Annotated in this window: 51 protein-coding genes and 2 pseudogenes (2 of these 53 only partly in view); 33 read left to right on the plus strand and 20 right to left on the minus strand. The window is 36.0% G+C overall.

Annotated features, from left to right (window positions below; all coding sequences use genetic code 11):
• From CLU97_RS19575 to CLU97_RS19595, 5 genes are all read right to left on the minus strand, one after another.
• Positions 1-753, minus strand: partial view of a hypothetical protein gene (locus CLU97_RS19575; protein WP_121489415.1) — the 5' portion only. 396 nt of this gene lie to the left of the window's left edge; the window shows 753 of its 1149 coding nt (coding positions 1-753); its start codon is at positions 751-753; its stop codon lies beyond the left edge, outside the window.
• Between the two features lie 161 nt (positions 754-914).
• A complete protein-coding gene (locus CLU97_RS19580; protein WP_121489416.1) occupies positions 915-4376 on the minus strand; it encodes a T9SS type A sorting domain-containing protein in 3462 nt (1153 codons plus the stop codon).
• A 238-nt stretch (positions 4377-4614) separates the two neighbouring features.
• Positions 4615-5664 (minus strand): acyltransferase family protein, encoded by a 1050-nt coding sequence (locus CLU97_RS19585; protein ID WP_121489417.1) that lies wholly within the window; start codon positions 5662-5664, stop codon positions 4615-4617.
• 23 nt (positions 5665-5687) lie between these two features.
• Positions 5688-6830 carry an EpsG family protein gene (locus tag CLU97_RS19590; RefSeq protein ID WP_121489418.1) on the minus strand — a complete coding sequence of 381 codons (1143 nt, stop codon included), beginning with the start codon at positions 6828-6830 and terminating at the stop codon, positions 5688-5690.
• A 1-nt stretch (position 6831) separates the two neighbouring features.
• A complete protein-coding gene (locus CLU97_RS19595) occupies positions 6832-7836 on the minus strand; it encodes a hypothetical protein (RefSeq protein ID WP_121489419.1) in 1005 nt (334 codons plus the stop codon).
• A gap of 170 nt (positions 7837-8006) precedes the next feature.
• On the opposite strand from CLU97_RS19595, the gene CLU97_RS19600 reads away from it, so the two are divergent.
• Genes CLU97_RS19600 through CLU97_RS19620 form a run of 5 tightly spaced genes read left to right on the plus strand, consistent with a single transcriptional unit; the run spans position 8007 to position 14640 of the window.
• Complete coding sequence (locus tag CLU97_RS19600; protein ID WP_121489420.1) at positions 8007-11660, plus strand: MMPL family transporter; 3654 nt, start codon at positions 8007-8009, stop codon at positions 11658-11660.
• 42 nt (positions 11661-11702) lie between these two features.
• Entirely contained in the window at positions 11703-12617 is a 915-nt protein-coding gene (locus CLU97_RS19605) for a dialkylrecorsinol condensing enzyme DarA (RefSeq protein WP_121489421.1), read from the plus strand.
• 1 nt (position 12618) lies between these two features.
• Positions 12619-13758, plus strand: coding sequence for a beta-ketoacyl-ACP synthase III (locus CLU97_RS19610; RefSeq protein WP_076595497.1), 1140 nt, complete (start codon positions 12619-12621; stop codon positions 13756-13758).
• Entirely contained in the window at positions 13758-14189 is a 432-nt protein-coding gene (locus CLU97_RS19615; protein ID WP_121489422.1) for a hypothetical protein, read from the plus strand. Before CLU97_RS19610 ends, CLU97_RS19615 begins: the two co-directional genes overlap by 1 nt.
• Before the next feature lie 7 nt (positions 14190-14196).
• Positions 14197-14640, plus strand: a complete 444-nt coding sequence (locus tag CLU97_RS19620) for an ABC transporter permease (protein WP_076595495.1) — start codon at positions 14197-14199, stop codon at positions 14638-14640.
• A gap of 292 nt (positions 14641-14932) precedes the next feature.
• On the opposite strand, the gene CLU97_RS19625 is transcribed toward CLU97_RS19620, so the two are convergent.
• Positions 14933-15112: a bacteriocin-like protein gene (locus CLU97_RS19625; RefSeq protein WP_076595494.1), complete on the minus strand. Its 180-nt coding sequence runs from the start codon at positions 15110-15112 to the stop codon at positions 14933-14935.
• A 302-nt stretch (positions 15113-15414) separates the two neighbouring features.
• Here CLU97_RS19625 and CLU97_RS19630 point away from each other — a divergent pair, with 302 nt between their 5' ends.
• From CLU97_RS19630 to CLU97_RS19705, 16 genes are all read left to right on the plus strand, one after another.
• Complete coding sequence (locus CLU97_RS19630) at positions 15415-15819, plus strand: hypothetical protein (RefSeq protein WP_121489423.1); 405 nt, start codon at positions 15415-15417, stop codon at positions 15817-15819.
• A gap of 60 nt (positions 15820-15879) precedes the next feature.
• Positions 15880-16875, plus strand: a complete 996-nt coding sequence (locus CLU97_RS19635) for a BtrH N-terminal domain-containing protein (RefSeq protein ID WP_076595525.1) — start codon at positions 15880-15882, stop codon at positions 16873-16875.
• 1 nt (position 16876) lies between these two features.
• Positions 16877-17635 carry an ABC transporter ATP-binding protein gene (locus tag CLU97_RS19640; protein WP_076595492.1) on the plus strand — a complete coding sequence of 253 codons (759 nt, stop codon included), beginning with the start codon at positions 16877-16879 and terminating at the stop codon, positions 17633-17635.
• Positions 17622-18890, plus strand: coding sequence for an ABC transporter permease (locus tag CLU97_RS19645; RefSeq protein ID WP_121489424.1), 1269 nt, complete (start codon positions 17622-17624; stop codon positions 18888-18890). The genes CLU97_RS19640 and CLU97_RS19645 overlap by 14 nt, the downstream gene beginning before the upstream one ends.
• Positions 18880-19308 carry an acyl-CoA thioesterase gene (locus CLU97_RS19650; protein WP_121489425.1) on the plus strand — a complete coding sequence of 143 codons (429 nt, stop codon included), beginning with the start codon at positions 18880-18882 and terminating at the stop codon, positions 19306-19308. The genes CLU97_RS19645 and CLU97_RS19650 overlap by 11 nt, the downstream gene beginning before the upstream one ends.
• Positions 19305-20462, plus strand: a complete 1158-nt coding sequence (locus CLU97_RS19655; RefSeq protein WP_121489426.1) for a beta-ketoacyl synthase N-terminal-like domain-containing protein — start codon at positions 19305-19307, stop codon at positions 20460-20462. The genes CLU97_RS19650 and CLU97_RS19655 overlap by 4 nt, the downstream gene beginning before the upstream one ends.
• Before the next feature lie 10 nt (positions 20463-20472).
• Complete coding sequence (locus CLU97_RS19660) at positions 20473-21012, plus strand: 3-oxoacyl-ACP synthase (RefSeq protein WP_121489800.1); 540 nt, start codon at positions 20473-20475, stop codon at positions 21010-21012.
• Between the two features lie 74 nt (positions 21013-21086).
• Entirely contained in the window at positions 21087-21344 is a 258-nt protein-coding gene (locus CLU97_RS19665) for a phosphopantetheine-binding protein (RefSeq protein ID WP_034692439.1), read from the plus strand.
• An 88-nt stretch (positions 21345-21432) separates the two neighbouring features.
• Positions 21433-22632 carry a beta-ketoacyl-[acyl-carrier-protein] synthase family protein gene (locus CLU97_RS19670; RefSeq protein ID WP_121489427.1) on the plus strand — a complete coding sequence of 400 codons (1200 nt, stop codon included), beginning with the start codon at positions 21433-21435 and terminating at the stop codon, positions 22630-22632.
• Complete coding sequence (locus tag CLU97_RS19675) at positions 22629-23690, plus strand: beta-ketoacyl synthase N-terminal-like domain-containing protein (protein ID WP_121489428.1); 1062 nt, start codon at positions 22629-22631, stop codon at positions 23688-23690. The genes CLU97_RS19670 and CLU97_RS19675 overlap by 4 nt, the downstream gene beginning before the upstream one ends.
• A gap of 170 nt (positions 23691-23860) precedes the next feature.
• Positions 23861-24616 carry a polysaccharide deacetylase family protein gene (locus CLU97_RS19680; protein WP_121489429.1) on the plus strand — a complete coding sequence of 252 codons (756 nt, stop codon included), beginning with the start codon at positions 23861-23863 and terminating at the stop codon, positions 24614-24616.
• Positions 24609-25235 carry a LolA family protein gene (locus tag CLU97_RS19685; protein ID WP_121489430.1) on the plus strand — a complete coding sequence of 209 codons (627 nt, stop codon included), beginning with the start codon at positions 24609-24611 and terminating at the stop codon, positions 25233-25235. The genes CLU97_RS19680 and CLU97_RS19685 overlap by 8 nt, the downstream gene beginning before the upstream one ends.
• Entirely contained in the window at positions 25201-25836 is a 636-nt protein-coding gene (locus CLU97_RS19690; protein WP_121489431.1) for a hypothetical protein, read from the plus strand. The genes CLU97_RS19685 and CLU97_RS19690 overlap by 35 nt, the downstream gene beginning before the upstream one ends.
• A gap of 81 nt (positions 25837-25917) precedes the next feature.
• On the plus strand, positions 25918-26289 hold the full coding sequence (locus tag CLU97_RS19695) for a 3-hydroxyacyl-ACP dehydratase (RefSeq protein ID WP_121489432.1): 372 nt from the start codon (positions 25918-25920) through the stop codon (positions 26287-26289).
• Positions 26290-26293: 4 nt separating this feature from the next.
• Entirely contained in the window at positions 26294-26770 is a 477-nt protein-coding gene (locus CLU97_RS19700) for a hypothetical protein (protein WP_121489433.1), read from the plus strand.
• A 4-nt stretch (positions 26771-26774) separates the two neighbouring features.
• Positions 26775-27947, plus strand: coding sequence for a DUF2062 domain-containing protein (locus tag CLU97_RS19705; protein ID WP_121489434.1), 1173 nt, complete (start codon positions 26775-26777; stop codon positions 27945-27947).
• A gap of 51 nt (positions 27948-27998) precedes the next feature.
• Here the strand turns inward: CLU97_RS19705 and CLU97_RS19710 are convergent, their stop codons facing one another.
• The 10 genes and pseudogenes from CLU97_RS19710 to hutH form a co-directional block, all read right to left on the minus strand.
• Entirely contained in the window at positions 27999-30638 is a 2640-nt protein-coding gene (locus CLU97_RS19710; protein WP_121489435.1) for a T9SS-dependent M36 family metallopeptidase, read from the minus strand.
• Between the two features lie 160 nt (positions 30639-30798).
• Complete coding sequence (locus tag CLU97_RS19715; RefSeq protein ID WP_228437815.1) at positions 30799-32049, minus strand: DUF3887 domain-containing protein; 1251 nt, start codon at positions 32047-32049, stop codon at positions 30799-30801.
• Positions 32050-32055: 6 nt separating this feature from the next.
• Positions 32056-32421, minus strand: a complete 366-nt coding sequence (locus CLU97_RS19720) for a hypothetical protein (protein ID WP_121489437.1) — start codon at positions 32419-32421, stop codon at positions 32056-32058.
• A complete protein-coding gene (locus CLU97_RS19725) occupies positions 32418-34055 on the minus strand; it encodes a C45 family autoproteolytic acyltransferase/hydolase (RefSeq protein ID WP_228437866.1) in 1638 nt (545 codons plus the stop codon). The genes CLU97_RS19720 and CLU97_RS19725 overlap by 4 nt, the downstream gene beginning before the upstream one ends.
• Positions 34056-34092: 37 nt before the next feature.
• Positions 34093-35633, minus strand: a pseudogene (locus CLU97_RS19730) (phytoene desaturase family protein).
• Between the two features lie 159 nt (positions 35634-35792).
• A complete protein-coding gene (locus CLU97_RS19735) occupies positions 35793-36677 on the minus strand; it encodes a lipid A biosynthesis acyltransferase (RefSeq protein WP_121489439.1) in 885 nt (294 codons plus the stop codon).
• A gap of 120 nt (positions 36678-36797) precedes the next feature.
• Positions 36798-37052, minus strand: coding sequence for an acyl carrier protein (locus tag CLU97_RS19740; RefSeq protein ID WP_034692469.1), 255 nt, complete (start codon positions 37050-37052; stop codon positions 36798-36800).
• Between the two features lie 4 nt (positions 37053-37056).
• A complete protein-coding gene (locus CLU97_RS19745; protein WP_121489440.1) occupies positions 37057-38277 on the minus strand; it encodes a beta-ketoacyl-[acyl-carrier-protein] synthase family protein in 1221 nt (406 codons plus the stop codon).
• 1 nt (position 38278) lies between these two features.
• Positions 38279-39010, minus strand: coding sequence for a 3-oxoacyl-ACP reductase FabG (fabG, locus tag CLU97_RS19750; RefSeq protein WP_121489441.1), 732 nt, complete (start codon positions 39008-39010; stop codon positions 38279-38281).
• Between the two features lie 81 nt (positions 39011-39091).
• Positions 39092-40612, minus strand: a complete 1521-nt coding sequence (gene hutH / locus CLU97_RS19755) for a histidine ammonia-lyase (RefSeq protein WP_183084618.1) — start codon at positions 40610-40612, stop codon at positions 39092-39094.
• 98 nt (positions 40613-40710) lie between these two features.
• Between hutH and CLU97_RS19760 the strand changes: the two genes are divergently transcribed.
• Entirely contained in the window at positions 40711-41967 is a 1257-nt protein-coding gene (locus CLU97_RS19760) for an NAD(P)/FAD-dependent oxidoreductase (RefSeq protein WP_121489443.1), read from the plus strand.
• A 32-nt stretch (positions 41968-41999) separates the two neighbouring features.
• Here the strand turns inward: CLU97_RS19760 and CLU97_RS19765 are convergent, their stop codons facing one another.
• The 3 genes from CLU97_RS19765 to CLU97_RS19775 form a co-directional block, all read right to left on the minus strand.
• Entirely contained in the window at positions 42000-42608 is a 609-nt protein-coding gene (locus tag CLU97_RS19765) for a hypothetical protein (RefSeq protein ID WP_121489444.1), read from the minus strand.
• A gap of 75 nt (positions 42609-42683) precedes the next feature.
• Positions 42684-43976 carry a phenylacetate--CoA ligase family protein gene (locus tag CLU97_RS19770; RefSeq protein WP_121489445.1) on the minus strand — a complete coding sequence of 431 codons (1293 nt, stop codon included), beginning with the start codon at positions 43974-43976 and terminating at the stop codon, positions 42684-42686.
• Positions 43977-44067: 91 nt separating this feature from the next.
• Positions 44068-45756, minus strand: coding sequence for a M23 family metallopeptidase (locus tag CLU97_RS19775; RefSeq protein WP_121489446.1), 1689 nt, complete (start codon positions 45754-45756; stop codon positions 44068-44070).
• Between the two features lie 234 nt (positions 45757-45990).
• On the opposite strand from CLU97_RS19775, the gene CLU97_RS19780 reads away from it, so the two are divergent.
• The 11 genes and pseudogenes from CLU97_RS19780 to trpS all read left to right on the plus strand — a co-directional run bounded on the left by CLU97_RS19780 (position 45991) and on the right by trpS (position 57205).
• On the plus strand, positions 45991-48636 hold the full coding sequence (locus CLU97_RS19780) for a hypothetical protein (protein ID WP_147436525.1): 2646 nt from the start codon (positions 45991-45993) through the stop codon (positions 48634-48636).
• A 12-nt stretch (positions 48637-48648) separates the two neighbouring features.
• Complete coding sequence (locus CLU97_RS19785) at positions 48649-48966, plus strand: YrhB domain-containing protein (RefSeq protein ID WP_121489448.1); 318 nt, start codon at positions 48649-48651, stop codon at positions 48964-48966.
• A gap of 109 nt (positions 48967-49075) precedes the next feature.
• Positions 49076-49414 carry a YrhB domain-containing protein gene (locus tag CLU97_RS19790; protein ID WP_121489449.1) on the plus strand — a complete coding sequence of 113 codons (339 nt, stop codon included), beginning with the start codon at positions 49076-49078 and terminating at the stop codon, positions 49412-49414.
• A gap of 211 nt (positions 49415-49625) precedes the next feature.
• Positions 49626-49754, plus strand: coding sequence for a hypothetical protein (locus tag CLU97_RS24250; RefSeq protein WP_262690602.1), 129 nt, complete (start codon positions 49626-49628; stop codon positions 49752-49754).
• A gap of 571 nt (positions 49755-50325) precedes the next feature.
• Positions 50326-53720: pseudogene (gene ileS, locus CLU97_RS19795) on the plus strand (isoleucine--tRNA ligase).
• Between the two features lie 58 nt (positions 53721-53778).
• On the plus strand, positions 53779-54159 hold the full coding sequence (locus CLU97_RS19800; protein ID WP_002983772.1) for a TraR/DksA family transcriptional regulator: 381 nt from the start codon (positions 53779-53781) through the stop codon (positions 54157-54159).
• A 78-nt stretch (positions 54160-54237) separates the two neighbouring features.
• Positions 54238-54483, plus strand: coding sequence for a DUF6576 domain-containing protein (locus tag CLU97_RS19805; RefSeq protein ID WP_121489450.1), 246 nt, complete (start codon positions 54238-54240; stop codon positions 54481-54483).
• A gap of 16 nt (positions 54484-54499) precedes the next feature.
• Positions 54500-54694: a DUF2683 family protein gene (locus CLU97_RS19810; RefSeq protein WP_121489451.1), complete on the plus strand. Its 195-nt coding sequence runs from the start codon at positions 54500-54502 to the stop codon at positions 54692-54694.
• Complete coding sequence (locus tag CLU97_RS19815) at positions 54694-55332, plus strand: lipoprotein signal peptidase (protein ID WP_121489452.1); 639 nt, start codon at positions 54694-54696, stop codon at positions 55330-55332. Before CLU97_RS19810 ends, CLU97_RS19815 begins: the two co-directional genes overlap by 1 nt.
• A gap of 14 nt (positions 55333-55346) precedes the next feature.
• The gene (locus tag CLU97_RS19820) at positions 55347-55991 is read left to right on the plus strand and encodes a vancomycin high temperature exclusion protein (RefSeq protein WP_121489453.1); all 645 of its coding nucleotides are present in this window, start codon (positions 55347-55349) and stop codon (positions 55989-55991) included.
• Positions 55992-56236: 245 nt separating this feature from the next.
• Positions 56237-57205 (plus strand): tryptophan--tRNA ligase, encoded by a 969-nt coding sequence (gene trpS, locus CLU97_RS19825; RefSeq protein ID WP_121489454.1) that lies wholly within the window; start codon positions 56237-56239, stop codon positions 57203-57205.
• 67 nt (positions 57206-57272) lie between these two features.
• Here trpS and CLU97_RS19830 read toward each other — a convergent pair whose 3' ends face one another.
• Positions 57273-57671, minus strand: partial view of a sensor histidine kinase gene (locus tag CLU97_RS19830; protein WP_121489455.1) — the final stretch only. The gene runs 888 nt beyond the window's last position; 399 of the gene's 1287 nt are visible here — the last part of the coding sequence; its start codon lies off the right edge, out of view; it ends in the stop codon at positions 57273-57275.

Here is a 57671-nt window from a genome sequence, read left to right on the forward strand (position 1 = left end):
ATGTTCTTTTATATATTGTCTTTCGTCTATATTCCAATAGAAAATACCATAGGTTGGGTGCACCCCTCTTTTGCTTAAAATCTCAAGAGACATCCCTTCGTTTACATTTTTACCGAAAAGCATGATGAGCAAGGTGGGAACTCCTACAGCGATAAAGTATTTTACGTATCTTTTGTATTCCAGTTTTCCTGTTTTCGCATACAATGCAATAGCAAAATAGGGAACATAAAAGAGCGTTACTTCATGCAATAATGTACTGATGCAGAGAAAAACACAAAATAAATATTCTTTAGCACCGGAAAGTTTACCATGATCTAAAAGATAGACGAAGCAGGTGAACAAAAGAAATACTATAAATTCTTTTTTCCCTACGTAAGTTACTGTATTCAAAAGCCCTATAAACCCAATAGCTGAAAGCAGCAAAGACAGATAGAGAAAATCTGTACGCTTATATGTTATTAATTTGGTATAGATCCAAAAAAAACCACCAATAATTAAAAACTGGAAAAAATAAACGATATAATTGAGCCTTATCTTTGTAAGATCCTGCAAAATGAAGAAAAAGCTTCCGGATAGTCCTCTTCTTTTAAAACCGCCATCCTGATAATTGATAAGCCAGTCTGCTAAGATATATCCGTCATCTTTAAGATTGAATATCCATGTAAATGCAAGGGTATAAACAGCGGTTATTATTATCAGAAAGTAGATAAAAATCTTGATATTAAAGTTTTGAACGATCTTTCTAATCTTCATAGTGTTTCTCTAAATTTTTATTAAAAAAAGGAAAAGAAAACACAACTTGTTTTCTTTCCTTTTTTACCTATCATCTTTAATGTGTGTCCAAAATTATGAATTTTCAAATACTTATATACTATTTTATTTTCCTTTCTATAAATGTTCTATAAATATTTAATTTATTTTTTAATGATTTTAATAATAGCTTCGGAATTATTAATGACCACCATATATTCTCCTGAAATCAGATTAGAAACATCTATTTTTCCATCTTCAAACTTACCTGCCTGCACCCGCTGTCCGGAAATAGAATAGATCTGGTATTGGTATATTTTATTTTCGGCAGCTTTTATATACAAAAGATCTTTTACCGGATTAGGCAATAAAATTATTCTATTTTCTTTAAGCTTTGTTTCCGTTACTTTTTTACTATTGAAACTATTTGAAGGCTTGAATGCGGGCAGTGAGGTAATCTGATTTTTAGGAATTGGCCCCAATTCTTCTCCGTTGGTATCAAAATTCATTTTTACGCATCTGCAATTCATTCCAAAATAAGGATCATTATTATCATGAAAGGCAATCATACGATTATTGGTAGGAGCAGCATCAAAAAGCAGGTTAATAGGTCTTCCTATATAATTTGACAGCAAAGCTCCCGACCATATTCCGGGATACAGAAAATTGATTGTATTGTAAGTTCCTGTGGCTGTTTGATTGGCTGTTACACTCCGGAATCCTCTTGACCCTGAATTAGGATAATTTCCAACCGGATAAGCAGCGTTATTGAACATATACCCCATTGTAGAATTGGTGGAGTTCCTCACTCTTGTTCCTAAATAATCTGAAGCAATAGTATAGGATGTTGCTACATTTTTATCTTTTTTATACCACGGGGTAATTCCAAAATCCTGATATGAAGTAATGGAAACCCCTGTAAGATCGGGAATTCTCCAGCCTTCCGGACAAGGATCAAAAGGTGATTTTTTAGTAGCTCTACCCCATCGGTCTGCAGCCAGATTAGGTTCATTGGCCAGCCAGTCTGTACCATTGGTATATAAGGGTGCAGAACTGTTATATGGCGCTAAAGCACTGGGCACCATGTAAACCAGCGGATTTCTTACTGAAAAAAGCAACACTTTTGATATTTTATCAGCAATTTTATCAGCGGCTAAAACATTGGCATTGGCTGCATTGGTATATGTATTAAAAGGTATAATATAACTTCCCTGCAGATTATTATAGACAGCAGGCGTAAGTGTGGTATAGCTTACTGAGCCATCATCAGCGGTACTTCCTAAAAATATGTTATAGGTTGTTCCATCAGCATACTGAAAAGAAGGGATAGGGTCTTTTCTTCCCCATTGATACTGAAGTCCTGAAGCATTTCTAATTCTCGATAGCTCATCCGTGGTGGGAGCAAGAGGATTAGCAACTACCGGAAAGGCCTCCGTACCTCCCAGATTTCTATCCATAAATTCGGTTTGCAGAACATCTCCTTTTTCGGTGTAATTCACATAGTTTGTAACCGCGGTATTGGGTAGTTCTGTAGTATATTTATTGGAAGCTATTTCCGTATCAGTAACCCAAATATGCCAGCTCCAATATACAGGGTTGGCAATATTCCCATTATGCAATGTTATTATGGCATTTCCGCTTTGGTTTGGATTGACAGTTACTATAATTTTGACGTTTGAAATATCGGATAATGAAACCGGTGAATTATTCGGTATTACCACCTTGCTAATTAGCCCTGTATTTGTTGCCCAAAGAACATTGGCCTTTAAGTTATTAAAATTAACCCCAGAAAGGATTTCTTCATTATTCAGGATTTCACTTTGTACTGAGAATGCTTTACTCACAGGAATTTCCAGATTGGTGGCCGTTGTACTTTTTACCATTTGATAGGTATTGGGATTATTGATTCCTTCTCTGTATTCCACTGCAGGTTCAATAAATTCGGTGGGAAAATCATAATTATTCACTATATATAAAGGATCTTTTATACATCTGCATCCGTTTGCTCCGGAAGTTTCACCTCCCGCTAATGGCATATACCAATATCTTCCTTTTACTGAAGGAAAAGCGGGATCAGAAACATCAGACTGTCCTTTATCAGGAACCATAAACAGGGCTCTTGCCCCAACATTCGGACTGCTGTCAAAATGTTTCATCATGGTGGCTGTCCACAACCCAGTATGGTGCTGGTCTGTGTATTGCCCCTGATGCACAGTTAATCCCAGCTGCCCAGTTCCCGGAAAAATCCCCATATTAAATCCATTTACGTTGGATAAGTCAAATCCTGTATTGGCGTATAATTTAAAACCTTTCATATAAACCGGAGTATTGGCATCCGTAGGTTTTATTACATGGTATTTGTTATTTTCGAAAGTACTTTTACCCATATTAGTTCTCACTCCAAAAGGCGAAAAATCTATTCTTATATCGTCTACATATGCCTGAGAGGCTAAATTTGCCACCAGCATGGAAGGAATTCTCCAGCCATTAGGACAGGGGTCATAAGAAGATTTATCTCTGTAGGGTCTTGCATTATTATCCAAATTATAATTAATTCCAATTTTCCCCTGAGAATTATCTGACCATAAATTAAGTTCAGAGAGCTTTGAATCCGGAAGAGAAGTTGATTTTCCAAACCAATTGACCATCAAAGCAGCATTGTTATTATAATAGGCAGGCCCTGAATTATCATTTTTATACACGTAAATAAGACTCAGCGGATTTTTTATTGAAAGCTTAATATTATTGTTCACCTCCGCATTGGAAAGCAGTACAAATTTTCTAAGATCATCAATCGTTATTGCACCTATTAAGTTCTTAGCCCCTCGATGTCTTACTCTACCTATTGATCCGGAAACTTCATAGAAGTCATTTCCCTTCAAGGCTAATGGAGGAATGGGATCTTTTCTACCCCACTGATAAAGCAATCCGCCATTTTTATTCCATTCTGTTCCGGTGATAGAACTTCCGATTGCTCCCAGATTTCTATCCATCCATTTCCATTCAGAGTCGGGAATAGGCTCTACTGTTCCATCACTTTTTTGTCTTGATACTCCCGGAAAGCTTTTATAGGTAGATCCGTTTTCAGGATTATCGGTAACCCAAATGTGCCAGGACCAGAAAATTTCATTATTTATTTTTAATGCTATGACTGCATTTCCTTCTTTAGATTTGTTGATAGGAACTTTTATTTTAGCATTTTCTCCGGTTCCTGATACCTCCAGAAGATAGCCTGCTCCGGATTTTATGAGCCCCGGATTATCTTCCCAAAGAACATCTGCGGTAACATTTCCCAGAGGAACTCCTAAAGCTCCCAGAAATTGGTCATATTTCCACATGACATAAGCCTTTCTTACTGGAATATACAAACCTTCGCTATTTTGTTTGGGATCAAAAAAATAACTGTTAGGAGCTTTCGTCCAGTCTTTTCCGTCAAAATAAACCTTTTGAGTGTTTGTTTTTGTATTATTATCTGAATTTCGGGGAATTATAGTATCCTGATAAATTGATCTTCGTTTCTCTATCAGATTCTCTTGTTTTTTAAACTCTATGGCATTTGTAGAGCAGATACACACCAACACTAAGCAAATAATTGCTGCTATTTTTTTTAATACCGTTTTTTTCATGCGACTGAATTTTAAACAAAGACAAATACAATTCTTACGCCTTTGACATAAAATATCAATTCATTATATAAATAACGATAACATAAATCAATTACACATGAAACAATTTATAAAAATAATATTATTGATAAAAATTTATCAATTAAAACTTACGAAAAAAAATCATTCATTTAAGCTTCTTTATGAAAGAGCCTTTAGAGAGCCGACACAAAGCTTCGACCGGATAATAAAATGTTGATTACTTAAGAAGAGATTTTAATTTTTTCTGAATAGGCGGTTCAAGATATTCTGCTACTACATAAGCGACAGGAATTACAAGAGAGAAAGAAATAATCGGCAATATCCAATAAGGAATCTGAACATAACTATTGATCTTCAACATCCATGAAATCATCATATTCTCATGAAGCAGGTATACAGGATAACTTACAAAACCAACAAATGTAAAAAGTCTCATAGAGAAAAACTTTTCCATGGGTTTCCAAAACAGAGCTCCCACAAAAATAAGGATCAAAATAATCAGATACACGTTTCGCACAGAATCCTGAAGTCTGTACATATAAAACATAGCACATATGGAAGCAACAATAAATGCGTATAAATACCTTTTATCCCGGTTATTATAATAAATGTAGATCAATGCTCCGGAAACAAACCACCCGAAATACACAAAATTACCAATATATGCTTTATATGGAAGCAATCCGGCAGGCAGTAAATGGTGGAATTCTAAAATCTGATAAGAAACAGCAACCAGATAAATGATAAAAATCCCCAGCAGCGCAAGATTTCTTTTAAACATATAATACAATGCCCCGAAAATAGCATAAAACTTCACTTCTATATACAAAGACCAAAATGAAGATTCCAAAACAGGGAAATCAGTTTTAAAAATACGTTCCAATAAACCTTCATCCACAAATAAAATCCCAGGCAGTAAAGATTTCCACCCTGGTATTCCCAGAGGTCTTTCATAGAAAAAGCCTGCTGTAATAAAAATAATAGCAGAGCAAATCAACATACTCGGAAAAAGCCTTATCCATCGGTTTTTAATAAATTTTATAAAACCCGAAGTCTTCTCTAAAGACATCAGAATCACAAATCCCGATATTAAAAAGAACAGCTGAACACCAAGATCTCCATATCTTACAAGAATATTATCCTTAAACAAATCTCCAAAAGGATAAGTTTTATCCCAAATATAATACCCATGAAAAAGGAAAACCAACAAAATAGCAAGCCCTCTTAAACCATCTAAAACTAAAATTCTATTTTTCTGAACAGACATAAATAATAAAAATAAAAAAGACCTTACGGAAGAATATGATTCTTATAAAGCTCTATGGTAAATCGACCTGCTTTAATGTTTCTAAAGGATGAGAATACAACAAAGTTGAAGATAACCAAGGCCATAAGAAATGCATGAATTAATTTCCTCACCTGTTCAGAAACCACAAACATGGTATTCGGAATCAGTATATAAGTAAAAGCAAGGAATGCCCCTGTTAACCTGGAAGAGAAAATAGGATTATTTCTAAAAATAAAATAGAAACAGATCCCAATGACGGTATAATTTCTGTGATACTCGTAATAAGGATATTTCTCTTTCATTTTGGTATCAAAAACAAAAAGGAAAAAGGTGGAGATGGCCAACATGGCCTCCGGTACCCCAAATCCTCCATTCAATCTTTGCACACTTTCATCCACATATCCATTGAAACCGTCTACCAAAGTACTTTGTGATGCAAAATTTCCTAAAAAATCACCAAAATACCTGTAAACTTCAAATGGTGACATAAAAATTGAAGCCAAAATAAAGAGAATCATCCACATTTTATTAAGCGGAACACGGGCAATCCAATACATAGGAACCATAAGATAACACACATTATGAATTCCTGCGGCAAGATAAATCCAGAAAAGATACATCCACAATCTTCGCTGTTTGATATATCGTATGGCATAATACGCCATGAAACACCCTAGATTCTGCCTGATCTGTCCACTTTCTCCAATAAAAAATCCGGGAACAAAAACGAAAAGCAAAAATGTAAAAGGATAATGTGTATTTTCTTCGGCAAATTTTGTTTTAAAAAATGTTACAAGCGCAGCTACTACAAAGGTGAGCATATAAAAGGGCGCATTGAAAACATTAAGGAGAATCTTATTGATCAAAACATATAACCATTCCAGCTCTACTATCTGAGGTCCTCCTTTAAGTGAAAGTGCCGCAAAAATAATACTTACATAGTCTTTCGTATCAGAATATATATAAATCCCTTTATAACTACCATAATCCGGCCCTACATCATCTCGAAAACCCGCAAGAATAACAAGATATGCAGCCAAAACATACAATGCCAGCTTATTAGTCTTCCCGGAATACACTTCCTGAAAACTGAAAATCAGCATATATATGATTGCAATTATAAAATAAGGATGTAATAAACTCATGCTATGATATGAAATTTTTAAACTGGTGTGAAGCCGTCACTACTCCCGTAAGAATAAGCGGCATAAAAAGCCTGGTCTCCCAAAAGAGCCCGACTAAAGTAATCATAAAAAGATAAGGCAGCGAGAAAAATAAATATTTTTTAAGAACAAGCTTAGAGCTCTCCTCAGAAGACAATTGATAAGTAAAGTAAATTCCCAGCACCCCAAAAAGCAGCCCCGCCAAATTATATGGACTTGTGAAGTTTTTAACGATATAAATTCCTTCCATAAAAGAAGCCGTCTGATGAATAGCCATTCTTAACCCTATATAAGCAAGACAAAAAGAACCAATGACACAGATTGTATCCTTAATGAATGTGTAATTTTTATTTTTCAATTGATCCCAGTCAAGGAAAATAGCTGCAAAAAAAGCAATATTCAGGCATGAGGTTTCTCTTACAAACGTGGAAACAAAAACAACTGCACACAATGCGACTAAGCTTATTTTTTTTCTCTCATGATAATATTTAAGGGTGAGAAAAACACCCCATATATAAAAGAAAATTGCTATAGAATCACAATTTGTAGGTACATACTGCACAATCACCATAAAGAAAACCGCTGCCAGATGCACCAATCTTCTTACCTGCGTATTCATCAAAAGTTCTACAGGCTTCATTTTTAATATTTTATCCAGAATGATACAGGACAACATAAAAAAGAAGACATTAATAAGAAAAGTACTGTGATAAAAATAGGAACCACTTTTTGAAAGAAAGGCTTTCAGAAACGGAAGATGGTTTTCTACTATAAAAGTAAATGCTTCAGTAACATGCACACTAAGAAAATTGGGAATAACTCTATAGGCATATACTGACTCAAATATAAAATCAGGAGCTTTATCTGCTGATTTTATCCATAAAACATAGGAGGTTTCGAATCCATAGTAAGACATGGAAAACAACAGAAACGGAAGCACTATTACAAATAGAAATCCGTTTATTTTTTCATCATTTTTTTTCAACATATCTAAAACAGATTCTTATTCTTTAATAATAATTGTGGTTTAAAATACATTTTTCAAATTGGGAACTTTTGCAAAAATAGAATATTTTATTGATTTTCAGTCAAAACTTGTCTCGAACTATTTTGATCTAATGCTTAAAAATTTAAATTTGCAGACTTGATTCAAATGCAATGCATCGCTTTTTTATATTTTTATATTATCTGATTTCCAAAAATAAAATACTATCTGTACTCACAGCATTAGGAGTGGCTGCTTTATGTTTATTTTTTGCATCAAAGATCAATTTTGAGGAAGACATCAACCAGATTATTCCAAAAAATGAAAAATCTGATCTTACCGCCAAAGTTCTTAAACAGCTTAATTTTTCGGACAAAATTATTGTTATCATAGAAAATAGATCCGGCGAAGATAACTTTCAGCTTTCGGAAACAGCTGATGCTTTTTTGAAAAAGATAGAACCTTTACAGAAATATATCGGTTCTGTGCAGGGCAAAGTGAATGATCATGAAATTTCAGAAACATTTGATTTTGTTAATCAGAATTTACCTTTATTCCTTAATGAGAGTGATTATCAGGAAATTGACCGCAAACTTCAAAAAGACAGCATCGCCAGTCAGGTAGAGAACAATTATATTTCTTTGGTTTCCCCTACCAGCCTTGTTACAAAGGAATTTATAAAAAAAGATCCTCTGGGACTTACCTTTTTAGGAATCAAAAAACTGAATGCTTTAAACATCAGTAAAGATTTTAAACTGGAAGACAGTTATATTGTAACCAAAGACGGTAAAAATCTCTTGCTTTTCATTGATCCTAAAAATAAAAGCAATGACACAAAAGCCAACGAAGCATTTGTAGATCAGCTTAATTTGATAAAAAACGGAATTAATAAACAGTTTAAAGGAAAAACGGAGATCAGTTATTTCGGTTCTCCGGTGATTGCTGTGGCCAATGCAAAGCAGATTAAAAAAGACATTCAGAATACAGTAGTGATTTCTATGACGGTTCTTCTGATTCTTCTGATCTATTATTTCAGAAATTTCTTTACCCCCATCATCGTTTTTTTACCAACCGTATTTTCCGTATTACTCGCTTTACTGGTTCTTTATTTTATTAAAGATAAGATTTCCGCTATTTCATTAAGTGTTGGTGCCATTCTGATTGGAATTACTATAGATTATGCTTTGCACATTCTTACCCATTATAAGCATAACAATAATATTGAAGAGCTTTACAAAGAGATTACACAACCTATTATATTAAGTAGTGCAACCACTGCCGTTTCTTTCTTATGCCTGGTTTTTGTACGTTCTGAAGCATTGAAGGATTTGGGGCTTTTTGCAGCAATTACAGTGATTCTTTCTTCCATTTCAGCTTTAATTATTGTTCCTCAGTTGTACAAACCCAAAGAGAAAGGAGAACACCTTAATACGAACTTCATCGACAAAATTGGGTCTTATCCTTACGAGAAAAACAAACCGTTGATCATAGGATGTTCCGTTATTATTCTTGCCTGCCTGTTCGGATTCAGGCACGTAGGCTTCAATGAAGACATCGGTGATCTGAATTATATCCCGAAAGAACTTAAAATAAGCGAGGCAAAACTGCAGAAGCTTTCTGATATCACGTCAAAGTCCATTTACACCATCTCTTATGGAAACTCTGAAGAACAGGCATTGACCAGAAATTCTGAACTGAGCAGCTTCCTTGAAAAAGAAAAAAAAGAAGGTAAAATATTAAGCTACAATTCTATCGGAAGCATTGTTCTTTCAGAAAAAGACCAGCAAAAAAAGATTGAGAAGTGGAACAGTTTCTGGAATGATACCAAGAAAAACCAAACTCTTTCCGAACTGGTCAGCAACGGCAACAAATTCGGGTTCAACAGTTCTGCTTTTGATAGTTTCAATGAAGCACTGCATAAAAATTACGCTTCATTAACTCTGAAAGATTATGAGAAAATAAAAGCGCTCCAGATTTCAGAATTTATGAATAATGAAAATGGCTTTTACACGGTTTCGAATGTGGTAAAAGTAGACGAAAAGAAACGGGATGCCTTCATTAAAGATATTGAAAAGAAACATGATGCTATTGCCATTGACCGCCAGCAGATGAATGAAAATTTCCTGGGTCTGCTGAAAAGAGATTTCAATACACTCATCAACTATTCTCTTTTAGCCATTGTTCTGACGATTATTGTATTCTTCAGAAATTTTGAATTAACCGTTCTTACCATGTTCCCGATTGTTTTAACGGGAGTTGTAACGGCAGGAATTCTTTATTTCTTAGGTTTAGAATTAAATATTTTCAGTACTGTCGTGTGTACCCTGGTGTTTGGAGTAGGAGACGATTTCAGTATTTTCCTTACCCAAGCCATGCAAAAAGAGCACACTACAGGAAAAAATGAATTACCTACTTACAGAACTTCCATTATCCTTGCAGTCTTCACTACTATCCTTTCTATTGGATCTTTGATCTTTGCTAAGCATCCTGCTCTGCACTCTTTAGCTTTGGTTGCATTGATAGGAATGTTCTCCGTAATTATCATTACCTCCACCCTATACCCTTTCTGGTTCAGGTTATTCATTACCAACCGGGCAAAAAAAGGGCTTTCTCCGATTACGTTGAGATTATTACTGAATTCGGTCTTATCATTTTTATATTACGGACTTGGTGGACTTCTATTTTCAGCTTTCGGAAGCTTCTTTGTGAAAAATTCCCAAGGGAAAATGCTGAATATGATCAAACTTATTTTAGCTAAATTTTTAACTTCTGTCCTTTATTCTAATCCATTTGTAAAGAAGAAGGTCATTAAAAATACAGCTGAAGATTTCAGCAAACCTGCCGTTATTATTGCCAACCACACCTCTTTCCTGGATACATTGGCTATTGCAATGGCTACCCACAAAATTATTTATCTGGTGAATGACTGGGTATACGATTCTCCTGTTTTTGGAAAACTGGTAAAGGCACTTGGATTTTATCCCGTCTCACAAGGAATCGAAAATGGGATGGTTCAACTGAAAGGAAAAATTGCACAGGGATACTCTCTTGTGGTATTTCCCGAAGCAGAACGTTCATATACCAATGATGTGAAGAGATTTCATAAAGGTGCATTTTATCTGGCTGAGCAATTCGGGTTAGACATCTTGCCTCTTTACATTCATGGAAACTCAGAAGTATTGCCGAAAGGAGATTTCATTATTTACGATGGAAGCATTACCGTAAAGGTAGGAAACAGAATCAGCAAAGACGATATGAGCTTCGGCAAAAACTATTCTGAAAGAACCAAAAAGATCAATGCTTATTTCAGAGAAGAATTTGCAAAGCTGAGAGAAGAGATAGAGGATGAGAATTATTTTAAAAGTAAATTATTCCTGAGCTATCTTTATAAAGACGCTGAAGTGGTAAAAGAAGTAAAAGAAGACTTTAATGCAAATAAATCAGTATATTTCGAGCTTAATAAGCACATACCCAATGATGCCAACATTCTTCATATAGCTGATGATTTCGGACAGAAAGACGCTTTATTAACCTTATACCAAGCAAGCCGAAGAGTGTTTTCTCTGATAAAAAATGATGATAAAAGAGCAACGGCTGCTCATAGCTATCTGGTAAAAAGAAGAAAGATCCAGTATATAAAAGACCTTTCGGAGGTGAATAAGAAGATTGATGTGCTATTGGTCTCAAATGATAGCTTCACATGGAATGATATCCAGGATCTTCCTGAAAAAATCATTTTTGTCAATACGAAAAATGCGGTGCCTGAAAATGATAATTATGCACTGGAATTTAGTTCTGAATCATTAAAAGTATTTAACACTAAATAATACATATGAAAAACATATTTTTGTAAACGCTAAAGAAAACTAATGAAGAAAAATATACTTGTCATATATTATTCACAAACCGGACAACTTGAAGATATTGTGAGAAACATAGCCAAACCTTTTGATGCTCGAAAGGAAGCTTATGATATTACGTACTACAACATTCAGCTCAAAGAAGATTTTCCTTTTCCATGGCCGGGTGATGTTTTTTTCAATACTTTTCCTGAATCTTATTTACAGATTCCCAAAGAAATCCTTCCGCCTTCAGAAGAAATTCTGAACAAAAAGTATGACCTTATTCTTTTTGGATATCAGGTATGGTATCTCACACCATCCATTCCTATTATTTCGTTCTTAAAGAGTGATTATGCGTCACGTATTCTTAAAGATACTCCTGTAGTCACCATCTCCGGAACCAGAAATATGTGGATGCTTTCCCAGGAAAAATTAAAAGTATACTTAAGAGATTTACAGGCTAAGCTTGTAGGAAATATTGCATTGGTTGACAGGCACGACAATTATACAAGTGTACTGACTATTCTTCGCTGGCTTACAACAGGACAGAAAGAAAAATCAGGAATGCTTCCCGCTGCAGGGGTTTCTGATGAGGAAATCATAGGATCGGTAAAGTATGGCGAGATTATTGAAAGACATTTTAAGAATAATGATCTCAATAATTTGCAGCCGGATCTTGTGAAAAACGGAGCCATTGAAATCCGCGCGTTTCTCGTAAGGGTAGAAAAGGTAGGAAATAAAATTTTTACAGTGTGGTCTAACCTGATTATCAAGAAAAAAGAGAAACGTCCATTGCTGATAAAATTCTTTAAGGTATATTTGATGGCAGCGATATGGATTATCTCACCTGTCGTTTTGGTTTTACACCTGCTTACAACCCCTATATTTTGGTTTAAAAGACAAAAACAAAAAAGATATTTACAAGGAATTAATTTAAAATAGAATGTACGACGTATTTATAACAAAAGCATCAAAATACTTACCCAATGAGCCGGTAGCGAATGATGAAATGGAGACTTATCTTGGGCTTATCAATGATGCGCCATCTAAAGCAAAATCACTTATCCTAAGAAATAATAAAATTACAACCAGATACTACGCTTTAGATAAAGAAGGAAATCCTACACACTCTAATGCGCAGCTTACTGCAAAAGCAATTGAAGGACTTTTTGATGAAAACTTCAAAAAGGAAGACATGAAGTTATTATCTGTAGGAACTACTTCACCAGACCAGATACAGCCGTCTCACGCTTCTATGGTACATGGTGAACTGAACATCGGAAAATCTATTGAAATTAATACTTCAACAGGTCTTTGCAACTCTGGAATGAATGCCCTGAACTATGGATTTCTATCTGTAAAAGCAGGCGTACAGGAAAATGCAGTGTGTGCAGGCTCCGAAAGAATGTCTGCATGGATGACTGCTGATAAATTCAACCATGAGGCTGAAAATTTAAAATTACTGGAAGAAAGACCTATTATTGCTTTCAAAAGAGAATTCCTGAGATGGATGCTTTCTGACGGAGCAGGTGCGTTTCTTTTAGAAAATAAACCGAGAGAAAACAGTACTTCTTTAAGAGTAGAATTCATTGATTTCTATTCTTATGCTCACGAAATTGAAGCTTGCATGTATGCAGGATGCGATAAGCTGGAAGACGGAAGCCTGAAATCCTGGGCAGATTACCCTTCTGATGAATGGTTAAAACAGTCTATTTTCGCTATCAAACAAGACACTAAAATTCTTGATAAATACATCCTGGTAAAAGGAGCAGAAAGTTTAAGATCATCTTTTGACAAGCACAATTTGGATCCCGAAAAAATTGACCACGTATTGGCTCACATTTCTTCAGGCTACTTTAAAGACGGACTGAAAGAAGAGTTTGCTAAAAAAGGAATGGATTTCCCTGCAGAGAAATGGTTCTATAACCTTTCTGAGGTTGGAAACATCGGAGCCGGATCAATATTTATTGCTCTTGAAGAATTAATGAATTCCGGAACTTTGAAAAAAGGAGAAAAAGTACTTCTTTGTGTTCCTGAAAGTGGAAGATTCGCTTATTCTTGTGCTTTATTAACGGTTTGCTAATGGAAAACAAACTGCCGACATCCGATAAAGATTTTGTAGAAAGCCTTATTCCGCAGCGTTTTCCTTTTGTAATGGTACATGAGTTATCAGAATATTCTGAAAACCATCTTCTGTCCGGTTTTGAAATAAAAGAAGACAACCTTTTTATACAAGACGGATTCTTTCAGGCATCAGGTCTGATTGAACATCAGGCACAGAGCGTTGCACTGCATACAGGATATAAATATTATCTGCTGGGAAAAGAGGCACCTACAGGATATATCGGGGCCATTAAATCTTTTGAAGCGGAAACACTGCCTAAAGTAGGAGATCAGCTGAAATCTGAAGTAACCATCCTCAATGAAGTAATGGGAGTAACCCTTGTGGATATCGTTACAAAATTAAACGGTGAAGTGATTGCAAAATCTCAAATGAAAACCGCTGTAAAATAAACTGGAAATGGAAATAAAGGAAGAGAATATCATCAATATACATAACTTTTTACCGCATCGTGAACCGATGCTGATGGCAGACTATATCCTGGAACTGACCAAAGAAAAAGTAGTGACTTCCTTTGAAATAAAAGAAGATAATATCTTTGTTCACAACAATGAACTGGCAGAAGCCGGACTGATTGAAAACCTGGCACAAACCTGTTCATCTATCCTTGGGCAAAGCTTCTTCGAGAATCCTGAAGCAGATACAAAAGTAATCGGGTTCATTACCAACATCAAGAAGATTGAGATATTTGGACTTCCAAAAGTGAATGATAAAATCATCTCCAAAGCCTCTCTTATTTCACAGTTTGAGAATATTTGCCACATTTTCTGTGAAACTTTTAATAATGATGAATTATTAATCAGAGCGGAAATCAACCTGTTTATTCAGGAAGTAAAATCCTAAAGATCAATTGAACATAAATATAGAAAAGCTGTACAAAACGTGCAGCTTTTTTTGTTCTAAATATTAATCTTAAATGGATTTGTGAAAATTCAGGTAATTCATTTGTCTTGTCATATTTTCGAAAGGCAATTGATAACCAATAAATTACACTTACAAAACCTCATCATAAGATGAATTATTTCACGTGAAACATTGGAGAAATCCGTGAAACTCTGATGGTCAGGGAGAAACACAAAAAAATATGCTGCTTAGGATCTAAACAGCATATTTCTTAATTGAAGCTTTAGTATTTTTAGATAATAACTTCATAATCATTACCTCCGCAAATCTGCTCAGCAGAGCTTGCAATATCAGTATTAACCCCTACATTACGTATCTGGCCATTCGTACCGTTAGCACACGAAATATAAGCAGTTAAACCTCCTTTTACAGTTTTCAATTGATTTTTTGTAAGTTGTCTTAAATTTTTCATGGTTTTTGTTTTTATTAGTTTTTTAATTATTGAGACAAACAAATATAAATAAATTAACCAAAGATCAAACACAATACGATTAATCATCAGCTTTTTTAACAATATTTATAATTTAACATAACTTTTTTATACATTTCAAATATTAAATTAATGAATAGTTATATTTTGAAAGGTAATAATACCTGATTTTCGAATTACGATAACCATATAATGTATTTTCACTATTTTAGCCACCTGATAAAAGAATCAAAAAACAGGTGAATATTTCCCATCTGTAATCTAAAAAAATGAACATTATTTAGATGAAAAAACAAGACCTGCCTCAAGACGAAAGTAACCTTAAGTCTGCCAACATGACAGAAGTTCTGTATGTGACGGATGAGAACGACAATTACACCACAGCAAACAGTACAGGCTGGGATGCCAAGAAAGCTGCACTGGATGAATCTATGGAGCTTATCTATGAAAGAATTGAGGAAGCAAAACAAAATGTAGCCCATAATGTAGCAAGTCCTATTGCCTATTTTATGGAACTGAACAAAATGGATCTGGGAGTCCTTGCTTCTTATGTAGGAATGTGGCAATGGAGGGTAAAAAGACATTTTAAACCCAAAGTATTTAAAACACTAAGCGAAAATGTACTGAAAAAATATGCCGATGCATTCGGTATTTCAGTGGATGAATTAAAAAACTTCAACGGAAAATAAATGAAATGGGCCAGAAATACTGCCCGTTCCATTTGACCAATGAAAAGATACAATCTGCAAATGAAATTAAACTTTGAACACCATCAGACTGCGCATTGCGAAAACGGTGTTGCTTCTAATCTACTGCTTAATAAAGGCCTGAAACTGAGCGAACCTATGATCTTCGGGATCGGTTCAGGATTGTTTTTTGTCTATCTTCCTTTTTTAAAGGTGAATTTTGCTCCGGGCTTCAGCTATCGTCCGATGCCGGGCGCTATTTTCAGTAAAGCAGCCAAAAGACTAGGAATTAAAATCAAAAGAGAAAAATTCTCCAATCCTAAAGATGCTCAAAAAGCTCTTGAAAGAAATCTGGAACAAAATATTCCGACCGGACTTCAGGTGGGAGTTTTCAACCTTACTTATTTTCCTGAAGAATATAAATTCCACTTCAATGCCCACAACCTTGTGGTGTATGGAAAAGAAGACGGAAAATTCCTGATCAGTGATCCGGTAATGGATTATACAACCTCCCTTTCCGAAGCTGAACTGGAAAAAGTAAGATATGCAAAAGGAGCACTTCCTCCGAAAGGACATATGTACTACCCTGTTTATGTTCCGGAAAATGTAAATCTTGAAGAAGCCATCAAAAAAGGAATTAAAGACACCTGTAAAAATATGCTGGCACCCGTACCTCTTATTGGAGTAAAAGCCATGAGATGGGTAGCCAAAAGTATCCCGAAATGGGCAGAAAAGAAAGGCACAAAAGTAACTAACCATTATTTGGGGCAGTTGATCAGAATGCAGGAAGAAATTGGAACCGGAGGCGGAGGCTTCAGATTTATCTATGGTGCATTTCTGCAGGAAGCAGCCGTTATTCTTAAAAATGATGAGCTGAAGGAATTATCAAAAGAAATTACTTCTATTGGTGATCTTTGGAGAGACTTTGCAGTGGATATTGCCCGTGTTTACAAAAACAGAAACTCAAAAAGCAATATCTATAACGAACTTTCTAAAACGATGCTGCACATTGCAGATCTGGAAGAAGCTTTCTATAAAAAACTGAGAAAAGCGATCTGATATGGCAGAAAATATGATTGAGATCAAAAACTTATACAAGAAATACAAAAATTCTGATGAGTTTTCTGTAAATGATATTTCTTTGAGCATCAGCAAAAATGAAATCTATGGAATTCTCGGGCCCAACGGAGCCGGAAAAACAACACTGATTTCTATGCTTTCAGGACTCATAAAACCTACGTCAGGACAATTTACCATCAATGGATTATCACCACAGAAAGACGGCTTTAAAATCAGACAGATTATCGGAATTGTTCCTCAGGAATATGCTTTATACCCAACCCTTACTGCTAAAGAAAACCTGATGTTTTTTGGAAGTCTGTATGGTTTAAAACACAACCAGCTCAAAAAAGCAATTGATGATTCTCTGGAAATCATGGGACTTTCAAAATTTGCAAACAAACAGGTAGGGCAGTTTTCAGGAGGAATGAAGCGCCGCTGCAACCTCATCGCCGGCACTCTTCATAATCCTAAAGTTTTATTCCTTGACGAACCAACAGTAGGTGTGGATGTTCAGTCTAAAAAAGCAATTATTGACTATCTTTTAGATTTAAACAAACAGGGAACCTGCATTATTTATACTTCCCATCACCTTTCGGAAGCGGAAGAATTCTGTACAAAAATTGCCATTATAGACCATGGAAAAATTCACGCTGTGGGAACGCCTGAAGAGCTTGTTTCACAGATTGCCAATGCTGAAAATCTTGAAGACGTTTTCATTTCATTAACCGGAAAAGAATTAAGAGATGTTGTTGTATAAACTGTGGAGAAGTTTTATTAAGGAAATTCTTCTGCTAAAAAGAGATATTGGAGGAATCGTCATCATCTTTGTGATGCCTTTGCTTTTGATTGTAACCATTACCCTTATTCAGGATTCTACCTTTAAAAACCTTGAAGGATCAAAGATTCCGATCATTTTTATTGATCAGGACAAATCTGAAGTTTCAAAAAATATAAAAGCGGAACTGGAAAACAGCAAAACATTCCAGCTGCTAACCAATTTCAATGAAAAATCTGCTCAGGATGCGGTCTTTTCCGGAGATTATCAGATGGCGATTGTCATTCCGGAAAATTTAACGAAAGATTTAAATTCCAATATTGATTCTAAAGTTCAGACCATTGTAAGTTCTTTCGGACTGGAAGGAGATTCTGCAAAAGTAAAAACAGCAGCTCCCAAAACCAAAGAAATTCATTTGTACTTTGACCCTGCTACCAATGCCGGATTCAAGAACTCTGTGATGAATTCTGTGAATAAAATGGTTTTTGAAATTGAAAATAAAAAGATTTACAAAGCATTCCAGGAGCAGCTGGGAACTACCGAAAATCTTGATGAAAATAAAAACCTCATCAGCTTTAAAGAAATCACACCCAAAAAAGGAGAAATGGACGTAATGCCGAATTCTGTTCAGCATAATGTTCCTGCATGGACGCTTTTTGCGATCTTTTTTATTGTAGTTCCTTTATCCATCAATCTGGTAAAAGAAAAAAGTCAGGGAACAAGTGTAAGAGCAAGAATAAGCCCTACGCCTTATTTTGTCCATATTTTAGGAAAAACATTTACGTATCTGATCATCTGTATCATTCAGTTTTTATTGATGGTTGCTGTAGGTATTTATCTTTTCCCTTATATGGATCTTCCGGCTTTTGATGTATCCGGAAAAATGTTCCAGCTGATAACAGTAACGCTGTTTGCAGGATTGGCTGCCATCGGATTTGGAGTTTTATTAGGAACTATAGCCGATACACAGGAACAGTCTGCCCCATTTGGAGCAACGTCTGTAGTGGTTTTGGCTGCTATTGGCGGAATCTGGGTTCCTGTATTTTTAATGCCGGAATTCATGCAGACCGTAGCCAAATTCTCTCCTATGAACTGGGGACTGAACGCCTATTATGATATTATTTTAAGAAACAGCGGAATTGGCGGAATTGCCAAAGAACTGGTTTTCCTCTTCTTATTCTATATTGCCACCGTAGCCATTTCCATTTTTTACGAAAAAAAACAAAATGCAGTCTAAAGAAAACATATTAACCTGTACTGAAGAAGTAAGAGTACGATTCAACGAGACAGATCCGTTGGGAATTGTCTGGCATGGGCATTATATCGTATATTTTGAAGACGGAAGAGAAGCTTTCGGGCGTCTGCACGGTCTTACCTATCTTGATATTCAGAATGCAGGATTTGTAACGCCTATCGTAAAAAGTACCTGCGAGCATTTTCTTCCTTTAAAATATGGAGAAACCTTCAAAATTGTAACTACTTTTATCAACTCTGTTTCTGCTAAGCTTATCTACAGATATGAGCTTTTCAATCAGGAAGATCAATTGGTATGCAGTGGTGAAACCATTCAGGTTTTTCTTGATAGCAACGGAAGCTTATGCCTGTACAATCCGGAGTTTTTTCAAAACTGGAAAGATAAAATGGGATTATCATGAGGAAGGAAATTTACATTACAGACTACAATTGTGTAACGCCGTTGGGCTTCAATATTGATTCCAATTGGAAAGCCCTTTCAGAAGGACAGTCTGGAGTTGCTTTACATAAAATCATAGACAATCAGGATCCTTTTTATGCTTCTATGATTGATTCTGACGAACTGGATGAAGAATTCAACAGATTCTTTACTCAGAATACAATTAATTTCACAAGACTGGAAAAGATGCTTCTTTTAAGCTTACTGCCTCTTGTTGAGAAGCATTCTATATCAGAAGACACCGCTTTTATCCTTTCCACTACAAAAGGAAATATCAGCCTGTTAAAAAACCAGTCTGAATTACCGGAAGGCGTTTATTTATCAAAATTAGCAGAAAAAATTGCAGATTTTTTTGGATTTAAAACAAAACCAATCATCGTTTCCAATGCCTGCGTTTCTGGGGTAATGGCGATTTCTGTTGCCAAAAATATGATTCAGGCAGGAAAATATAAGGATGCTTTTGTGATTGCAGGTGATGAGCTTTCTGAATTTGTTATTTCAGGATTCAATTCATTTCAGGCTATTGGCTCCGGGCCTTGCCAACCTTATGATAAAAACAGGGACGGGATCAACATCGGTGAAGGTGCTGCTGCAGCTTATGTAACCGGTTGTCATTCTGACGAAGGAAGAATCCCAAAAAACGAAAAATTTAGTTTTAAAATTCTGGGAGACTCTGCCGTGAATGATGCCAATCATATTTCCGGCCCTTCAAGAACGGGTGACGGTTTATATGCCAGTATAAAAAATGCAATGACAGAAGCGAAGGTTTCTTCAGAACAGATTGATTTTATTTCTGCTCACGGAACGGCTACTTTATATAACGACGAAATGGAAGCCATCGCTTTCAACAGAATGGATCTTCAGGATATTCCGCTCAACAGTATGAAAGGATATTATGGACATTGCCTTGGTGCATCCGGACTCTTGGAAAGCATTATTTCTATGGAAAGTGCCCTTCATAGTACTCTGCTTCCCTCGAAGAATTTTGAAGAAATGGGAGTTACCCAGCCTTTGAATATCATCAGAGAAAACCAAACTGCGGAAATTAAATATATTCTAAAGACCGCTTCAGGTTTTGGTGGCTGTAATGCGGCTATTGTATTGGAAAAATGTTAAATTGAATGTAATGAAGAAAACAAACACCTGTACCATAGAACATTCAAAAATAACTGTTGACGGACATCTTATTTTTGAAAGCCAGAGCGAAACTTTTCAGGAATTTGCCAAAGAAGCGTATAAAAGTTTAGATCTCAGCTATCCTAAATTTCATAAAATGGATAATTTGAGTAAACTGGCTTTTCTTTCCGCAGAAACTATTTTGAAAAACGAAGATCACAGCAGAACAGCTATTGTTTTTGCCAACAGATCATCCAGTCTGGATACCGATTTCAAATATCAGGAAAGCATCAATGACCAGGATAACTTTTATCCGAGTCCTGCAGTTTTTGTCTACACTTTACCCAATATCTGTGTAGGCGAAATCAGCATTAAGCACAAAATGCAGACAGAAAATGCTTTTTTTGTGCTGGATGAATTTGATGAGAAATTTTTGAATGATTATTCTGAACAAATCCTGCAGTCCGGCAAGGCTGACAAAGTATTGTGTGGCTGGGTAGAATTGTATCAGGAAAATTACAAAGCTTTTGTATATTTGCTCACCTTATAAAAATGTAACAATATAACAGTGCAATGATGTAATGATCTTTATGATATACTGAAACACTGATAAACAACTTAATTATGGAAAACTTAAAAACAGAATTGAAGCACAAAATTATTGAAGTTCTTAACCTTGAAGATGTATCTGTAGAAGAAATCAAAGATACTGATCCGTTATTCGGAGGAGGATTAGGACTGGATTCTATCGATGCTTTGGAATTGATTGTTCTTCTTGATAAAGACTACGGGATAAAATTAGCTGATCCTAAAAAAGGAAAGGAAATCTTCCAATCTATCGATACGATGGCTAAATTCATCGAGGACAACAGAACAAAATAATTATTATTTAAACGCAGGGTTATCAGAGAAGAATACAATAAAAATCTTTTCTGTCCATTGCGTTAAATAATTCAAGAAAAACTAATTAATGAGTCAAAAAATTGCCATAACAGGAATGGGCATCATTTCCTCCATCGGAAACAATGTGGAGGAAAATTTTATTTCATTACAATCCGGAAAACATGGTATTTCAGATATCGAAATGTTTGAAACCCGCCATGCCGGAATCATTAAAACCGGTGAGATAAAACTAACCAATGAAGCGCTTGTAGAGAAACTTCACCTTGATGAAGACAATAATATAACAAGAACCTCTTTATTGGGAATGATTGCCGCCAAAGAAGCCGTAGAAAGTGCCGGAATATCAGATATCAACAGCTGCAGAACCGGGCTTATTTCTTCTACCAGTGTCGGAGGAATGGATATTACCGAAAAATATTTCTACTCTTACGAAGACTTTCCTGAAAAGCAAAAATATATTGACGCCCACGATGCCGGAAATTCCTCATTGGCTATTGCTGATTATCTGGGATTAAAAGGGATGGTTTCTACTATCAGTACAGCCTGTTCATCAGCTGCCAATGCAATTATGATGGGCGCTAAACTGATCAAAAACGGAGTTTTGGACCGTGTGATTGTCGGAGGAACAGATTCTCTTTCAAAATTTACTTTGAATGGATTCAATACCCTGATGATTCTTACCGACTCTTACAATACTCCTTTTGACAATAACAGAAAAGGACTGAATCTTGGGGAAGCCGCCGCTTTCTTAGTGCTTGAGTCCGAAGAAATTGTCAAAAAAGAAAACAAAAAGGTTCTTGCTTATCTTTCCGGATATGGAAATGCCAATGATGCACACCATCAGACCGCTTCTTCAGAAAACGGACAGGGCGCATTTCTAGCCATGCAGCAAGCCCTTAAGATTTCCGGATTGGAAAAAGAAAATATAGATTATATCAACGTTCACGGGACAGCGACTCCTAATAATGATTTATCTGAAGGAATTGCCATGATCAGAATCTTCGGAGAAAACAAAGTTCCTGAATTCAGCTCTACGAAAGCATTTACAGGTCATACTTTGGCTGCGGCAGCAGGAATTGAAGCTGTATTTTCAATTTTAGCCATGCAATACAGCCTGATTTTCCCGAACCTGAATTTTAAAACAAAAATGGAAGAGTTTGACCTTACTCCTGTTACTGAATTGAAAAAGAAAAACATCAATCATGTGCTTTCCAACTCATTTGGATTCGGAGGAAACTGTTCTACCTTAATTTTCTCAAAATCATGAGTGCAGTATACATCAACAGTGCATCCTGTATCTCAGTTCAGGACACATTAAACGAAAATATTCTTCAGAACCTTACTCCAGAGAATTCTTCAAATATCATTAAGGCAATAGAACCCAATTACAAAGAGTTCATTCCGCCTGCAATGATCAGAAGAATGTCTAAAACAGTAAAAATGAGTTCCGTAGCATCTCATTATGCATTAAAGGAGGCTGGAATTGAAAAGCCGGATGCCATCATTGTAGGAACCGGAATGGGATGCTCACAAGATTCTGAAAAGTTCCTGAAAAATGTGATTGATAATCAGGAAGAGTTCCTTACACCCACCTTTTTCATCCAGTCTACTCACAACACGGTAGCAGGACAGATTGCGTTGGGATTGCAGTGCCATGCATATAATTTCACCTATGTAAATACTTCTTCTTCACTGGAATTTTCATTACTGGATGCTCAGCTTCAGATTAATGACGGGGAAGCAGAAAATGTTCTGGTAGGCTCCACAGATGAACAGACGGATAGAACAATGGAATTGTACTGTTTGAATAATACTATCAAAAAAGAGACAGATCTTCCTGCCGACTACTTAAATTCCAATACCAATGGAGTAATCTGGGGTGAAGGAGCCAGCTTTTTTGTGGTAGGAAAAAATAAAACTGAAAATTCTTATGCTAAGCTTAAAAATATTCAGATCAGCAGCAAAGTCGATTTGAATGAAGTACAGAAATTTATCCAAAATTTCTTAACTCAAAACAATCTGCCATCTCATGATATTGATGCGGTTATTTTAGGATTTAGCGGAGATGCAGAATCAGATACATATTATACAAAAGCAATGGGTCTGTTTCCAAGTTCATCACAATTGTATTATAAACATTTGAGTGGAGAATTCAATACAGCAAGTGGTTTTTCAACGTTTATGGCTTGTCATATCCTTAAGGAACAGCAGATCCCTGAAATCATGATGATCAATTCTCAGAAAAAAGAAAACGTGAAGAATGTTCTTCTTTACAATCATCTGGGAGGTCATGATCACAGTCTGGTATTATTGGAAAAGGCATAATTGTTGAAAAGTCAATAGTGACTTTCTTACAACCAAAGCAGTACTGCTGTCATTCTGACGAAGGAAGAATCTCTGCTTTTATATGATAGATTCTTCATTTCACTTCGCTACATTCAGAATGGCAGAATGGGTATAAATCCTGGAAGTTTAACAATAAAAAACAGTCAGCAATGAAACATTATCTCTTCATCCTGTTCTATCTTTTCTGCAACGTATTTATTTATGCGTTCCATGGAAGCTTTTGGGTGTATCTGTTTTGTTTTTTTGCTTTTTCTGCTGTAGTCGTTTGGGGTTCATTTGATATCGGACTGGGATATTTTGTGAACAGCATTACCCATAAACGAACCAGAATCAAAGAAGTAGCTCTTACATTTGATGACGGGCCTACAGAATTTACTCCAAAGTTTTTAGACCTGCTTAAAGAACATCAGGTAAAAGCAACCTTTTTCTGTATAGGAAAACAGATTGAAAAATATCCTGAAACATTTCAGAGGATTATTGCAGAAGGTCATACCATTGGAAATCATACGTTATCACATTCCAATTCTACAGGGTTTTTATCGACTTCAAAAATGATAGAGGAAATTGAAAAATGTGATGAAGTCATGAAAAATGCAGGAAATATTGAAACTGGCCTCTATCGGCCGCCTTTCGGGGTAACGAATCCCAATATTGCAAAAGCAATCAAAAAGACAAATAAAATAAGCATCGGTTGGAATGTCCGATCATTAGATACCATCACTGATGACGAAAAGAAGATCTATAACAGAGTAACCAAAGGCCTGAAAAATGGGAGTATTATCCTTCTTCACGATACTTCGGAAAAGACCTTTCGGGTGCTGAAAGATTTATTAGTATTTTTGGAGGATAAAAAATATTCAACCTTTACTGTTGATACAGTTATAAATTCAAATAGAAATGATTAAAAATATTGCTTTCGGGGCATTCTTATTGGTTTCCGGGTTCTTTTTTGCACAAAACACAGCAATGTCAGGAGCTGAAGCCAAAGCATTTGTATCGAAGGTTTCTTCAGAGACAAAAGAGATTAAAACCTTGCAGAGTGATTTTACCCAGACCAAAAAAATGGATTTCCTGGATAAAAGCATTGTTACTTACGGGAAAATGTCTTTACAGACTCCCAATATGCTGAGCTGGAGATATACCAAGCCTTATCAGTACAGTATTGTTTTTAAAAGCAATAAAATTTTCATCAATGATCAGGGGAAAAAATCTTCTGTAGATGCCAAGAGCAAAACATTTGAAAAAATCAATAAACTGATTGTAGGAAGTTCAAACGGAACAATGTTCAATGATCCGGAGTTCACCGTAACGTATTTTAAAAACGTTAATTACAATGTGGCGAAGTTTATTCCCAAGACATCACAGCTGTTGAAATACATCAAACAGATTGAGCTTTATTTCCCAAAGAACCAATCTACAGTTTCCCAGGTAAATATGACTGAGGCTTCCGGAGATACTACGAATATTGTTTTCAAAAATACAAAGATCAATGCTTCCATTCCTGCGTCAGAGTTTTCTTTATAGCCTTATTCTGATATTGGCAGTCTCCTGTAAAACATATCAGTTAGCAGATGTAAAGCCTGTTTCTTCCTCTGAGAAAGTGGTTGAAAATTTATACTTTTCTTCCGGTGAAGATTATGTCTACAAATGCCAGATGGATATTTATAAAAACCATGTGAGCGGAATTCTGATCATCAAAAAACTGAATGAAACAACACATCGCGTTGCTTTAACTTCAGATTTTGGAAATAAATTGATTGATTTCGAAGTTTCTGAGAATGACTTCAAACTGAACTATGTACTTCCTGATCTGGATAAAAAAATAGTCATCAATTTTCTGAAAAACGATTTTCAGCAACTTCTAAAAAGAAAATATCCAGTCAGTGAAAGCTTTGAAAACAGCAATGCTAAAATCTATCTTTCAAAAATGGAGAATAAGAGGTATTATTTATTTTTCAACAGGGAGAACGGTTTATTAAAAGAGATTGTTTACACCAAAAGCAACAGGGAGAAAATCGATTTCACTTTTGATGCAAAAAAACCTATCTTCGCGGATAGCTTAAATCTACAGCACAAAGACTTTAAGATCAATATAAAACTATTTCAAATAACCGAAACAGAATAATTTCCCACAGGAAAAACATGTACAGCCATAAACGTCTTTTCAGACCAGTGCAGTGTACATTTAATCTTAAAAAATAAGATCATGCAAACCATTCTTACAGATTTTTATACTTTAACATCATACGATAAAACAGAAGACGGAAAGTTTACCGCTCACATCCACCTGAATAAGGACCACGAGATTTTTAAAGGACATTTTCCTGGAAATCCGGTAACTCCCGGTGTTTGTATGATGCAAATTATTAAGGAATTGACTGAAGAATTTACAGGTTCAAAATTATTCCTGAAAACAGCTTCTAATGTAAAATTCATGGCGATTATCAATCCTTTTGAGACTCCTGATCTGGTACTTCAACTGGATATTGCTGAAAATGAAGAAGATGTTAAAGTAAAAAATACAACTTCTTTTGGCGAGACTATTGCATTGAAATTGTCTGTAAGCTATAAAAAATAACATCATGAAACTAATCTTCTCATTCATAGCAGCATTTGTTTTTTTCTTTCAGTCTGATCTTGAAACACTGAGAAACAGCTATGCTAAAGCCAATGAATCTAATACCAATACTACCAGCTTCATTGAAACTGCAGAAAAACAATCCGGTTCGGATGCCGTCACTGTAGGATACAAGGCAGCAGCAAAGATCATGGAGGCCAAAATTGCAAAAAGCAACAGAAAATCATTGGTAAAAACAGGCGCAACAAGCCTTGAAGCTGTTATCAAAAGTAATCCTAATAATGCAGAGCTTCGTCTGATCAGACTAAGCGTACAGGAAAACATTCCGAAAATTGTAGGATACCGTGGAAGCCTGAAGGATGATAAAGCTTTCCTGTTGAATAATTACAGCAAACAAAATACAGCTTTAAAAGGCTATATCAAGAGGTTTGCTATACAATCCAAAACCATTACAGAGGCGGAAAGAGCCACTTTAAAATAAAAAAATGTCCCTTGCTGAAGTACAAAATGCAATTTCTGAAAAGAAAATATGCGTTTTAATACCTACCTACAACAATGAGAAAACCCTTAAGAGGGTTATTGACGGTGTTCTCAATTACACCGAAAGTATTATTGTGGTCAATGATGGTTCTACAGATTCTACTCCACAGATCCTTTCTCAATATCCTCATATTACAGTAATTTCCTTACCGGAGAACAAAGGGAAAGGAAATGGGCTTAAAACAGGCTTTAGAAAGGCCAAAAAGTCCGGATATGATTATGCCATTACCATTGATTCGGATGGGCAGCATTATCCGGATGATATTCCCGTATTTGTAGAAGCTCTTCTTGAGGAAAAAGAGGAAGTTCTTCTGATTGGAAACCGAAATATGTCTCAGGATGGAATTCCTAAGAAAAGCAGTTTCGGAAACCGTTTTTCCAATTTCTGGTTCTGGTTTGAAACCGGTATCAAGCTGGAAGATACGCAATCTGGATACAGACTTTATCCGTTACATAAAATTCCAAAGAAATATTTTACGCCTAAGTTTGAATTTGAGATTGAAATCATTGTAAGAACTGCTTGGAGACATGTTCCGGTAAAAAACGTTCCGATTAAGGTTTTGTATGATCCCGCAGAACGTGTTTCTCATTTCAGACCCTTCAAAGATTTTACAAGAATCAGTATTCTGAATACGGTTTTGGTAACCATTACTTTACTTTATATTATTCCGAGGAACTTTCTGAATAATTTCAAAAAAAAAAGCTTTAAAAGGTTCATTCAGGAAGATGTCTTAGAAAGTGACGGAAGCAACCGTACAAAGGCATTTTCTATCGCCTTAGGAGTTTTTATAGGACTTTCTCCTTTCTGGGGATTTCAGACACTTCTGGTGATAAGTTTATCTGTGCTTTTTAAGCTTAACAAAGTCCTTGCATTTGTAGCATCCAATGTAAGCCTTCCTCCTTTCATTCCTTTTATCATTGCGGCTTCGCTATTTCTTGGGGCTCCGTTTGTAAGTGGTGACAGTGATATTTTAAGTCAGGATTTAAATTTTGAACTGATTAAAAACAATCTGCTTCAATACATTATCGGCAGCTTTATCTTAAGCACTACACTTTCTGTTCTTGCGGGCATGGCTTCTTTCCTATTTTTGAATAAAGTAAGCCCGGAAAACAATTAAAAAAGCCCGGAACAAAGTTCCAGGCTCATCACAATTAGTTATTATAAATTTCTATTTAGAAACAATAATCTTTTGAGAATAATCAATTGAATCATTGCTCACTTTCACAATATAAGCTCCATTGATTAATTTTTCTGCGCTGATGGTATTCTGCTTGTTAAGGTTAACGCTTTCCTGTGAAATCAGCTTTCCTGTAAAGTCATAGATAGAAACCGTAGTAATTCCTGATAGTTTCATATCAGACGGAGTTTTTATCGTGAATTCGTTTCTTACAGGGTTTGGATAGATAGATATTCCTTTAGAATTGTTAGTTTCTTTTACTGCCAATGCTTCACATTCTGCAGGTACAGTAAAATCTTCTACCTGATCACTCATGTCCGCTAAAGGTTGATTCGCTCCAATTTCCAATCCATTAAGACCTCCTGCAGATGCATTCACTCCTAATCCTCTTTTAGCAAATACTCTCCAGATCATACATTTATCTACCCCATTTGTTTTTGCCGCTTCAGCAGCAAGGATAGCATCTCTTCCCTGAGCAAACGTAGGGTTACATTGCTGTAATTTAAGAGCATCCATTACCAACTGTAAAACTCTAGCACTTCCACTGTTTGGATCTACAAGAACGTTACTGCTGTATCCATATTTTTCTACATATTTCCAGTTAAGATCCCAAAGCATACTTGCCCAAATAAATCCGATACTATGAACATCCGGTACTGTAACAGCAATTCCTGAGATACTTGTACTTATTTTCATTCCGTTTGTACGTCCGTAAGTATAATCATTGATTGCAAAATCCGGTGAGTATTTTGCTGGTCTGATTCCAAGACCAGTAGTAGTTTGCCCTGAAACAAAAGTTCCTACCCCCCTTGCTATAGCAGAAGTATCTCCCGGTCTGGTTGTCATCATCAAAGCGAAGAAATCAGACCATCCTTCTCCCATCTGCTCATTAGACGTAAAATAAGATAAACATGAGCTTCCTGTCCCGGTAAGACGATTAGAAATACCATGACCATATTCGTGGCTGATTACCCCGTTATCCAAACTTGCATCTTTATAAACAGCAGTTGTTTTTAATGTAGCATTTCCTACAATACCGTTAGTAAGGTCATTTACTAAAAACTGACCTTCTGACAGCCCTACCATAATAGTTGGAATAGTGATGGTAGCATCTGTACCTCCCAGTCCTATAGGGGTATCACTTGACGGGTGGTACTGAATAACTCCTACTGCACCTGCATCTTGTAAATTTTTTGTTTTAACAGTGAAATTACATCCTGCAGCACTTACCACAGCTATCTTTCCTACCAGACTTCCTGCAGTAACCGTAGTACATGCATTAGCTGGCGTTGAAAGAGCAAGATCTCCTGTTACAGGAGGATTCCCCATAATTTGAGGTCCAAAGCTGGCTGTTGTAGCGATTGGCGCTCTGGAAGTATAAGTAGACGGTGAATTATAATAAAGATATCTTGCGTTTCCACTTGGTGAAAAAAGGAACATCTGCATTCTTCCGCTTGTTCCGTCTGCTCCCGGATTAAAGTTGGCATTATTAAGACCGCTTCCATCTCTTGATTCCGCAAGAACCGGGTCGTTACCTGTGCCTCCGTTTCCAAAATTGTTTACCTGATAATTTCTTGCAGATTCCGTAAACCCGAATTTATAAAATACATCATGCATTTTATTGGAGTTGTAGAATAAATTAGTTACTGCTGCTGAAGTATAGGTAGTGTGGGCCGCCGTTACATCCAAAGGAAAATCAAATGTTCTGTTTGCTCCTCCATCAGGAGAAAACTGAGGTGTATTGGTATTATTTTCGTCAGTATATGCAAATGTATTATTTCCTCTTGTTATGGTATAATGGTTAGTACCATCAGAGTGCCATCCTTCCGGTGAAGCGGTCAGATCCCAAGGATTTGTAAGCAATGTTCTCGCTCCAAACGTAGGTGCTTCTGTAGGAAACGCAAATACATTATAAGAAGCATTATCTGGTAATAATACAAAATTTGCTGGATTCTGAAGGTTTGCAGCAGCAATATTAGCAGGTAAAGAGGTTTGAATATTTTGTGCAAATGCTTCCGACTGATGATCGTAAGCTTCGTCATGGAAGTTACAAGATAATGTCGTGTTTTCCTGATACAAAATAGTACCATCTTCTGTACTAACGATGGTATTCCATACGTTGCCTGTTCCTTTTTCTTCAACGTAGAATTGATACCCCAGTGTCAATTCTCCTCCTTTTGCAAAGTAAACGGTATTAGCCATGATCGGCTCTTCTTTTCCGTCTACATTCTTAACAGAAGATAATCCATTCAGCTTTTGGATGGTACTCGCAATTAAAGCGTCTTTTTTACCACTTTCTTTTCCTTTAATAACAGAAGGGTAGTTCTTAATAAAGGTATCTGCAAAGTTGAGCACTTTACCCTCTCTGATTAAAACGTTGGCAGAACTTCCAAAAACCGGAATACCATTAATGGTTTGCTGTATCCCTACAACATCTCCATTTAAGCTCTTTGAAGGATCTACATTGATGATTTTGAATGTTTTCAGTTCAGGATTTATTCTTTGAAATGGTCCCTGAGCAGAATTAACGTACTCCTTAATGGTCTGTTCATATTTCTGTGCAGATAATGCACTTACACTGAAAATAGAACAAAACAGCAACAGTTTAACACTTAGTCGAAATTTTTTCATTTAGATTACTTTTAACAAATATTAATAGATTAGATTCAATAGTTAGTAGGGAATCAATCTGAAATGTTACACATTTTTCTAATATTTATTTAAAAATATCAATTTAAACAAAAGAAAATACCTATTCTTTCTTCAATTCATCAAAAAAATGTGAAAATTATCACAAAATAAACTGTGTCAAATCTTTTAAAAACTGCTCATCTACCTTTCCTTTCGTTTCATAATCTTTTGGAGAAGGTTTCCCGGAACCAACTATAAATAAATGACTTAAAGATGGATACAGTTTAAACACTGCTGCTTTATTGTTCTTCAGCTCATTCTTCCAAAGGTTGAAATCTTTCTCAGTGACCTGATAATCTTTTCCGCCCTGTGCAAAAAACATAGGAGCTTTAATTTTTTTCACCTCGTTAAGCTGATTGTAATTTTTTAAATATTGCCAGTACGCAGCAGACTGCCCCAAAGGAAGTTCAGATGCCGGTGAATTTAAATTAAATTGAGATGAGTTTAAAAAGGCCACCTGCTTTTTTACTTCCTGAACAGCCTGTGCAGAAACTTTAGCCGGATCCATAGCATGAAGATATTCGTATTGCTCAACTAACAGATCCTGAAGCGGTCTTGCATTTCCTGCCATAAAAATATACTTTGAAACCTGGGCTTTTTTTGCAATTTCAGGCATCAGATAAGCTCCCTGGCTGTGTCCGAGAATAATAATCTGGTATCCTTTAAAATCGGCATTATTCTTAAAATAATCGGCTGCATTCACTGCATCATTGATGGTTTCTTCCTCTACAGTAGACTTTTCATTGAATGCCTCCGGGTAGGTATAAGTCCTTTTATCATATCGGTAAGAAGCAATTCCGTTGGCTAAAAGATATTCTGCAATATCTTTAAATGGTTTGTTTTCTCCAATGGTTTCATCCCTGTCATTCGCCCCGGAGCCATGCACGAAAACAACCAGTCTCTTTTTATCATTGGAAGGCGGAATCAAGAGTGTTCCATTCAATTCTATAGCATCACTTTTTATTTTCAAAGTGGTTTTCTCGTCCGGTTTTTCAAATGTTTTATGAGGAATTAAAAAGAAACCCATTAATTTATTGCTATCACTAAAGGTAAGCTGAACATCCAGCTTTGTTTTTTCAAATTCAGAATAATAATAGTACGTATTTCCTTCATGGTTTACTTCAAGGATATTTTTTAATCCTCCAAGTTGTTCCTGAAGCTGTTCTGTGATGGATTTAAGCTGCTCTACCGGAATCAATCCCGCTACAGAAGAATCAAAATAAGAATGTGCTTTTTCTGTATTTTTATCTATCAGCAAAGTTTTGATGAAAGTATTGCCAATCTCTTTTCTGTCCTGAGAAAAGGATAAAACAGAGTAAACAATAAATAGTAAGGTTAAAAGCTTTTTCATAATCAATTATTTAAAAACCACATCAGAAAATGATAATGGAGTCATCATGATGGTGACAAATATCGCAATAATTACTAAAGCCAGCTGTGTTATATGATAGGTTTTTTCTCTTTCGTCTTCGTTGATTTCAAAGGTAAATTTTATTTTATCCGGTCTTCTGATAATCAGCCAGATAAAGAAAAGGATAACCAAATTCATCAGTATAGGGAATACAAGAAATATTTTGCTTCCATAATTGTCTTTCAGGTTTCCGTAACCATGAATTGTGATGGTATCCGGTATTGAGCTGTATACGGTGCACAAATACACTGAATAACAGACGATAATAACAAAAGGAGTGCAGAACAGCAGTTTTATATATTTAGGGATCATTTCAGTTTCTTTAAAGTTTTCTTCAGGTATTTTTCTACATTTTCCCTGTCCGGAACGGTTGTAATTTCTTTTGTCAAAGCTTTTTCAAACTCAGTTTTTGCTTTTGAATATTCTTTTTTGTTGAAATAATATTTCCCGGATTGATAATACACCAGCCAAAAATCAGGGTTCATAGCCTTATAAGAGGTAATAACATCATCTGTCAACAATGTATTTTTATCATTGACAGCTGCATTGATTTCTTTGCCATACATTTTAGACAATTCATAATTTTTGAATTCTTTGGAATCAACAAATGGATCTCTTATGATATTAAATTCTGTTTTCGCCTGGAGACTTTGTCCCACATTTTTACCGGAAAAAATTTCATTCAAATCATAACATACAAATTCTCCCAGCTGATAGGGATTGGAAGAAACCCAAACCCATTTTTTCTGAGGCGAAAATATAACGGCATGGTGAGCCAAAAGCTGATTAAGGGCTTTTTCATTGCCATAGCCAATACTTTTATCTTGTAAGCCGGATCTATTTCTTAAAATGGAAGCCATCTTTTCAGGGGTAATCTTCTTTTCTTCCTGCAAAAGCTCCTGCAATTTTTCATAACGGTATTCAGAATGACTTTCTTCAATCTGTTTCAGATTTCTTTTATCATCTTTATAAGCCTCAGACTGAAAATGATTAGTACAAAGAATCTTGCTTGTATTCTGTACTTTGTACACTCCGAAATTTTTAGGTGAAACCTCAATAATGACAGCATTTTTATCAGCAGCACTTCCCACAAGAATGGATTCTGAAACGAATACTTTCCTTTTTTTAGCAATAGCAATAGCATCGTCTATATTTTTAGCATACTGCAGTATTTCTCTGGTAACAAAGGAAATAGGAGTTTTTGCCGTCAAAGGGATTTTTGATTTTCCGGCGTTAATAGTTACTGTAATACCTTCTTTATTCATCCCGGAAACTACCCCGATCATTCCCGGCCAGCTTACGGACATGTAAGGAATTCCTTCTTCCGGCTGAACAAATTCCACCAGCTTATTTTTGGCAAAATCATCTCCTACATAAAAATCGAAATTTCTACCGATCAGCAGATCTCCGTCTTCGGTATTTTCGTTCCATACAGCGAGAGAACTACAGCCTACCATGGCTAGGTCCTGCATAGCATGCCCAATATCATGAGCACCGTGCAGATAAAGGTTTCTTAAATATTTGGGAGCAATAAAGTCATACTGGTCAGATGAATATTGTGACAAACCATATAATTCTGCCTGATAATCTTCCCTTACATTAAGGTACATTTTTCTGTTGTACCATTTTAAAAAGCCCCTCAACAGCCTTTGTTTGAATTTTGACGGCACAAAACCTTCCACTTTTGAAAAGAAAATGCTTTCCTGTTTCTGCATTAAGCTTTGCGTCAATGCACCGTTGTTATAGCCAAGCTGTAAAGGATTTCCTTTAATATAAAGCTCCCAGAGCTGCTGTTTGTTTTTGGTAAGATAATTCTGATTGTAGCTGAAAGTGCTGTCGTTGATTTTATTTACTTTCGGAACCTCCAGAGAGTATTCTTTCACATCAGGAATATGTTTAAGAGACTTCGATATTCCGCAGGAAGTGAGGAAAAAACAAAAAATCAGATAAAAAAGAGCCCTTTTATAAGATAGATGAAACGTATTATTTTTTTTCACTTTGGTTTTTATTAATCATTTGTGTCAGCCTCATATCAATTGTTTCTTTTCCCAGAATCTCTGCGCAGGTATTAAAAGCCCCAATGGTAACCCCTAAAATCCCATGCATATTAACAGATTGCCCGGTAAGAAACAGGTTGTCAATTTTGGTACGGGGAGAAACCATTGTTTTAAGGGGTTCTCCGAGCATTTCATATATCCGTACATATTTCCTTCAAAGTTCCCGATATAGTCTCTGTAGGACAAGGGAGAAGAAGTATATATTGTTTTAATGGCATGCCTTAGATTGGGAATTTTCTTTTCTAAAGCATCCAGCATTTTTTCTGTTTTTTCAAGTTTAAATCTTTCATAAGCAGCTCCTCTTTCATGTTCATCTGCTACGGTATTGAAAGTATTTTCCCATTCTTTCACCTCATCAAAATCCATATAAGAAATAGCAGTAAGGCTTTCTGCGAATTCAGGGTGGTGCTTTGAAGGCGTAGAGGAAAGCATATACGTTTCCGGCCATGCTTCTTTCTTATAGCGGAATGCATTCCAAACCAGGTCTTCTGATGAATAATGGTATCTGTTGTAATTAAAATTCGGTAGGCTGTGAGGCTGTAAAACCAGATAAATGCTAAAGCATGATGAAACCGGTTTCCAGCTTAAAACTCTGTTCAGAAAGGACTTTTTCAGCCTCTCCTCTCCTATCAGCTTAATGGTGGAACGGATTTCAATATTGGAAATAAATTGTTTTGCGGAGTATTCTTTTCCTGTTTTTGTTTTTACAGAAGTGAGTGTATTATTTTCATTAAAAATGAATTCAGAAACTTCCGAGTGTTTGTGCACTTCTGCTCCATATTCCCGAAGCTTTCTGATCAGAAGTTTAGAGATCTGGCTTCCTCCTTTTACACATTTGCAGGCACTTTGTATGTAAGAGTTTACTGTTAAAGCATGTACATAAAAAGGAACATTTTCAGAGTCTCCGGCATATAAAAAATTGGATCCCAGTAAAACCGACTGAAGTTTTTTGTTATGGGTAACAGATTCTATGAATCTTTTGGTGTTAAGATGCAGAATTTCTTCGTTGTAGCTGTCTTTTCCCACCACATGATATCTCGGAAACTGGCTGCATACATACTGAATTTCTTCACAGTAGTTTTCAAGGTTTTCTTTTTCTTCCGGAAAATATTTGGAAAGCTGTTCCACGAAATTCTCATAGCCCTGTGCATGCGGATACTCTGTTTCATCATCTCCAAAACTGATTCTGTCATAGCCGTCTTCATCCATCAGATGCAACTCAAGATCATCTATGATTTCAAGATAGGAAAAGAACTGGTTCAGATTCTGGCCTTTGGATAAGCCTCCCAGATAATGAACTCCTGTATCAAAGATAAGTTTGTCCCGTGAAAAGGTCTGCAAATTTCCCCCATATTGGTTATTTTTCTCCAGAACGCATACTTTCAGGCCTTCTTTCGCCAAAATAAGAGCTGAAACAAGACCTCCCAATCCGCTGCCGATTACAAGTATGTCGTATGCTTTCTTCAAAAGAGAATGTGCTTTTAATAATTAAGAAACAGGGAATTTAAGACATTTAAAGATTACTTTGGTCAAGCAAGCATAGAAATTTTGTAAGTGATCTTAAATTTCGGTAAATCTTAATGGTTTTTAGTTTTTTATTCGTTTTATGGGATAAAAATAGAAAAATTAATCAACATCATCCCAAAAATCAAAATAATTAAACCATTGAAGCGGATATTTTTTCACCATAGTTTCAAGATTATCGACATAAGACTGTAAAAGTCCCTGTGAATCACGGTTTTTGATATTCCGGGCTACTCTTGCATACAGATGGTAATGAAGATTTTTCTCTTTCATCACATAAACATATACTACGGGAACGCCTAATCTTGAGGCGATCAAAAACGGGCCAGCCGGAAATTTAGCACTTTTCCCGAGCAATTCTGCCTCCAGATATTTGGATCCTTCAAAATAACGGTCTCCTGTAAAACAAATCAATTCATTTTCAGACAGTGCTTTATTGATCTCAAAGATATGAGACATGTCTTCTTTTACATAAATGAATTTGATAGTGCTTTCTTTTACGGCAACACTTTCCAGATATTCCTTAATTACAGTTACTTCCTGGTCTGTAGTTACCAGATTAATCTGACAGTCGAAGTCGATGTCCGCGAAAAAATGTTCTGCAATTTCAAAATTACCGATATGGGCACTGATCAGCACGCCTCCTTTTTTTGCGGCTAAAAGGTTTCTGAGGTTTTCAATACCATCAAACTCATAGGTATATTTTTCTCTGAGTCCGGCAGAAATAGCAGTTTTATCAATCAAAACTTTTCCAAAAGTAAAATAGCTTTTAAATATAGAAGCTTTGGATTTCCAGTATCCGTAGTTCAGTCTTTTCTGAAAGTAATAAAGAATGTATTGGTTGCTTTTCTTCTGGAATAATGAGTAATAGGCTGCCACAAAGTAAAGCACGCCATATGAACTTCTGATTCCGATATTTCTAATACACCAGACGAATATTCTGTATCCGAGTACTGTTCCTTTAGATTTACCTTTCCACTTGTTCATATATAGAATTTATGATAACAGAGAACCAATGTAATAATACCTTTTTTAAAGCGATCGTTACCGGATCACTGTGATATTATTACATTGGCACATTTTATAGAATAAAGATTTACTCAATAACTAAGCGTTTTTTTCAGCAATCTTATGTTCAATTGTTGTATAGAAATCATCAAATGTTACCATTTTCTTGAAATCTGCTTCTCCTAATTTCACCCCGAAATTGGATTCAATCACGACTACCATGTCGATATAATCTAAGCTGTCTAAGCCCAGTGTATTTTTAAGGTTGGCATCATTACTGATTTCGTCTCCATCAACCTCAAATTCGTTGACCAGAAAATCATTAACAATAGCAACAATTTTTTCCCTTTCCATGTTTTTAATCAAATTTTTTAACTATTAGTGCAGAATTGGTTCCCCCAAACCCAAAAGAATTCGACAAAAATACATCAATTTTTTGATTTTTTGTTTTTGCGACTAAATTTATCTTTTTCGCCTCATTATCAGGATTTTCCAGGTTAATATTTGGAGCTACAAAATCATTCTGCATCATCAGAATAGAGTAGATAACTTCACTGGCACCTGCCATCCAGCATTCATGTCCGGTCATAGATTTGGTAGAACTTACCGGAACTTCACTTCCAAAGATCTCATAAATGGCTTTTGCTTCATTGGCATCACCAATCGGAGTAGAAGTTGCATGAGCATTGATATAATCGATGTCTGAAGCTTTTAATCCTGACTGTTTTAACGCTCTATCCATTGCTAAAGCCGGGCCGTCCACATTGGGCGTTGAAATATGTCCCCCGTTTGAAGAGAATCCATACCCAATAATTTCTGCAATGATCGAAGCTCCTCTCCTTTGTGCAGATTCTAAGCTTTCTACGATCAGACTGGCCGCACCACCACTTGGAATCAATCCGTCTCTTTTTGCATCGAAAGGTCTGGATGCTTTTGTGGGTTCATCTTCTTTGGCTGAGAACACTCCCAATCCGTCAAAACTTGCCATGGAATATTTGTTGGTTTCCTGTGCACCACCACAGATGATCATATCCTGAAAACCATTTTTAATCATCATATAAGCCAGTCCCAGAGAATGAGATCCGCTTGCACATGCTGCACTGATGGTAAGATTAATTCCTTTCAGCTTAAAAATGGTAGAAAGGTTCATCGTTACAGTTGAATTCATTGATTTGAAGATCGCTCCCGATCCCATCAATGTTGTATCTTTCTTTTCCCTTGCAATATCAATAGATTCTACCACTGCCTGGGAAACACTGTCGTTTCCGTATAGAATTCCCACTTCATGAGAATCTAAGAATTCTTCATCCAGATTGGCCTGTTTTAAAGCATCAATGGTAGCCAGATAAGCATATTCGCTTTCTTCCCCCATGCTGATGCGCTGGCGTCTGTTTAAAAGGTTTTTCAGATCTGGCTTCGGAACAACTCCTGTAAGACCTGACCTGAAACCGAATTCTTTTCTGTCCGGATCTAAAACAATACCGGATTTTCCTTGATATAGGGATTCCCTGACCTCTTCTAAAGACGTCCCGATGCAGGAATAAATTCCCATTCCGGTAATTACAACCCTATTTTCCATGTTATGAATAAATTCCTCCGTTAATATTAATCACTTCTCCTGTAATGTAAGAAGATTTTTTAGATGCTAAAAATGCCACAAGATCTGCCACTTCTTCTGCTTCCCCGAATCTGTTGGCTGGAATCATTGCTTTCAGTTCTTCTTCATTAAAATCCTGAGTCATATCTGTTTTGATAAAACCTGGAGCTACGGCATTTACTGTAACGTTTCTTTTGGCAACTTCCTGAGCAAGAGCTTTTGTAGCCCCCACCAAAGCACCTTTTGCTGCAGAATAATTCGTTTGACCAGCTGTTCCTTTTACTCCTGATACGGAAACCATATTGATGATTCTTCCGTATTTGTTGCGAAGCAGCTTTTGGATAAAGAAATTGGTTACATTGAAGAATCCGTCCAGACTTGTATTGATCACATTATTCCAGTCTTCTTTCTGCATCCACATAAAAAGACCGTCTCTTGTAATTCCGGCATTATTGACGATCACTTCTACTACGGCATCAGGATTTTTCTCCTGCCATTCCGTTAAAACAGCTTGTGTTTCTTCGGTATTTCCTACATCAAATTTAAGAATTTCTCCCGTAGCTCCCAGTTCTTTCACTTTAGCCAACGTTTCGTTTGCTGCCGTTTCGTTTGAAGCGTAGTTGATAAGGATGTGATAGTTTTTTTCTTCAGCCAGTTTTATACAGATTGCCCTCCCGATTCCTCTGGAGCCTCCTGTTACAATTGCACATTTCATGCGTTAGTGTTTATATCGTTTTTAGTTTTTAACTTGGATTATATGTACTTTTTTAAAAAGACAATTCACGGCGGTCAATAGTTACATTCCTTTCAGATATTTCTTTACTTCCTCCAGATACGGATACATAACCATATCATCAGAGAAAGCAGGAATAATCTTTCTGATATCATCATAGAGCTCTTTTGTAGATGATGAAACTTTATTCTGGAATCCAAGATATTCCACAGCCTGAATGATCGTAATGGCTTCAATAGCCAATACTTCGAAGGCATTTTCAATTACTTTTCTGCAGATCACCGCAGCATTGGTTCCCATACTAACGATATCCTGATTATCATTATTGTTTGGAATACTGTGAACGTACATTGGATTTGACAGCATCTGGCTTTCTGCTGTAGTAGAAGTTGCCGTAAACTGTACACCCTGCATCCCGAAATTGAAACCTAATTTACCTAAGTTCACAAAAGGAGGCAAAATTTCATTGATTTTAGCATTCAGAAGATAGTTTAGCTGTCTTTCTGCAAGCATTGTCAATTTAGTAACCACGATTTTAAGTTTGTCCATTTCCAGAGAGATATAATCTCCATGGAAGTTTCCTCCGTGGTAAACATGCTGGTCTTCAACGTTGATAATTGGGTTATCATTCGCTGAATTGATTTCATTTTCAAGAACTTTTTCTGTATATTCCAACGTATCCAATACCGGACCTAAAATCTGAGGAACACATCTTAAAGAATAATATTCCTGAACTTTTTCCTTGAATACTTTTTCCTGTTCTTCAAAATGGGTATAAAGATGATCTTCTCTTTTTCTGATCAGTTTACTGTCTGCCAGATGAGCACGCATTCTTTCTGCCACTTTCTGCTGACCGTAATGTTTTTTCGTTCCGTTCAGTGCTTCTGACAAGTGATCATCATAAGCCTGTACAATTTCATTGATTGCACAAGAAAGTCTTAGGGAAATACCGGTAAGCTGATTCGCTTTATAAGCATTCACAATACCAATCCCTGACATTACGGAAGTTCCGTTCATCAAAGCAAGACCTTCACGGATCTCTACTTTTATCGGTTCTAACCCTTCTGTTTCAAAAACGTCTTTGGTAGATTTTCTTTCTCCCTTATAAAATACTTCACCTTCTCCAATTAATACCAAAGCCAGGTGAGCCAGCTGAACAAGGTCACCGCTTGCTCCTACTCCTCCATGTTCAAAAATCAATGGAGTAATATCTCTATTGATCAGTTCCTGAAGAAGATAAATAACAGACTGGTGCACTCCTGAATTCCCTAATGATAAGGTATTCAGTCTTGCCAGCATGCATGCTTTCACTTCTTCCGCAGGCAAAGGATTTCCGATTCCTGAAGAGTGGCTTCTGATGAGGTTATACTGAAGCTGGTGTGTATCTTCATCGCTGATTTTAAACTGAGCCATAGGCCCAAAACCAGTGTTCACACCGTATATTACTTTATTTTTTGAAAACTCCTTTAAAAACTGAAAACTATTATCCACTCTTGATAAAAGTGATTCATCCAGTTCTATTTTTTCATTCTCAATGATAATTTTTTGAAAGTCTTTCAGTTCTAAAAAGTTATTTATTTTCATCAATTAAAAGTAATAGTTGATAATTTTGTAAAATATTAATTATTTGTCACTAATTTTGCGGCAAAGATAAAAGTTATTATTAAAATAAAAAATCAAAGATGAGCAAAGAATCTGTTGACGTTCTTGTAATCGGAGCCGGACCTTCCGGATGCGTGTCTTCTTCGTACCTGAAGAACAATAACGTCAGCGTAAAAGTAGTCGAAAAAACGAAATTCCCAAGACTGGTAGTCGGAGAAAGCTTAATTCCCAGGGTGATGGATCACTTTGATGAGGCGGGACTTTTCCCTGCATTAGACAAAATGGGCTTTGAAAAAAAGCTGGGAGCACGTTTCCTTCGTGGTGACGAAGTCTGCATTTTTGATTTCAGTAACAAATTCGGGGAAGGCTGGGACTGGACCTGGCAGGTTCCGAGAGCTGATTTTGATAATACTCTTGCTCAGGAGGTCATTAATAAAGGGATTGATCTTGAATTTGAAACCGAAGTTATTGACATTAAATTTGATGGAACAAATTCTGTGACTACGGTAAGAAGTAAGGATGGAGAAACGAAAGAGATCCATGCTAAATTTGTGATTGATTCCAGCGGTTACGGAAGAGTACTACCTCGTTTATTAGATCTTGAGAAGCCTTCAAAACTATCTCCTCATTCTGCTATTTTCTCCCATGTGAATGATATTAACAGAGAACCTGGAGAAGAAGGAACTTTGATTTCTTTTGATATTATTGAAACAGAGGTATGGCTTTGGGTAATTCCTTTTTCCAATGGGAATACCAGCGTAGGAATTGTAGGCCCTACTGAATATATTGACAAATTATCTGAAAATGGAGATCCTGCTGAAGCTTTGAGAAAGGCGATTTCTCTTTCTGATTATTATGTAAAACGTTTTGGAGAGGTAGATTTCCTTTTTGAACCTAGACATCTGAAAGATTATTCATGTTCTGTTAAAAGTTTATTCGGAGAAGGATTTGCTTTAACAGGGAATGCTTCAGAATTCCTTGATCCAGTATTTTCTTCGGGAATGGCTTTTGCTACAGAATCCGGAATGTTGGCTGCAAAACTGGCATTAAGACAATTAAACGGAGAAAAAATAGACTGGCAGACCGAATACTCAGACTATATTTTATACGGTGTAGATGTTTTCACCACGTATGTAAAAGAATGGTATACCGGAAATCTTCAGGAATTGTTCTTTCACCAGCCGGAAAACCCGGATGTAAAGAAAAAAATCTGTGCTGTTTTAGCAGGTTATGTGTGGAATAAAGACAATCCTTTTGTAAAAAAGCACGATACAGTTATTAAAAATCTTGCGAATCTGATCAAATTAGAAAAACAGGAACAGCAAAATCAAGCATAAAAAAACGGTCTGAAAGTTCAGACCGTTTTTTGTTATTTTAAAGATTTTTTAATTTCTCTTCCCAGGTATCTTCCAGTAGATTCATAAGCTGCCGCTATTCTCCCGTACTCCATTACAAATTCTTCATTCTGCACAAATTTATCAAACTTTTTAAGCTCTATTTCAGCTAAAACAGCAGAAGGATTATTGGTTTCCACCAGTTTTATTTTGCCCGTTATTTCTGCAGTCATTGCGGTAAGCCCTGCATGCCAGCCCGGGAAAATCCAGTTGGTCTCTATCATTAGTGTATATTTTGCAGAGGTATCTTTTTTAAATGAAATATTTTTGTAGGTTTTATTCAGTCCCTTTGCAAAATAGTCTGCATAATATCCATTTTTATATTTTTCCCATTCTTCAATCCACTTTTTCCAGGCTTCTACTCCTCTTTTAGGATTGTCAAGAACTTGTTTTTTCCGGTTTTCAAGGTATTGAGCTTCTGTAATATTTTCTTTCATAAACAGAACGTTCTCAAATTTAACCTCAACATTTACTTCGGCCTGATCTTTCAGAACACCCAGACTTCCGGCAACTATTTTCATTTTCTCCTGTCCAAAAGCTGTAGTCATTATAACGATAAAGACCAGCAAGAATAATTTTTTCATATGGTATTAGTTTTCTATTTTAAGAGGTCAAAGATATCACAAAAGGAAGTTTCTATTGACTCATTAATTTTAATTTTATCTTAAATCAATAAAAGTGATTGGCTTTCTGCTGTTTGGATTAAAAACAGTTTTGGACAGAATATCAAAGTCTATGATTTCAATTTTCGGACTTACCCTTAATTTTGCACGGAAGTGATCTCTTACTTCATTGACAAACCCTTCATGTTCCGCTTCAGTACTTAATTTGATGATAATTTCATCCAGACCGATTTCGTTAGCCTGAATAACGATTTGATAACATAAAATGTTGTTAAAATCATTCAATATATCATTCATTGCAGGCGGATACAGTGTTGTTCCTTTATATTTGATCATTTGTTGTTTTCTACCTACTACAGGTCCTAACCTCATCGTATTTCTTCCGCATTGGCATGGTTCATAATGGGCTTTTACAAGGTCTCCTGTCTTAAACCTCAACAAAGGAATAGCTTCTACTCCCAAAGTTGTAATCGTCAGCTCACCATTTTCTCCTTCTTTTACCGGATTCCCTTCATCATCAAGAATTTCTGTAATAATGAGTTCCGGGTGATGGTGTCCTCCAATCTGAAATTCACATTCTGTGAAAGCGGTACTCATTTCAGTAGAAGCATACGTTGAAAAGAGTTTGATATCCCACTTTTCTTTGATTTTCTGCGAAAGAATATTATCTGTAAAATCCTGGTTTTTGATGCTTTCACCAATACATACAGCCCCGTAAACACTGGAATTTTTATAATCCAATCCGTGTTTCTCCGCATAATCAATCATTTTCAGCAGAAAAGAAGGCACGGTGATCAGATATTTAGGTTTATATCTGAAAATAGAATCCCACTGAAGTTCAGGAATTCCAGGCCCCATTCTTACCACACTTGCCCCCATTTTTCTTAAACCCAGAAAATAAGCAAGACCTGCCATAAACCGTTTGTCTATGGTGGTAATCATCTGAACTACATCTCCTTTTTGAATCCCGGCACAGGCAAAAGATATCGCTTCATTGTACGCCAGTCTTTCAAGATCACTGTCGGACAATCCGAAAGTAACCGGATCTCCCAATGTTCCGGAAGTGGTACTGTAATCGACAATTTTATCCGGTGTGATGCAGAAAAAATCATGATTATACTGCTGAAGGTCATTTTTTGTAGTGGTAGGAATCTTCTGAAGATCTTCCAACGTATGGATATCTGCAATATTGATATTATTTTCTTTGAACAGTTTCTGGTAAAAGGGGGAATGAGTTTCAAGATAGCTCAAAAGCTCATGAAGTTTTTCTTCCTGAAATGTTTTGATTTCCTGAATCCCTGCTTTCTCGATTAACGGATGAAATTCCAATGATTTTAATTTTTAAAAGGCAAATTTATTTAAAATTATAAGACTGTAGGAAGTATTCATGTAAAATGTATTCATGATTTCAGCTACAGTTTTATCTTTGAAACGTAAAGGTTTGTGTATTGGTATTTCCTGCTGTATTCACTGTTGTTACTTTCAAAGTATGAGAACCCGATCCTTTTGGACATTTTTCGTCAAATGCATAGACAAAATTATCTTTTACACGGGCAAACCGAAGCCATTTCCCATCCAATTCAGCACGGAATGAAATAATATCTCCTGTTTTCTCTGCTCCTTTTAACAATAAAGAATTGTTATTAACTATTGTTCCTTCTGCCCAACTTGATGAAACAGACGGAAGACTATTGTCAATCAACAGTTTCGCTGTACCCAATCTATTGAATTTTCCTTCTGCCCAATCGCCATTCCAATTTACCTTGACAACGGTTTTATCACTGCCATAATCAAGGAGGATAACGGCTTTGTCTTTTTCTGTGTTCGTTAATTTTCTATTGGGTTTTATTCTCAAAGTATATTCATCCTGAACGGGAATGTACGGACTTTGTAAAACAATGCTATTTGAAACGGCATTAGGATCGGTATCCGGCTTTTCATAAGCATTAAAGTTTACAGCATCATAGATGGCATTTTTACTAAAAGCAATCTCTGCATTTTCTGTGGTAATGGTTTTTCCTTCGTTAGCCATTATTGTTTTTGTCGTAGAAGCTATTTTGTCTGAGGTTTTACTTAATTGAAGTTTTGTTGTTAAACGGCTTGTATTTCCTTTTACATCTTTCAGGACAATTTCAATAGTATGAACATTTTCATCCTGAAGTTTGATAAACCCGGTTGAATTTGGAAGACTATAATTCTGCATTTTCATGCCCGGTAAATCAGATAAATGCTGAATTCCCATTTTATCTCTGATAAATTTAGGATAATCTATACAACCGTTGATATATCGCGTGTCATCATAGTGGATTTTATCAATTTTAAAACTATAAATCAGCTTGCCATCCATCAATAATTCTGCATTATAAATACCCAGATTAAAACCTTGATTAGCTTTATCAACGGCTTTAATGGCAAAACTTATTTCCGGAGAATTAACTTGTACAAGATTGGAGGTATAAACATTTCCAGCTTTTTTTACTGCAATTCCGTTCGCTCCGGGTTCATAAGTACTGAAACGCCGGTCATACCAGTATAATCCGCTTATAATGGGTGCTATATTATCAGGAATAGTAAAACCAAAAAGTTGAGGATTAAGACACTCTTCTGTTTTAGTATCTCTTATTTCGAAATGAAGGTGTGGGCCTGCGGATCCTCCGGTATTTCCACTCAAAGCAATCTGTTGCCCTTTCTGTACAGGAAACTGTCCGGGTTGAAAAGTAATGTCCTGTTCCCACTTTTCGTCTTTATATTGTTTTTCCTTTACATACTCATCCAGTTGATTGAAATATTTGTTCAGGTGGACATATACCGTAGTATACCCATTGGGATGCGTGATGTACACTGCATTTCCAAAGCCATATCGTTCAACTTTGATTCTGCTCACATAGCCGTCTGCTGCTGCAAGAACCGGTAAATTCTCCTGGCTATTGGTTCTCAGATCCAGCCCCATGTGAAAATGATTCGTCCGCACAGCACCAAAATTGGCAGCCAGCTGCATGGGAATATTGAGGGGATTCCTAAAATAATTCTGAGGGTAATTATTTTGAGCCTGTACAATGCTCGTATTGATAAAACAAACAAAAAGCATCAGGTGATAAAATATTTTCATACAGCATTTGGGTTTATACATCTATTTAAATGTACAAAATTCCGGCCAATGAGCGGTTGCAATCATAATCTCTTTTTAGAATCACTTTTATTTTTATACGCCAAGTTTTGTCGTTACCAGCATTGATATTTGCCCTATCAAGGTTCAGATAAAACGAGCAGGAATACTCCTGTTGATCTGAAATGATACACCAACAACCAGAACATAAAATAGTATTAATGAAAAAACTTAAAGATGAATTTTAAAGACCCTTTAAAAAGGATGGACGATTTTGATAAGATCAGTCGGGAAATATGGGCAGATATGAAAGGTGAAAAAGTGGCTACCAATTCCATAGAACCTTTTTTCACCAACCTTTGGGTGGATGAAGGAAAACTTTTCAGAGTATTGGCTTCTTCAACAGATTTCAACACTTATCTTTTCGATGCAAGGAAAAACTTTATCAATTATTCGCAAGAATTAGAAAAAGTAAATCTGAAAGAAATCCCTCCTGCGAAAATTGACAACGTAAGGGTAAAGGCCAAGATGATTGAAAAATTAGTCATACAGGAGCCTAAAATAGACCCGAAACAGTTTGAAAACTCTTTTTTAGAACGTATTGATAAAAAAGTATGGGTCAATGTAAGCCCAGGCTATATTGATCCTAAAAACTACACCCATCACACAGAAATAGGAATCAGAGAAAGAAACATTAGCTGTACCATCAATATTCCTTATCGTGAATATAACAGAGAAGCCACCCAGACCGTAATAAACGAAGTAGAAACCACTATAAGCTATTCTTCGAAATCACCTGATGCGATAAAAATTAACCTCAGCGATGTGGAAGATTATATGGATGTGATCACTTATCTTTTTCCTTATCACCGAGAGATGGCGCAAGTAGGCCTTATCGCTCATTTTGAGGAGGCAGGAAACGGGCTTACCACAATTGATGATCTGATGTTTTTCTATAATCAGCTTCCTAATTTCGCCCTAACAGGAGTAGATTACAAAGGAAAAGCAAAGAAGCTTTCAGATGAAATGCTATGGGATCATTTTTTACAGTTCTTAAATTTTGATTCTCAATTGCTTCGCGATGTAGACTCAATAGGGAAAGCGGCGGCCGTGGCAATAGAACCCTTCAGAGATAAAAGCCGATATGCCATCCGTATTCTTACCGCTATTTCCGGAGAATTTGTTTATAAAAAGATTAAAAATGATCCTAAGCTCATTCTTCACATTTATCATTCTTTAGATGGGGAAAGTGTGTATATAGGAAAAGGTATTATTTCGGATACCAATCAGGTTGCCCATGGGCAGATGTTTGAAAACAAAGAGCTTTTTGTAATTTATGTAATGGCTTTCATGCAGGCTCAGCACGCCATGGATGACGCTCATCAGCCTTTGCAAAGAGGTTCTCTTTTCGCATTGGGAGTCAGCAGAGATTCTGACATCATAGAAAGACATTGTGAGCTTACAGGATATTTCATGGAAGGAGATCCTGATAACACTGTCACCTTAATCAATACCGTAAAAGTCTTTAATCTAAAAACAAAGGAAATTGAAGCTGAAAATGAGATTGAAAACGGAGAATTCAGACCTCTGGACATGCTGCATCTCAAAGTGTATGAAAAAGCAAAACTTTCTTCCGGCAAGATTCAAACTCTTGAAACAGATACTGAAGTTCCGGCATTATTTCTTTATCATATTGCACAAAAAAAGGCAGTAGAGGATGCATTGAGATGTTTGCGTGTTGCTGCAGATCTTATGGTGATATCAGCCAGTCTTGCGACTATAGAATCCGGAGTATCGGGGTTACCTTTATATGTAACTTATGCCGATATTGGGGTTGCCCTTTCAGATTTTTATATAGAGACTCAGCTCAGAGATGAACTTCAAATGACTACCAAAGGGCAAGATCTTTTAAAATTATGGGATAATATTTATATGGTTCAGGGCACAACAAGTGCCATGGCGAGCATGCTGCCTAAGGCAGAAAAAGCACTGGATGCTACCGTAGAAGTATTATACACTTCCAGATATCCGCGTCAACAGGAAAGCATACAAAAGTTAATCAAAAATACATTATATTCGTTTCCTTTAAGGAATTATTCTAAAAATGGATTAAATGTTCTTTCAAAAGCCAGCGTTGAAAAGGCTATCACACATTCTTCTGATTTTGAGAAGCTGAAAGTGTTTTTTATTGAGAATGCAGCGAAAGAAATAGGAGTACTTCATAAAGGAAAATTGCTTTTCAAAGGAGAATCTCCTGCAAGGACGGATATTTTTTTAGATTATGTCTATAGAAAAGCAGGTGGAAATTTAGCTAAGCTTGAAGAAGAGTTTGGCAGACTTGCCGGAATGGCGGAAAACCTTCCTATTTCTAACAAAATTATAACAGTAGAAAAATTTGAGACAGGATTAAAAGCACTCCAAGAGTCTAATATTACAGCTGAAAATGCAATAGATTTTATTGATGAAGCAAGAATTTATTTTAACCACAAAATTATTATTAATGCAAAAGGTGAGAAGGAAATTGTACAAATAGGAAATGATAATTGTGTGGAAGTTGTGAAAGTAGTTGAAGAATTTTTTAGAACAGGAAAGATTAATACAGCTACTTTTTCAGAAGCCCAACAATATCGGGAATTAGAAAAATTGTATAATGGTAGATTTGATACATACAAACTCGGAACATTGAGAACTAAAGAAGAAATCATGCCTATAGGAACTAGAGGTATATTACTCTGCGAAAGAGGCCCTGGATTAAAGTCTCATGTTATCAACATAACAAAGGTAGAAAAAGATAGATTAAAATATATTGAAGGACAAGTCATGTCTAATGAGCTAAACTTATTAGGTGAATTTGTAACATTTAAATTTTTAAAAACAAATTAAATATAGATTCATATGCTAACAGAAATAGAAATTATCAAAATTGCGAATGATTATTTAAAAAAGAAAGAACAAAAAGGTGGAATTGAGTTAGCTATTCAAGAGGAGCTTTCAATCAAAAAAAATTACGGAATAATATTCTCCTATAATTCTAAAGAATATATAGAGACCAAAGATGAAGGAGCATCATTAATAGGTAACTCATCTTTTTTAGTTGAAAATAAAACAGGAAAAATTGTAGTATTTGGAACAAATAGATCAGATGACTACTACATTCAGGAATACGAAGCAGGAAGATGGCCGGATATAACAAGACTTAGTGACTTAGAATAATTCACAGCCACCTTCGGGTGGCTTTTGCATTTTTAGTAAATTAGATTATTGTTATTGGATAAATAAAGGTTATTTCCATGACTGAAGAGCATAAAACATTACATCATTTATGTCAGGCAAAAGTGAAATAAGCCTAATAGCAAAAAAATTATACATTATGTTATCAGAAAATGAAATAATAGAAATTGCTAATACTTATTTAACAACTCTAGAACCTAAAATTGGTGAACCTCTTATTCTTCCACAGGAATTAATGATTAAAAAAAATTATGGTATATACTTTATATATCACTCAAAAAAATATTGGGAAACTAAAAATTGGGAAGAAAAACTTTTAGGGAATGCCCCTTTTTTAGTAGAAAAGAGCACTGGAAAAATAATAGAATTTGGAACAAATAGAAGTATGGAGGAATATATTAAAGAATACGAAGCAGGAAAATATTCTTAATTTTTTTAAATTAAACTTTATCCATTTGAATTAATATGCTAACAGACAACAAAATGCTAGAAATAGCTAATAAATATGTCAATCAAATAGGTCAGAAAATAAATATTGAGCTTATAGTTTTTAGCGAAACTAAAAAAGTTATGGGAATGTTTATGGTTATGTCGCCAAAGATTCTACAAAACATCGCTTAGCAGGCAATGGCCCATTTCTCGTGAAAAATGACACGGGTATATTCATTCAGTTTGGAACCTCTGATGATGTAGAATATTATTTAAATGGATATGAAGATGGTACATGGAAACCCAGCATTCATGAAGTTTGGGATCCTAATCAAAATTAATATTCATAAAATCCACATGCTAACAGAACAAGAAGTAATAGAAACCGCAAAAGACTATATAAAAAATTAAGTCAAAAATGGGAAATAGAACTTACTATTGTCGAAGAACGTTCAATTCAAAAAGGGTATGGTATCATATTTTATTTTAACTCGAAAAAGTTTGTAGAAGACAGAATAGAAAAAGCCAAACTAATAGGCTGCTCCCCGTTCCTGGTAGAAAATAAGACTGGTAAAATTATAGTGTTTGGGACAAATAGATCCATTGACTACTACATTCAGGAATACGAAGCAGGCAGATGGCCAGATATAACAAAGCTCAGTGACTTAGAATAATTTACAGCCACCTTCGGGTGGCTTTTTTTATAGATATACGGCTTCAGTTTCATACTCAAAACAGTCAGAAAAATTCACCTATTCACCTATTCACCATTCACTTTTTCTCACTTTCTTCATTTATATTTCTGAAATTGAACTTTTTAATAGAAATTACCTAAATAAAACATATATTATAAACCGACAAATTTTAGTAAATTTGCAGACTTAATTAATCAACGATATTGAGATATTTACAATGAGCCAATTTAAAGAATACAAAAACCTCAACCTTATTGACGTAGCAGAGAATGTAGCGGAATTTTGGAAACAAAATAAAACTTTCAATAAGAGTGTTGAGATTCGTCAGGGAAATCCTGAGTTTGTTTTTTATGAAGGTCCGCCTTCAGCAAACGGTATGCCTGGAATTCACCACGTAATGGCAAGAGCATTGAAAGATATTTTCTGCCGTTACCAGACGCAAAACGGAAAACAGGTTTTCCGTAAAGCAGGCTGGGATACGCATGGTCTTCCTGTGGAACTGGGTGTAGAAAAAGAATTAGGAATCACTAAAGAAGATATTGGCAAAAAAATCTCTATTGAAGACTACAACAAAGCTTGCCGTGAAGCAGTAATGCGTTATACTGATGTTTGGAATAACCTTACCGAGAAAATCGGATATTGGGTAGACCTTGATGATCCGTACATCACGTACAAGTCAAAATATATGGAAACCGTTTGGTGGTTATTAAAGCAGTTATACAGCAAAGACTTGCTGTATAAAGGATATACTATCCAGCCTTACTCTCCGAAAGCAGGAACAGGACTTTCTTCTCACGAGCTAAATCAGCCCGGAACCTATCGTGATGTTTCAGATACTACCGTTGTAGCTCAGTTTAAAGTAAAAAAGACTCTTCAGCATTATTCAATGATGTGGACGGAGATGTACATATCCTTGCATGGACGACGACTCCATGGACGCTTCCATCCAATACGGCTCTTACTGTAGGTAGAGATATTGAATATGTTGTGGTGAAAACTTTCAATCAATATACATTTGAACCTGTAACAGTTGTGTTATCAAGTGTTCTTTTACCTAAGGTTTTCGGTAAAAAATATACAGAAGGTACAGATGAAGATTTTGCCAACTATACTCCGGAAACCAAAGTAATTCCTTTCAGAATATTAAAAGAATTTACAGGAGAAAAACTTGTCGATACAAGGTATGAGCAATTAGTTCCTTGGTTTACGCCAAACGACAACCCTGAGAATGCATTCAGAGTGATCTTAGGAGATTTCGTAACCACTGAGGATGGTACTGGTATCGTTCACACAGCACCTACTTTTGGTGCGGATGATGCGAGAGTTGCTAAAATGGCTCAACCAGAAATTCCTCCAATGTTGGTAAAAGATGAAAATGATAATCTTGTACCGTTGGTAGATTTACAGGGTAGATTCATCAAAGGAGAAAATGTTCCAGAGGTATTCTCCGGAACTTATATCAAAAATGAATACTACGATGAGGGAACTGCTCCTGAGAAGTCATGGGATGTAGAACTTGCGATCCTGTTGAAAACAGAAAACAAGGCCTTCAAAGTAGAGAAATATGTCCACTCTTATCCACATTGCTGGAGAACAGATAAGCCGGTATTGTATTATCCTTTGGATTCCTGGTTTGTAAAAATGACCGCCGTAAAAGACAGACTTGTTAATTTGAACAAAGAAATCAACTGGAAACCAAAAGCTACCGGAGAAGGACGTTTCGCCAATTGGTTAGAAAATGTGAACGACTGGAACCTTTCCCGTTCAAGATATTGGGGTATTCCGTTGCCAATCTGGAGAACAGATGATTTGAAAGAAGAAAAGATCATCGGTTCTGTAGAAGAATTATACAACGAAATCGAAAAATCAATCGCAGCTGGACTGATGACTGAAAACCCTTTCAAAGGTTTCATCATCGGAAATATGGCTGAGTCTAATTATGAGCTTGTGGATCTTCACAAAAACGTAGTAGACAAAGTAGTATTGGTTTCTGATTCAGGAAAAGCAATGAGACGTGAAAGCGACTTGATCGATGTTTGGTTCGATTCAGGTTCTATGCCTTATGCGCAGTTGCATTATCCTTTTGAAAACAAAGAATTAATAGACAATAATAAAGCATTCCCTGCTGATTTCATCGCAGAAGGTGTAGACCAAACGCGTGGATGGTTCTATACACTCCATGCCATCGGAACTGCGGTATTTGATTCTGTTGCTTATAAAAATGTAATGAGTAATGGTCTTGTTCTGGATAAGAACGGACAAAAAATGTCAAAACGTTTAGGAAACGCAGTAGATCCATTCGAAACACTTTCTGTATACGGGCCGGATGCTACCCGTTGGTACATGATCTCCAATGCCAACCCATGGGAAAACCTGAAGTTTGACATTGAAGGAATCGACGAAGTAAGAAGAAAGTTCTTCGGAACACTTTATAATACCTATTCATTCTTTGCTTTATATGCGAATGTAGACGGCTTCAACTATTCGGAAAAAGAAGTGGAGAATCGTCCGGAAATTGACAGATGGATCCTATCTGAGCTCAATCTTCTCATCAAGGAAGTAAAAGCTTTCTATGAAGATTATGAACCAACAAGAGTAGCAAGAGCAATCAGCAACTTTGTAAATGATAACTTAAGCAACTGGTATGTAAGATTGTGCAGAAGACGTTTCTGGAAAGGAGATTATTCTGACGATAAGATCTCTGCTTACCAGACTTTATACACTTGTCTTGAGACCGTTGCAAAACTTTCTGCTCCTATTGCTCCGTTCTTTATGGATCAGTTATATCAGGATTTAAATAAAGTAACAGGTAAAGAAAACTGTGAATCTGTACACCTTACAGACTTCCCGGTAGCTGATGAAAGCTTAATTGATCAGGATCTGGTTGAAAAAACACACTTGGCTCAGAACATTACAAGTATGGTTTTCTCTTTAAGAAAAAAAGAAAATGTAAAAGTTCGTCAGCCATTACAAAAAGTATTGGTTCCTGTATTGGATGCTAAAGCAGAAGAACAGATTCTTGCTGTTGCAGACCTTATCAAACAGGAAGTAAACGTGAAAGAATTACAGTTAATCAATGCTGAAGAAGCTTCACATTTAATTGTAAAACAGATAAAACCGAACTTCAAAGCGCTTGGTCCTAAACTAGGAAAAGATATGAAGATAGTAGGTGCTGAGATTAGCAATCTTGCTGCAGAACAGATTTCAACTCTTGAAAAAGAAGGAAAACTGGATGTTCAGGGATATGAAATTACCCTTGATGATGTGGAAATTTCTACAAAAGATATCCCGGGATGGACAGTTACTTCCGATGGAAAAACAACTGTGGCATTAGATTTGACGTTAACCGATGAATTAAAATCTGAAGGTATCGCAAGAGAGTTCATCAACAGAATTCAAAACCTGCGAAAAGATAAAGACTTTGAACTGACAGACAGAATTTCAATCACATTAGAAGAAAGCTCTCCTTTCTTGAATGAGATTAAGAAAAATGAAGAATATATTTCTTCTGAAGTCTTGTCAAATAAAATAGAAATTGTATCTTCACTTTCAAATTTTAACGAAATCGAAATAGATGAGGTTAATTTTAAGATAAATGTTGAAAAAAATTAACCTGTAGTTATTATATTTCAAATTCCATTTCATAATTTTATTAAAAAAGAGAAAGAATATGTCAGACGAAAGAGTAAGATACAGCGATGCTGATTTACAGGAATTTAAAGCGATCATTAAAGAAAAAATAGAAAAAGCAGAAAAAGATCTTCAGCTTATCAGAGAGAGTTTCATCAACGACCAGAATAACGGAACAGATGACACCTCTCCTACCTTCAAGGCTTTTGAAGAAGGAGCAGAAACATTAAGCAAAGAGCAGAACTCTATTTTGGCAGGAAGACAGGAAAAATTCGTGCGTGACCTTAAAAATGCTTTGATCAGAATCGAGAATAAAACGTATGGTGTGTGCAGAGTAACAGGGAAACTGATTCCTAAGGAAAGACTTTTAGCCGTTCCTCACGCCACGCTGAGCATCGAAGCGAAAAATATGCAAAAATAACCGTAAGGTTTGAAAAATAATATTGGGTTTATATCGTATTCAAGGATACTTTATAAACCTAATTTTTAATGTATACCCATGAGCGAGTTACTAATTTTAGGATTTATCATCGCATTAATCCTGCTGTTTTTTAACAGAGAATGGATCAAAAACAGATTCTTCCCTGATCAGCAGAAAAATTATACCATTGATGATAAATTCAATTCTGATAAACGTGACCGGGAGAAAGAGATTGACAGACTTTTGAGTAAGATGGGCAAAAACGGAGTAAATGATCTGTCCGAAAAAGACAGAAAAAGGCTTGATGAGCTGTCCAAACTGTAAAAATTAAATATAAGAAATGGAATCTATTATAGTACATCCAAAAAATGCAATGGAGCTGAGTGCACTGAAAAGCGTACTGAAAGAAATGGGAATTAAATTTGAAAAAGCCCATGTTAAAAGTTCGTATAACGGGCAGAAAGTAGTCAAGAAAGCAAGCGACAACAAAAATGTAAAGCCGGCTGCAAAGCCTTCAAAACCTAAAGGACAGTAATGAAAAAGATATTAGCCATAACATTTTTGGTATTGTTAATTGACCAGGCTTCAAAAATTTATATCAAAACACATTTTAATCTGGATGATAGTGTAACAGTATTACCAGGTTTTAAACTAACCTTTGTGGAAAACCCGGGGATGGCTTATGGATTTCACTTCGGAGGAATTATAGGAAAATATTTCCTGGTTATCCTGAGAATCTTCCTGATTGGAGGAATGGTTTATATGTTCAGAAAATGGCTGAAAGATGGTGCATCTAACTATCTTTTGATTCCAATGGCGGTAATCTTCGCCGGAGCTATCGGAAACCTAATTGATGGAATGTTCTACGGAATGATTTTCGACAGCGGAACGGTATATGATCCAAGCATCGACCGATGGATTGGTTATGGAGGAATTTCCAAACTTGTACCTTTCGGACACGGATATTCTACCTTTATGAAAGGATGCGTAGTAGATATGCTTCATTTCCCGCTGGTAGACTGGCATGTACCTGAAAGCTGGCCTTTAATTGGCGGAAAACATATTGAATTCTTCAAATATATTTTCAACGTTGCAGATTCTGCCATTACTGTAGGAGCGGCATTCTTATTAATATTCAGAAAAAAAGCCTTCCCGAACGGTCTGGAGTTTTAAAAGATGTATTTCAGATGAAAAAAATAATCAAAAATATTTTTAAAATTTTCCTGCTTCTTCTTGTTGCAGGAATTATTTTTATTGCCTGGGCAAATTACAGCATTAAAAAGGACAGCGAACCGTTTGTTTCCTATAATATTGCTGATGTACCGGAAGCAAAAACAGGGTTGTTATTGGGAACCGGAAAAGTACTGAGCGATGGCAGCCCTAACGCTTATTTCTATAACAGAATTAAAGCCGCTGCAGATTTGTTTAAAAGCAGAAAAATACAGTATATCATTGTAAGCGGTGACAACAGTACCAAAGATTATAACGAACCTGAAGACATGCAGCTGGCATTGATGCAGAACGGAGTTCCACAGGATAAAATCATTATGGATCACGCAGGATTCAGAACGCTGGATTCTGTGGTAAGAGCAAAAGATATTTTCAGTCAGACAAAGCTGATCATCATCTCTCAGAAATTTCACAACGAAAGAGCTGTTTTTCTAGCCAGAAAAAATGGAATGGAAGCCTTTGGCTACAATGCAGCGGATGTGAATAAATATGCAGGGTTAAAAACCAATCTGAGAGAGTATCTAGCAAAAGCCAAGGCCTATTGGGATCTTCTTTTTGGTGTAGAACCGAAATTTGGAGGAGAAAAGATTGTAATTCCTTAGTTTTTTAACCACAGATTACCACAGATGATTGAGGAAAGATAGATTGATTATTTTGGATTGATAGGTTTTGGTTGAAGCCAATGGACGGGTTGTTCATTTAAAGTAGCTGAGCTAAAGGCCATCCCCTGTTGAATTTTAAATGACAACATCTTTTATCTTTTATCTTTTATCTTTTATCTTTCGTTTTTCTCCGCAAACCTCGTAAATTTGCTATTCATTAATTTTTAAATATAAATTTTAAACAAATGTCAAGAATTCTTACCGGCATTCAAGCCACCGGAACACCCCATCTTGGAAACCTATTGGGGGCTATTATTCCTGCTATTGAACTATCCAAGCAGGAAGGAAATGAATCATTTTTATTTATTGCGAATCTTCATACGCTTACGCAGATTAAAGATGCGCAGACTTTAAGACAAAATACCTACGAGATTGCTGCGGCTTGGCTTGCTTGTGGATTAGATACTGAAAAAACATATTTCTACAGACAAAGTGATATCGCTGAAACCTGTGAACTTTCTTGGCATTTATCATGTTTTTTTCCTTATCAAAGATTAACACTGGCTCATTCATTTAAGGATAAGGCAGACAGGCTGCAGGATGTGAATGCTGGACTGTTTACTTACCCTATTTTGATGGCAGCTGATATTTTACTGTATGATGCTGAAATTGTACCTGTAGGAAAGGATCAGCTTCAGCACCTGGAATTTGCAAGAGATGTAGCTTCAAGGTTCAACAACCAGATGGGTGAAATTCTTGTATTGCCACAATCTGAACTTCAGGAAGACACAAAGTATGTCCCTGGAACAGACGGCCAGAAAATGTCAAAATCAAGAGGAAATATCATCAATATTTTCTTACCTGAAAAGGAACTGAAAAAACAGGTAATGAGTATTGAATCAGATTCGAAATCTTTAGAAGAACCTAAAGATCCTGAAACCGATAAAACATTCCAGATTTATCAGCTTGTTGCTACACCTGAACAGACTGAGGAATTAAGAGCTAAGTATCTTGCTGGAAACTTCGGTTACGGACACGCTAAGAAAGAATTGCTTGATCTTATCCTGGTACGTTTTGAAAAGGAAAGAGAAACGTTTGCTTATTACATGAACAATCTTGATGAGCTTGAAGCAAAACTTCAGCAGGGTGCTGAGAAAACCAGACCTATTGCGCTGGAAACTCTTAAAAGAGTAAGAACAAGCTTAGGATTTTAATGCTGAGTTTTAAACATAAGAAAGCCTTTCGTTTGAAAGGCTTTTTTCATTTTTATAAAGTATTTTTTTAACTGACGTTATTCTTTGTCAGGATAAAATAATGCATCTGATCTCCGTATTCGTAATTGATATCCCAACCGGGGTATTGTTTGATAATAGTTTTAATGATGGACAACCCCAATCCGGTGGATGTATGGTCTGATCCCTGTTTATAGAAACGGTTGAAAATTCTGGTTTTATCCAAAGGTACAGATGCTCCGCTGTTTTGGAAAGTTATCCGGTTATTTTCAACAATGATATTTAAACTCCCTTCCTGATGGTTATATTTAACTGCATTTTTAAGAAGATTAGACAAGAGAATATCTGCCAGATCCTGATTAAAATCTGCTATAAACTGTCCTTTCTCAATCATATTGACCTCTACTTTTTTAAAAGAAATGAAATCTTCATAATTCTGAACCAATTG

It is taken from the genome of Chryseobacterium sp. 7 (assembly GCF_003663845.1).
In the GTDB taxonomy this organism is placed as follows: Bacteria; Bacteroidota; Bacteroidia; order Flavobacteriales; family Weeksellaceae; genus Chryseobacterium.

What these genes read in the sequence shown, in the direction of transcription:
- CLU97_RS19580 (WP_121489416.1), bottom strand. Translation starts at nt 4,376, where the DNA reads ATGAAAAAAACGGTATTAAAAAAAATAGCAGCAATTATTTGCTTAGTG.
- CLU97_RS19585 (WP_121489417.1), bottom strand. Translation starts at nt 5,664, where the DNA reads ATGTCTGTTCAGAAAAATAGAATTTTAGTTTTAGATGGTTTAAGAGGG.
- CLU97_RS19590 (WP_121489418.1), bottom strand. Translation starts at nt 6,830, where the DNA reads ATGAGTTTATTACATCCTTATTTTATAATTGCAATCATATATATGCTG.
- CLU97_RS19595 (WP_121489419.1), bottom strand. Translation starts at nt 7,836, where the DNA reads ATGTTGAAAAAAAATGATGAAAAAATAAACGGATTTCTATTTGTAATA.
- CLU97_RS19600 (WP_121489420.1), top strand. Translation starts at nt 8,007, where the DNA reads ATGCATCGCTTTTTTATATTTTTATATTATCTGATTTCCAAAAATAAA.
- CLU97_RS19605 (WP_121489421.1), top strand. Translation starts at nt 11,703, where the DNA reads ATGAAGAAAAATATACTTGTCATATATTATTCACAAACCGGACAACTT.
- CLU97_RS19610 (WP_076595497.1), top strand. Translation starts at nt 12,619, where the DNA reads ATGTACGACGTATTTATAACAAAAGCATCAAAATACTTACCCAATGAG.
- CLU97_RS19615 (WP_121489422.1), top strand. Translation starts at nt 13,758, where the DNA reads ATGGAAAACAAACTGCCGACATCCGATAAAGATTTTGTAGAAAGCCTT.
- CLU97_RS19620 (WP_076595495.1), top strand. Translation starts at nt 14,197, where the DNA reads ATGGAAATAAAGGAAGAGAATATCATCAATATACATAACTTTTTACCG.
- CLU97_RS19625 (WP_076595494.1), bottom strand. Translation starts at nt 15,112, where the DNA reads ATGAAAAATTTAAGACAACTTACAAAAAATCAATTGAAAACTGTAAAA.
- CLU97_RS19630 (WP_121489423.1), top strand. Translation starts at nt 15,415, where the DNA reads ATGAAAAAACAAGACCTGCCTCAAGACGAAAGTAACCTTAAGTCTGCC.
- CLU97_RS19635 (WP_076595525.1), top strand. Translation starts at nt 15,880, where the DNA reads ATGAAATTAAACTTTGAACACCATCAGACTGCGCATTGCGAAAACGGT.
- CLU97_RS19640 (WP_076595492.1), top strand. Translation starts at nt 16,877, where the DNA reads ATGGCAGAAAATATGATTGAGATCAAAAACTTATACAAGAAATACAAA.
- CLU97_RS19645 (WP_121489424.1), top strand. Translation starts at nt 17,622, where the DNA reads ATGTTGTTGTATAAACTGTGGAGAAGTTTTATTAAGGAAATTCTTCTG.
- CLU97_RS19650 (WP_121489425.1), top strand. Translation starts at nt 18,880, where the DNA reads ATGCAGTCTAAAGAAAACATATTAACCTGTACTGAAGAAGTAAGAGTA.
- CLU97_RS19655 (WP_121489426.1), top strand. Translation starts at nt 19,305, where the DNA reads ATGAGGAAGGAAATTTACATTACAGACTACAATTGTGTAACGCCGTTG.
- CLU97_RS19660 (WP_121489800.1), top strand. Translation starts at nt 20,473, where the DNA reads ATGAAGAAAACAAACACCTGTACCATAGAACATTCAAAAATAACTGTT.
- CLU97_RS19665 (WP_034692439.1), top strand. Translation starts at nt 21,087, where the DNA reads ATGGAAAACTTAAAAACAGAATTGAAGCACAAAATTATTGAAGTTCTT.
- CLU97_RS19670 (WP_121489427.1), top strand. Translation starts at nt 21,433, where the DNA reads ATGAGTCAAAAAATTGCCATAACAGGAATGGGCATCATTTCCTCCATC.
- CLU97_RS19675 (WP_121489428.1), top strand. Translation starts at nt 22,629, where the DNA reads ATGAGTGCAGTATACATCAACAGTGCATCCTGTATCTCAGTTCAGGAC.
- CLU97_RS19680 (WP_121489429.1), top strand. Translation starts at nt 23,861, where the DNA reads ATGAAACATTATCTCTTCATCCTGTTCTATCTTTTCTGCAACGTATTT.
- CLU97_RS19685 (WP_121489430.1), top strand. Translation starts at nt 24,609, where the DNA reads ATGATTAAAAATATTGCTTTCGGGGCATTCTTATTGGTTTCCGGGTTC.
- CLU97_RS19690 (WP_121489431.1), top strand. Translation starts at nt 25,201, where the DNA reads ATGCTTCCATTCCTGCGTCAGAGTTTTCTTTATAGCCTTATTCTGATA.
- CLU97_RS19695 (WP_121489432.1), top strand. Translation starts at nt 25,918, where the DNA reads ATGCAAACCATTCTTACAGATTTTTATACTTTAACATCATACGATAAA.
- CLU97_RS19700 (WP_121489433.1), top strand. Translation starts at nt 26,294, where the DNA reads ATGAAACTAATCTTCTCATTCATAGCAGCATTTGTTTTTTTCTTTCAG.
- CLU97_RS19705 (WP_121489434.1), top strand. Translation starts at nt 26,775, where the DNA reads ATGTCCCTTGCTGAAGTACAAAATGCAATTTCTGAAAAGAAAATATGC.
- CLU97_RS19710 (WP_121489435.1), bottom strand. Translation starts at nt 30,638, where the DNA reads ATGAAAAAATTTCGACTAAGTGTTAAACTGTTGCTGTTTTGTTCTATT.
- CLU97_RS19715 (WP_228437815.1), bottom strand. Translation starts at nt 32,049, where the DNA reads ATGAAAAAGCTTTTAACCTTACTATTTATTGTTTACTCTGTTTTATCC.
- CLU97_RS19720 (WP_121489437.1), bottom strand. Translation starts at nt 32,421, where the DNA reads ATGATCCCTAAATATATAAAACTGCTGTTCTGCACTCCTTTTGTTATT.
- CLU97_RS19735 (WP_121489439.1), bottom strand. Translation starts at nt 36,677, where the DNA reads ATGAACAAGTGGAAAGGTAAATCTAAAGGAACAGTACTCGGATACAGA.
- CLU97_RS19740 (WP_034692469.1), bottom strand. Translation starts at nt 37,052, where the DNA reads ATGGAAAGGGAAAAAATTGTTGCTATTGTTAATGATTTTCTGGTCAAC.
- CLU97_RS19745 (WP_121489440.1), bottom strand. Translation starts at nt 38,277, where the DNA reads ATGGAAAATAGGGTTGTAATTACCGGAATGGGAATTTATTCCTGCATC.
- fabG (WP_121489441.1), bottom strand. Translation starts at nt 39,010, where the DNA reads ATGAAATGTGCAATTGTAACAGGAGGCTCCAGAGGAATCGGGAGGGCA.
- hutH (WP_183084618.1), bottom strand. Translation starts at nt 40,612, where the DNA reads ATGAAAATAAATAACTTTTTAGAACTGAAAGACTTTCAAAAAATTATC.
- CLU97_RS19760 (WP_121489443.1), top strand. Translation starts at nt 40,711, where the DNA reads ATGAGCAAAGAATCTGTTGACGTTCTTGTAATCGGAGCCGGACCTTCC.
- CLU97_RS19765 (WP_121489444.1), bottom strand. Translation starts at nt 42,608, where the DNA reads ATGAAAAAATTATTCTTGCTGGTCTTTATCGTTATAATGACTACAGCT.
- CLU97_RS19775 (WP_121489446.1), bottom strand. Translation starts at nt 45,756, where the DNA reads ATGAAAATATTTTATCACCTGATGCTTTTTGTTTGTTTTATCAATACG.
- CLU97_RS19780 (WP_147436525.1), top strand. Translation starts at nt 45,991, where the DNA reads ATGAATTTTAAAGACCCTTTAAAAAGGATGGACGATTTTGATAAGATC.
- CLU97_RS19785 (WP_121489448.1), top strand. Translation starts at nt 48,649, where the DNA reads ATGCTAACAGAAATAGAAATTATCAAAATTGCGAATGATTATTTAAAA.
- CLU97_RS19790 (WP_121489449.1), top strand. Translation starts at nt 49,076, where the DNA reads ATGTCAGGCAAAAGTGAAATAAGCCTAATAGCAAAAAAATTATACATT.
- CLU97_RS19800 (WP_002983772.1), top strand. Translation starts at nt 53,779, where the DNA reads ATGTCAGACGAAAGAGTAAGATACAGCGATGCTGATTTACAGGAATTT.
- CLU97_RS19805 (WP_121489450.1), top strand. Translation starts at nt 54,238, where the DNA reads ATGAGCGAGTTACTAATTTTAGGATTTATCATCGCATTAATCCTGCTG.
- CLU97_RS19810 (WP_121489451.1), top strand. Translation starts at nt 54,500, where the DNA reads ATGGAATCTATTATAGTACATCCAAAAAATGCAATGGAGCTGAGTGCA.
- CLU97_RS19815 (WP_121489452.1), top strand. Translation starts at nt 54,694, where the DNA reads ATGAAAAAGATATTAGCCATAACATTTTTGGTATTGTTAATTGACCAG.
- CLU97_RS19820 (WP_121489453.1), top strand. Translation starts at nt 55,347, where the DNA reads ATGAAAAAAATAATCAAAAATATTTTTAAAATTTTCCTGCTTCTTCTT.
- trpS (WP_121489454.1), top strand. Translation starts at nt 56,237, where the DNA reads ATGTCAAGAATTCTTACCGGCATTCAAGCCACCGGAACACCCCATCTT.